The organism is Streptomyces beijiangensis (assembly GCF_017315755.1).
Taxonomy (GTDB): domain Bacteria; phylum Actinomycetota; class Actinomycetes; order Streptomycetales; family Streptomycetaceae; genus Streptomyces; species Streptomyces beijiangensis.
The window spans coordinates 1-56,680 of the sequence record NZ_JAFLRJ010000126.1; the positions used below are offsets into that span (position 1 = coordinate 1).

Genomic DNA, 56,680 nt, shown 5'->3' on the forward strand with positions numbered 1-56,680 from the left:
GCCCTGCGCTACAAGGCAGTTGTCGTCGACTCGGCCGGACGTACGGCATCGGCGACCGCCGAGACGGTCGCCGGGGACACCCCCGCCGCCGAGACCCCGACCGCCACCCAGCGCGACTACGCGATCGTCCACTACAAGCGTCCGGCCGGTGACTACACCGACTGGCGGCTCTACGCCTGGGGCGACCTGGCGGACGGCGAGTCCACCACCTGGCCCGCAGGGCATGACTTCACAGGACGGGACGCGTACGGCGCCTTCGCGTACGTCAAGCTCAAGCCCGGCGCCTCCACGGTGAACTTCCTCGTCATCGACAAGGACGGCACCAAGGACGTCGCCACCGACCGCACCATCGACGTGACGAAGTCGGGCGAGGTCTGGCTGGAGCAGGGCAAGGACACGGTCACCACCACCCGCCCCGGCTATCCGGCCCAGGACACGGCCAAGGCGGTCGTCCACTACCACCGCGCCGACGGCGTCTACGACGGCTGGGGTCTGCACACCTGGACGGGCGCGGCATCCCCGACCGACTGGTCCAAGCCCCTGGAGCCGACGCGTATCGACTCGTACGGTGCCGTGTATGAGGTGCCCCTCGCGGCAGGCGCCACCTCGCTCAGCTACATCATCCACAACGGCGACGCGAAGGACCTGCCCACCGACCAGTCCCTGGACCTCAAGGCCAACGGCTACGAGGTGTGGCTGTTGAACGCCACCGAGAAGTACCTCCTACCGCAGCCCGCCGGCAGCGCGGCCGCCCTCGACCTCACCACCTCCAAGGCGGTCTGGATCGACGCGAACACGGTCGCTTTCAACGGCAGCGACACCGCCGCCTCCACCCAGCTCCTGTACTCCGCCGACGGCTCGATCGCCGTCAAGGACGGGGCGCTGACCTCGGACGACGAGCGCTGGCTGCGGCTGAACAAGTCGTCGCTCACCGACGCGCAGAAGGCGAAGTTCCCGTACCTGGCGAAGTACACCGCGTACTCGGTGGACGTACGGGACCGCTCCCGCGTCCGCGCCGCCCTGCGCGGCCAGCTCGTCGCCTCGCAGCGCGCCGCGAACGGCGCCGTCCTCGCCGCGACAGGCGTGCAGATCGCCGGCGTACTCGACGATCTGTACGCCAACGACGGCGCACTCGGCGCGACCTTCGACCGCAAGGGCGCCCCGACGCTCCGGGTCTGGGCCCCCACCGCGCAGAGCGTCTCCCTGCTCCTCGACGGCAAGCGCGTCGCCATGCGGCGCGACGACAGGACCGGCAACTGGTCGGTCACCGGAAAGAAGTCCTGGCCGGGCAAGAAGTACCTGTACGAGGTGAAGGTCTGGGCCCCCACGGTCCGGAAGATCGTCACCAACCAGGTCACCGACCCCTACTCGGTCGCCCTCACCACCGACTCGAAGCTGAGCGTGATCGCCGACCTGGACGCCAAGTCCCTTGCCCCGTCCGGCTGGTCGACCCTGAAGAAGCCGGCCGCCGTACCGCTGAAGGACGCGGCGATCCAGGAGCTGCAGATCCGGGACTTCTCGGTCGCCGACCCGACGTCCAAGCACCCGGGCGAGTACCTGGCCTTCACGGACACCGGCTCCGACGGCATGAAGCACCTCAAGCAGCTCGCACAGTCCGGCACGTCGTACGTCCACCTCCTGCCGGCCTTCGACATCGGCACCATCCCGGAGAAGAAGTCCGACCAGCAGACCCCGTCATGTGATCTCAAGGTCTACGCGCCCGACTCCGAGAAGCAGCAGGAGTGCGTGGCGGCCGCCGCCGCGAAGGACGCGTACAACTGGGGCTACGACCCGCTCCACTACACCGTCCCGGAGGGCTCGTACTCCTCCGATCCCGAGGGCACCAAGCGCACGGTGGAGTTCCGTCAGATGGTCCAGGGCCTCAACGGCGCGGGCCTTCGCACGGTGATGGACGTCGTCTACAACCACACGGTCGCCAGCGGCCAGGCCGACAAATCCGTCCTGGACAAGATCGTGCCCGGTTACTACCAGCGGCTCCTCGCCGACGGTTCCGTGGCGACCTCCACCTGCTGCGCCAACACCGCGACCGAGAACGCCATGATGGGCAAGCTGGTCGTCGACTCGATCGTCACCTGGGCCAAGGAGTACAAGGTCGACGGCTTCCGCTTCGACCTGATGGGCCACCAGCCCAAGGCCAACATCCTGGCCGTGCGCAAGGCGCTCGACGCCCTCACCCCCGCCAAGGACGGCGTGGACGGGAAGAAGATCATTCTGTACGGGGAGGGGTGGAACTTCGGCGAGGTCGCCGACGACGCCCGCTTCGTCCAGGCCACCCAGAAGAACATGGCCGGCACCGGCATCGCCACCTTCTCCGACCGGGCCCGCGACGCGATCCGCGGCGGCGGCCCCTTCGACGAGGACCCCGGCGTACAGGGCTTCGCGAGCGGGCTCTACACCGACCCCAACGCCTCGGCCGCCAACGGTACGACGGCCGAGCAGAAGGCCCGCCTCCTGCACTACCAGGACCTGATCAAGGTCGGGCTGACCGGCAACCTCGCCGGGTACTCCTTCACCGACACCTCGGGCCGTACGGTCAAGGGATCGGACGTCGACTACAACGGCGCCCCCGCCGGATACGCGGCCGCCCCCGGCGACGCGCTCTCCTACGCGGACGCCCACGACAACGAGTCCCTCTACGACGCCCTCGCCTTCAAGCTCCCGGCCACCACACCGGCCGCCGACCGGGCCCGTATGCAGGTACTCGCCATGGCGACCGCCGCCCTCTCGCAGGGCCCGTCGCTCTCCCAGGCGGGCACCGACCTCCTCCGCTCCAAGTCCCTGGACCGCAACTCCTTCGACAGCGGCGACTGGTTCAACGCCATCCACTGGAACTGCGCCGACGGCAACGGATTCGGCCGGGGTCTTCCGCCGGCCGCCGACAACGCCCCCAAGTGGCCGTACGCCAAACCCCTGTTGACGGGCATCAAGCCCGCCGACTGCACCACCATCACGTCCACCACGGCCGCCTACCAGGATCTGCTGAAGATCCGCACGACGGACCCGTCCTTCGACCTCTCGACCACCGCCCAGGTGCAGTCCGCCCTGTCCTTCCCGCTCTCCGGGAAGGACGAGACACCGGGTGTCATCACGATGCGCCTCGGCGAGCTGGTCGTGGTCATCAACGCGACGCCGTCCGCACAGACCCAGAAGGTCGCGACCCTGGCCGGGACGGCGTACGCGCTCCACCCCGTCCAGGCGGCGGGCGCGGATTCCACCGTGAAGTCAGCCTCGTACGAAGGGAGTTCCGGCTCGTTCACCGTTCCTGGGCGTACGGTGGCCGTCTTCTCCCGGCGGTGATGCCGTAGCGGGACCGGTTCCGGTCAGGCACCATGCCGGACGCGGCACTTCTCGATGTCCGCCTGCCCGATCTGAACGGCTTCGAGCTCTGCCGTCGTATCAAGGCGCACCCCGGCATCGCACCGATTCCCGTGGCGCACTTCTCGGCCACGCCCCCCAGCGCACTCGACCGCAGCCGCGGAGTGGACGCGGGGGGCGAGGCCTACCTCTCCGTCCCCATCGAGCCCGCGGAGCCTGCCGGGATCTTCCCCGCGGGCACCGAACCCGCCGCCCGTCTGTTCTTCGCCCGCAAGCGTGCCGACCACCCACCGGTCTGTCTCGCGGTGCCCCCGTCCGTGGACGGCGACTTCGGCGCCACGGCGCTGCTCGGACAGCTCGCGCGGCAGCACGGCGCTGGCGGCCGAGTCCTTGCGCACGTACCCGGAGGAACGGCGCGTGGCGCTCACCCTCCAGCGCAGCTTCCACCCCAAGTCCCCGCCCCGGCTGCAGGGCGCGGAGCCGGCCCTGCGCTATGTCCCCGCCACGCGGAACGCGGAGATCGGGGGCGACACTTCCATGCCGCGCTCGCCACCCCGTCCGGGTCCTGGCCCTGCGGCTCAAGCCTCAGCCGGGCACGGCCTCCTTCTCCAGCAGCGTCACCCCGTAGACGAGCCCGTCCCTCCTGGCCTTGCCCGTGAACTCCCCGACGACCCGGTACCCGGCCGACTCGTAGTACGTACGCAACCGGGGGTTGGACGTCACACAGTCCAGGCGGACGAGCGGACGCCCCACGTCCGAGATCCGCCGCTCGGCATGGGCGAGCAGCACGCCCCCCGTCCCCGGCGAGGCGGCCTCCCGGTCGACCATCAGCCGGTGCACATAGCCCGCCACGGGCGGCTGCACACCCCACGCCTCCACGTCGTCCCACCACAGTTCGTACGCGCCCGCGATGCGCCCCGCCCCGGTCTCGGCGAGCCACACCTCGCCCTCCTTCATCCGCAGCAGGAAGTGCTCGGCGCTCTTGTCGCCGGACTTCCACTGATCGATGCCGGTCTTCCCCATCCAGCGGGCAGCACCATCGAACAGCTCCACCAGCGCGTCGGCGTCCGCGCGGCTGTCCGCCATCCGGAAGGTCAGTTGTGCACTCATACAGATCACCGTAAAGCTGACCACTGACACCCGTGCAACGAGGAGCCCCCATGCCACAGATCACCGTCGACTACTCCGACACCCTCGACGAGTCCTTCGACCGCCGCGGCTTCGCGCTCGCCCTGCACCCGGTGGTCGTGGAGACGGTCGCGGCCCGCACCCCCGCCTGCAAGACGCGCTTCCGTCCCGTGCGGGACTTCACGGCCGGCGACGGCGAGGCGGACGACGCGATCGTCCACGTCGGCATCGGGCTGCTGCCGGGTCGCACCGACGAGGCGAAGGCGGCCCTGACGGAGGCCGTACTCGCCCTCGTACAGCAGCACATCAAGCCCACGGACCTCACGCTGCACATCTCTGCCGAGACGCGGGATCTCGACGCCTCGTACCGGAAGATCTGACCTCGGTTGTCCGAGTGGTCATGGAGTCCGGGGGAACCCGGACTCCATGACTCTGACCGAACCGCAGCCGCAGACGAAGCAGGAGCGCCGACGCCCGGGGCAGTCCTGGTGGATCAAACTGCCGATGGCCGTTGTCGTGATCTTCGCTCTGCTCTTCACCGCGTCCAGGCTCGACTTCCTGCCCGGCTGGGCGGATGTCTTCGGCGAGAAGACCCAGGACCGGACGGGCCCGGCACTCCTCCAGTCGATCCAGGACATGAGCCGTTACGAGGCGGCGTCCGGCAACTTCCAGGTCGTGGTCGACCTGGAGAAGGACGCCAAGTTCCTCCCGGACGCGCTCAAAGGATCGCGCACGCTGTACGTGGGCGCGGGCAGCGTCGGCGCGGCGGTGGACCTGGGCAAGGTGGCGAAGGGCAACGTCATCATGAACAAGGCCCGCACCGAGGCCACGCTCCACTTGCCCCACGCGACCCTCGACAAGCCGGCCCTCGACCCTGACCGCTCGTACGCGGTCTCCAAGCAGCGCGGCCTGCTCGACCGGCTGGGCGACTTCTTCTCCGACAACCCCAACAGCGAACGCGCGGTCCAGTCCCTGGCGGCCAAGCACATCGGCGAGGCGGCGAAGGACAGCGGGCTGGCCTCCCGGGCCGAGAAGAACACGACCACGATGCTCCAGGGCCTGCTCCACTCCCTGGGCTTCAAGGACGTCACGGTCCTCTACGACGCGGGCGCCACGCGCTGAGCCGGAATCATCCCGCCGCCGAGCTGCGCGAGCCGCCCGAGCAGATCTCCGAAGGGCCCGTCCGCGGGCTCCTCACCCAGGATCCGCAGCACGATGGCGGCCATCTCGTCGTCGTACGCGGCACTCACGGCAGCCAGCGCGGCGAAGTCGTGCACCAGCTGCAACTCCAGCTCCGCACGCGGAATCCGCCGCCCGTCGAGCCAGATCAGCGCGGTGGACTCGGCGAGCGAGACCCACGACCGGACGACCAACTGCATCCGGGCGGGCGGCTCTCCCGTGCCCAGATGCGAAAGGATCTGCAGATAGGCGGCGTTCCGCACCTCGTCGATCATGGCGTTGGTGGTGGACGAGCCCACGGCCGGTCCGCCGCGCATCAGGGCGGAGAAGCCGGGACCGTGCTCGTCCACGAAGTCGAAGAACCGCCCCATGACCCTCAACAGCCGTGCCCCGAGCGGACCTTCACGCGGCTCCACGAACCGCTCGGCCAGCTCGTCGGCGGCCCGCCGCAGAGCGGCCTCGTACAGCGACTGCTTGCCGGGGAAGTAGTGATAGACGAGCGGCCGGGAGATCCCGGCGGCAGCGGCTATCTCATCGATGGAGACGTCATCGGGGGAGCGATGGCTGAACAGCTCCAACGCCACACTGATCAGCTGCTGCCTGCGCTCTTCGACGCCCATCCTGCGGCGTACCCCGGTGGTCATACGAACAGCCTACCGATTGACCGATCGGGCCCGGCCCCGCGCACTCGGGCCAGGGCCTTCAGCGCGCGTGACACCGCGGCGGGTTGGGTCAGAGCGTCGCGGGCGGGCCCGTGCTCTCGCGGGGTTCCAGATGGGGGAGCTCGGCCTGGATGCTGCGTACAGGACCGCCGTCGAGCCGGTCGAGCAGCTCCTGGGCGGCGAGGCGGCCGAAGCCGGAGGTGTCGCGGACCAGGGCCGTGAGCCGGGGGTGGATGACCCGGCACAGGGCCGAGTCGTCCCAGGCCACGATGGACAGCCTGCCGGGCACGGGGATGCCGCGCTCGGCGGCGACCGCGGAACCCGCCACCGCCATCACGTCGTTGTCGAAGACGATCGCGGTCGGCGGGTCCGGCTCGTCCAGGATGCGGCGGGTCGCCTCCGCGCCCTCCGCGTCGGAGTAGTCGGTGGTGACCGACCGGCTGCCGTCGAAGCCCAGCCGGGCCGCCTCGGTGCGCAGCGAGCGGATCCGGCGCTCGGTGTGGGCGAGGCCGGGCATGCCCGCGACGTGAACGATGCGGCGGTGGCCCAGTTCGTGCAGATGGGCGAGGACCGAGGCCATGGCCGCGGTGTCGTCGGCCCACACGGAGGAGACGTGCGGGGTGTCCTCGCCGGGGGCGGGTGCGCCGATGACGACGGCGGGCAGGTCCAGCGAGGCGAGGAGCTCGGGCCGGGGGTCGTGGGCGCGCGGGTCGACCACCAGTACGCCGTCGACGCGCTTCTCGGCCCACCAGCGGCGGTACACCGCGCACTCGGTCTCGATGTCCTCGACGACCTGGAAGAGCAGGGCGACCTTGCGGTCGGCGAGCACCTCCTGGACCCCGGAGACGAGTTGCAGGAAGAACGACTCGACCCCGAGGGTGCGCGCGGGCCGGGCCAGGACCAGGCCGACACAGCCCGAGCGCTCCCCGGACAGGGCGCGGGCGGCGCTGTTGGGCTCCCAGCCCAGCTCCTCCGCCATCCGGCGGATCCGGTCCCTGGTGCCCTGCGACACACCGGGCCGGCCGTTCAGGGCGAAGGAGACCGCGCTCTCGGACACGCCCGCACGGCGTGCGATGTCCTTGATCGTGGGCCTGCGCACAGGAGTTGTCCTGGCGCCATCGCCGCCGGCCGGTGTCATCGGAGCTCCTCCGCTAAAGCGCATTAGTCGTCACAGTCTCGCCCGTTCGGCGCAGGCTGTCAACGGCTTGGTGCGAGCGCGATTCAGACCGCTCTGACCTGGTGAAAGTCGTTGATCGGAACCGGACCATTGACATCTACTAAAACGCATTAGTAGCCTCGGCGCCGCGCCACCGGGGGTCAACTTCCCCGTAATCCCAAGTTCTTTGGGAAAGGGGGTGCATCCCCATTTCTCTGTGCAGGTCCGAGCAAAGGAGCCCCGGCCATGCGGATATCCCGCAGAGCGGCAACAGCCACGGCGATCGCGATCACATCGGCACTCGTCATGACGGCCTGCGGGGGCTCCGGAGGGTCGAGCGGCAGCAACAGCGACGCCTCCGGCAAGGTCGAGGGCACCGTCAAGTTCCAGACCTGGAACCTGAAGACCAACTTCAAGGACTACTTCGAGGGCGTCATCGGCGACTTCGAGAAGAAGTACCCGGACGTCAAGATCGTCTGGATCGACCAGCCGGCCGAGGGCTACGCGGACAAGCTCAGCGCCGACGCCGCGGCCAACACGCTCCCCGACGTCGTCAACGTCTCCCCGGACCTGGCCACCCCCCTCGCCAAGGCGGGCCTCGCGCTCAACCTCGACCAGGCAGCGGCCAAGTACAAGGACGAATATCTCGACGGCGCCTGGAAGAGCCATGAGATGCCGGGCAAGGAGGGCACGTACGCCTTCCCCTGGTACCTCAACACCGGGCCGATGTTCTACAACAAGAAGCTCTTCAAGGACGCGGGCCTCGACCCCGAGAAGCCCCCGACCTCGTACGACCAGCTCTTCAAGGACGCCCTGACGATGGCGGACAAGAGCAAGGGCAAGACCGCGATGCTCGCCAACGCCCCGGCCGTCGAGGACTTCGGGCGCTATGGCGTGAAGCTGATGAACGACGACATGTCGAAGTTCACCTTCAATGAGCCCAAGGGCGTCGAACTCGTAGAGAAGTACAAGGAGTTGTACGACGCCAAGGCGCTCGACTCGGGTGCCCTGACCAGTGTGGCGGAGTCCGCTGGACGCAAGTTCCAGCAGCAGTCCATCGCCATGAACCCGGGCGGCGCGGGCGACCTGAAGAAGTACAAGACCGAGGCCCCGAGCCTCTACAAGAACATCGGCATCACGCCCGCGGTGAACAACACCGGCAAGGACAACATGTATGTCCAGGGCCTGATGGTGAACTCCCAGTCCAAGGTGAAGCCGGCCGCGGTGGAGTTCGCGCACTGGGTGACCGACGCGAAGAACCAGATGGCGTTCGCGCACAAGGTTGCGATCTTCCCGTCCACCAAGGGCAGCCTGGACGACCCGTACTTCAGCCAGGACGGCGGCACCGACGAGGGCCGTGTACGGGTCGCCGCCGCCAAGGCGCTCAAGACCGCGGTGAACTACACCCCCGCGGTCTTCAGCGAGCAGATGAAGACGGCGCTGAAGAACGAGGTCGCCAAGGCCATGCAGGGCAAGAAGTCCGCGAAGGAGGCCCTGGACGACGCGGCCGCCGAGTGCGACAAGCTGCTCCAGCAGGCCGGCTGAACGGACAGCTCAAGGGCGTAGACCATGACAGACATCTCGACGAGGAACGGTGAGCCGGTCGCCAGTACCGGACCGGCCACCGGTTCCCCGGCCACCTCCCGCAAGGCCCGCGGCGCCGGCCGCCGCACGGGCGTCCGCACCCATCTGCCCAGCACCCCCTGGCTGTTCCTGCTGCCGGGCTTCCTGGTCACCGGGGGCTTCGTCCTCTACCCGTTCCTCTCCACGGTGGGGAGCTCCTTCACCGATCAGCGCACCCTCATCGCGGGCAAGTGGGTCGGCGGCGCCAACTACCAGGAGCTGGTCCACGACGACATGTTCTGGACGGCGCTGCGCAACAGCCTGCTGTACATGGTCGGCGTCGTACCGCTCCTGGTGATCCTGCCGCTGCTGCTGGCGATGCTGGTGCAGAACTACCTGCCGGGCATCGGCTTCTTCCGCTCCGCCTTCTACACACCTGTCGTCGCCTCCGTCGTCGTGGTCGGCCTGATCTGGGTCTGGCTGCTCGACGACCGCGGTCTGGTCAACGCCGTGCTCGGCGTGATCGGGGTAGGGCCTGTCTCCTTCCTCAGCGACCAGTGGCTGCTGCTCATCAGCGCGATGCTGGTCACGGTCTGGAAGGGCCTCGGCTACTACATGATCGTTTACATGGCCGCGCTCGGGAACGTACCGCGCGAACTGCACGAGGCCTGTGCCGTCGACGGCGCCGGTCCGGTACGCCGCTTCTTCACCGTCACCGTCCCTGCCGTGCGCTCCACCATGGTCCTGGTCGGCGCCCTCGCCTCCGTCAACGCCTTCAAGGTCTTCTCCGAGGTCTATCTGATGGCCGGACCCAACGGCGGCCCCGGCGGCGAGGACACCACCCTCGTCATGCTCATCAAACAGGTCGGCACCGGCCTCACCGGCCGCGTCGGCTACGCCTCGGCCCTGTCCGTCGTCGTCTTCGTCATCACCCTCGGCCTGATGCTGCTCGTGCTGCGCGCCGACCGGAAGGAGGACGCGTGAAGTCCCGTATCAAGGCCAGGTTCCAGGCCGACGGCGGCCGGCGCCCGCCCGTATGGCAGCTGGTGCTGCGCTACCTGCTCCTCCTCGCGGTGTTCGCCGTGCTGGTCGGCCCCTTCCTGTGGCAGCTGTCCACGTCCCTCAAGGGCCCGGCCGAGGACATCTACAGCTACCCGCCGAAGCTGCTGCCCTCGGACCCGACCCTCGACAACTACGCGAAGGTCGCCGATCTCATCCCGGTCTGGGACTTCGCGCTCAACTCGCTGAAAGTCGCGGTCGCCAACGTCCTCACCAACTGCGTGGGCGCGGCCCTCGCCGGATACGCCCTGGCCCGGCTGAAGTTCAAGGGCCGGGGGATCGCCATGGTGGCGTTCGTGACGGCCATGCTGGTGCCGGTCGAGTCGATCATCATCGCCCAGTTCATGACGATGCGGGACCTGCAGCTCAACAACACCCTGACCGGTGTGGTCCTGCCCGGCTGCATCGGCGCCCTCAACGTCCTGCTGATGCGCAACGCCTTCGCCAACATCCCGTACGAGATCGAGGAGGCCGCCTACTGCGACGGCGCCAACGCCTGGCAGCGCTTCACCAGGATCGCGCTGCCCGCCGTGAAGGGCACCATCGCCGTGGTCGCGATCTTCTCCTTCATGGGCGCCTGGGACGACTTCCTGTGGCCGCTGATCGTGCTGAGCGACCAGTCCAAATTCACGCTCACCATCGGCCTGGACTATCTGCACGGCACCTTCGCGAACAACCAGCGTCTGGTGGCCGCCGGCACCGTCATCGCCGTCGCCCCGCTCATCGTGCTGTTCGCCTGTCTGCAGCGCTACTTCTTCCGCGGAGTGGGTGAGGGCGCGGTCAAGGGCTGATCTCCCCTCCCTCTCCGGTACGTACGCACACGCAAGGACCCCGTCATGCCCGACGCCACCCGCACGCTCCGCTTCGGCGCCAACTACACGCCCACCAAGGGGTGGTTCCACCACTGGCTCGACTTCGACCTCGACGCCGTACGCGCCGACCTCGACTCGATCGCGGGCCTGGGCCTCGACCACATCCGGGTCTTCCCGCTGTGGCCCCTGTTCCAGCCCAACCGCACCCTGATCAGGCCGAGGGCGGTAGAGCAGCTGGTCCAGCTCGCGGATGCCGCCGCCGAGCGCGGCCTCGACGTCAATGTGGACGGACTGCAGGGGCACCTCTCCAGCTTCGACTTCCTGCCCGCGTGGACCCAGACCTGGCACCGGCGCAACATCTTCGCCGACCCCGAGGTGATCGCCGCGCAGGAGGAGTACCTGCGGACCCTGGCCGCCGCGCTCGCCGACCGGCCGAACTTCCTCGGCATGACCATCGGCAACGAGATCAACCAGTTCTCGCACGATCCGCACCCCGACCCGGACCGCATCTCCCAGGAACAGGCGGCCAGTTGGCTGGAGCGGATGCTCGCGGCCTGCGAGTTGGGCGCACCGGGGAAGTTCCATCTGCACGCCGAGTACGACGCGACCTGGTACCAGGACGGACAGCCCTTCACGCCCGCCCAGGCCGCCCGCCTCGGCGCCGCGACCGCCGTGCACTCCTGGGTGTTCAACGGCACCGCCCAGCGCCACGGCCGCACGGGAACGGCGACCGAGCACCATGCCGCGTACCTGATCGAACTGGCCCGCGCCTGGCACACCGACCCGCACCGGCCCTTGTGGCTGCAGGAGGTCGGCGCCCCCGCGCCGCACATTCCGGCCGAGCACGCCGCGCGCTTCACCGAGCGGACCATCGCGAACGCCCTGGACTGCGAGGACGTCTGGGGCGTCACCTGGTGGTGCTCGCACGACGTCTCGCGCGAACTCGCCGACTTCCCCGAACTCGAGTACAGCCTCGGCCTGTTGACCAACGACCGCGAGGTCAAACCCGCGGGCGCCGCGATCGCGCTGATCGCGGAGCAGTGGCGCGGTCGCGCGCACAAGCCGCAGCCGCGTACGACCGCACTCGTCGTGGACACGGGTGACACCCTCACGTCACCGGCGCGCGCCGCCTGCGCCCCCGGCGGCGCCTTCTTCGAGGCCTGGGCGGAACTCACGGCGCAGGGCGTCCGCCCCGCCGTGGTCCTGGCCGAGTATGCGTACGACAAGGAGCACCTGGCCGCCCGCGGCATCACCGAGGTGGTCACCCCCGAACAGATGGAGCCCACCCATGCATGACGACCGCGCACTCGTCGAAGCCCGCCTCAGGCGCGTACTCGACGAGCGCATCCGCCCCGCCGTGTACCCCGCGTCCGTGGAGCTGCGGGTAGAGGCCTGGGTCGCCCCCGGCGAGCCGGTGCCGGTGGCCGAAGGCCTGGCGGCGGTACACACGCCGGTGAAGGCCGGCGACCGATGGGGGGCTCCCTGGGGGACCACCTGGTTCAAGGTGACCGGAGAGGTGCCGGCCGAGTGGGCGGGCAGGACGGTGGAGGCCGTCCTCGACCTGGGCTTCGACGAGAACATGCCGGGCTTCCAGTGCGAGGCGCTCGTCTACACGCCCGGGGGCGAGCCGCTCAAGGCGATCAACCCGCGCAATCAGTGGGTGCGTGTGGGCGACCCCGTGGCCGGCGGGGAACGCGTCGAATGGCACCTGGAGGCGGCGTCCAACCCGGTTCTCCTGGACTACAAGCCCTTCCAGCCGACACAACTGGGCGACAAGGAGACCGCGGGCGACGAGCCGCAGTACCGCCTGGAACGCATGGACCTCGCCGTCTTCGACCGTGAGGTGTGGGAGCTCGTCGCGGACCTGGAGGTCGCCGGCGAGCTGATGCACGAGCTCTCCGTGGAGTCCGGCCGCAGGTGGGAACTGCTGCGCGCCGTGAACCGCTGCCTGGACGCGGTCGACCTGCAGGACGTCAACGGCACGGCGGCCGCGGCCCGTTCGGAGCTGGTGGGGGTGCTTTCGGCCCCTGCCGACGCCTCCGCCCACCGCATCAGCGCCGTCGGTCACGCCCACATCGACTCCGCCTGGCTGTGGCCGCTGCGCGAGACGGTGCGCAAGGTCGCGCGTACGACCTCGAACATGACCTCGCTCCTCGAGGACGAGCCCGAGTTCGTCTACACGATGTCCCAGGCCCAGCAGTACGCCTGGATCAAGGAGCACCGCCCCGAGGTGTACGCCAAGGTCAAGAAGGCCGTCGCCGAGGGCCGCTTCGTCCCCGCAGGAGGCATGTGGGTCGAGTCGGACACCAATATGCCGGGTTCGGAGGCGATGGCCCGCCAGTTCGTGCACGGCAAGCGGTTCTTCATCGACGAGTTCGGCATCGAGAACGACGAGGCCTGGCTGCCCGACACGTTCGGCTTCGCCGCAGGGCTGCCGCAGATCATCAAGGCCGCGGGCTCCAAGTGGCTGCTCACCCAGAAGATCTCCTGGTCGCAGATCAACAAGTTCCCGCACCACACCTTCAATTGGGAGGGCATCGACGGGACGCGGATCTTCACGCACTTCCCGCCGGTGGACACGTACAACTGCTCGATGAAGGGCAGCGAGATCGCCCACGCGGCGAAGAACTTCAAGGACAAGGGCGTCGCCAAGCACTCCATCGCGCCCACCGGCTGGGGCGACGGCGGCGGCGGAACCACGCGCGAGATGATCGCCAAGGCGCGCAGGCTGGCCGACCTGGAAGGCTCGGCGAAGGTCACCTGGGAGTCCCCGGCCGAGTTCTTCACGAAGGCCGAGGCCGAATACCCCGACCCGCCGGTCTGGGTCGGCGAGCTCTATCTGGAGCTGCACCGCGCCACCCTGACCAGCCAGGCCAGGACCAAGCAGGGCAACCGCCGCTCCGAACACCTGCTCCGCGAGACCGAACTGTGGGCCGCCACGGCTGCCGTGCGTACCGGATTCGCTTACCCCTACGAGCAGTTGGACCGCATCTGGAAGACGGTGCTGCTCCACCAGTTCCACGACATCCTGCCCGGCTCGTCCATCGCCTGGGTGCACCGCGAGGCGGAGAAGACGTACGCGGCGGTGGCGGAAGAGCTCGGCGCGATCATCGCGGCCGCGCAGACGGCGCTCGCGGGAGACCCCTCAGCCGACTCCGAGATCGTGTTCAACGCGGCCGCCCACACCCGGTCCGGGATCGCGGCGGGAGGTGCGGGCCGGGCCGCGGTCACGGGCGAGGTCACCCTCACCGAACGTCCGGACGGCGGTCATGTGCTGGACAACGGCCTGCTGCGGATCGAGATCGACGACCGGGGCCTGGTGGTCTCGGCGTACGACATCGGGAACGACCGCGAGACCGTCGCCCCCGGAGCGGCCGCGAACCTCCTCCAGATTCACCCCGACTTCCCCAACATGTGGGACGCCTGGGACGTCGACGAGTTCTACCGAAACGTCGTCACCGACCTGACGGCCGCCGACTCGGTCAGGGTGAGCGCCGAGTCCCCGGCCTCCGTCTCGATCGAGGTCGTACGCACCTTCGGCGCATCCCGCGCCACCCAGGTCCTGACCCTCGCCGCAGGCGAGCAGCGCCTCGACATCGACACCGAGGTCGACTGGCACGAGACGGAGAAGTTCCTCAAGGCCGCCTTCCCCGTGGACATCCACGCCGAGCGGTACGCGGCGGAGACCCAGTTCGGCCACCTCCACCGCCCCACGCACACCAACACCAGCTGGGAGGCGGCCAAGTTCGAGGCCTGCAACCACCGCTTCCTGCACGTGGCGGAGCCCGGCTGGGGTGTGGCACTGGTCAACGACTCGACGTACGGCCACGACGTGACCCGCACGGTCCGCCCCTCCGACTCCGGCACGACCACCACCGTCCGCCTCTCCCTGCTGCGCGCCCCGCGCTTCCCCGACCCCGAGACCGACCAGGGCGTCCACCGCTTCCGTTACGCCCTCGCCCCCGGCGCGAGCGTGGTCGACGCGGTCCGCGAGGGCTTCCGTATCAACCTGCCCGAGCGGCGGATCGCCGGTGACGCGGAGGTCGCGCCGCTGGCCACCGTCGACGACGACGCGGTCGCGGTCAGCGCGGTGAAGCTGGCCGACGACGGCTCGGGCGATGTGGTCGTACGCGTCTACGAAGCAGCGGGGGGCCGGGCCAGGACGACTCTCCGACTCGGCTTCCCCGCAACGTCCGTGGTCGCCACGGACCTCCTGGAGCGTCCGCTCGCCGACGCGTCCGCGTACGAGGTGGAGGAAGGAACGGTCGCGCTGAAGCTCCGCCCCTTCGAGCTCGTCACGCTGCGTCTGGCCAGGTAGCCGACGCTGGTCCGGCGGCCCCGAAAGGCGGCCGCCGGACCAGGGGCAGCGGCGCGTCAGATCATCGCGCACTCGGCGATCTGGAGGCCGCCGGTGCAGATGTTGGCGACGACCATGACGCCGACCGCGACGGCCTTGGGGATCTCCTCGGTGTTGACGGCCACCGCGTAGCTGACGCGGGCGATGTCGTTGGTGAGGTTGCTGGTCTCTTCCACGATCGCGATGCTCCGGGGGGAGCCGACCGGCTTCTGCGACAGCTCGTAGAAGTGGTACGCGCTGCACGCCAGGGACGGGATCACCAGCACGGCGTCCACGATGGCGCCGACTCCGCGGCCGTCGGAGACGGCCAGGCTGCCGAGCTTGGCCGTGGTGGCGAACTTCGCCTGCGCGGGCCCCGAGAAGATGAGTTTGCACAGGATCCGGACGGCGGTGGTGGCGGTGGCGACCGCCGACACGTACGGGTTGTCGATCGGGTCGTTGGGAACCACGTAGTTGGACACCGCGTTGGCCAGGCCGCCCGACACTCCGCCGAGCACGCCGAGGACGGCGGACGGAATGGCCCAGGGGTTGTCCCCGGTCTCCTGGGCGGCCTCGAAGCCGGAGATCAGGGCGCCACCGAACAGCGCGCTGAAGCCGCAGAATCCGTGACCCGTGATGTGGACCGCCAGGGCGGTGGTCGCCGAGATGGCGAACGGCGAGCCGGCTGCCGCGACACTCGCGGCCTCGGCGCGCGCGGTCGTCGACCGTGCGGCGGCCTGCTTCGGCTGGAAGGCGTTGAGCAGCGTCGGGTAGTCCGCCACGGTGATCAGGAAGGTGGTGTCGGCGTTGTCGGGGAACGGAGTCCTGCCCGCGGTGACCTTGTAGGCCAGCGTCACCGGCACCGCGGCGACCCAGCAGGCGAGGTCGAGGAAGGACAGGTCGGGTACGCCGAAGCTGTTGAGGATGTCGGAGACCACCGGGATGTGGATCGGGGTGTCCAGCAGCTTCACCGCCGCCTTCGCGATGTCGTACAGGATGTCGAAGAGCGCGTCGATGACGGTCTTCGCGCTCTCAAGGACCAGGTCGGCGAGGATCGCCACGAGCTTCTTGAGCGTGTCGAGGAGTGGCCTGGTCTCGAAGTCGGCTGCGAGGGACTGCAGTCGGGTGATCGTGTCGCCGATGACCGCGCCTTCGTGCTGGATCGCCTGGATCAGCACGGTGATGGGATTGGGCGACGGCGTCGACGGCGGCAGGGGTTTGACCGTCGTGAGCGTTGCCCCGTTGTTCTGATAGTGGTGGGCCAGCAGCCAACCGGGCGCGCTGTGCTGCGCGTTGGGTGTGGACTTGGTGTTGGGGGTCGCGCTGCCGTCGGCGCCGAGGCCGGCCCAGCCGCCGACCCCGGCCCATTTGCCGATCGCCTGCTCCATGCTGGCGATCATGTGGTCGAACTCGCCCTTGACCACCAGGATCTGTCCGACCTGGTGGTCCAGATACACCTTGGTGAGATGGGCCATGACGTTCTTGGTGCGGGTGATGTCGTTCCACTCGAACAGGAACTCAAGGTAGTCGAGCAGGTCGCCGAGGGCGGTCTTGAGCTGCGAGTAGAGCCACTCGGTCGCGGCGACGACCGCCTCCACGCAGTCGAGCACGCACTGGTAGACCTGGCCTGCGATCGTGACGACGAAGTTCCACAGTTTGGTGGCCCCGTCCTCGATGAGCTGGACGACGTACTGCAGCCCACTCCCGATCTGTTCGCCGAGCCAGCAGAACAGGTCCCCTGCGTCGACCAGGATGGAGGCGGGGCTGCTGAGCGACGTCGCCGCGGTGATGCCGGGGCGGGGTCCGGCGGTGGCAGGTGACAGAAGCCTGTTGGCGGCGAGCGCGGCCGGCAGGGCCGTATAGGCCTGCCCCAGCCGGGTGTTGGCCGTCGCCACGGTCTGCAGGGCCGCCTGACTCGCTCCCGCCGGCACCAGCTTCTTGGTGGTTCCGTTCGGACGGACGATCGTCGCGCCGGTCAGCAGCGCGGGTGTGGTGAGCGCGACGGCCTTCTTGAACGCCTTGTCCATCGGATTGATCTCGGCGCGTGTCCCGCCCGCGGACACCGACAGCCTCGTTCCGGCCATGGAGTCCACCGGCTCGACGATCGTGACCGTCCCCAGCGCGTCCGTCGGCACCTGGATGGGCGTCGGGCCGATCACGTAATGCAGGTAATTGATGCGGACGGCGGTGACGTTGGTGGCCGTGACGGTGAGCGGCACGCCCTTCGCCGGTTGCCCGGTGACGGTGTCGGCCACCCGCACCTGGGTGGTGTAGGAGGTGAAGCTCTGGGCGGGCGCGTTGCCGCTCGGCGGGTCCAGCGTGATGTCGCTGAACGTCCACATGCCGGTGGCCGGAGATTTCACGGCCTTCGTCAGCTTGTTCTGCCCGGTGTGCGCGAAGAAGGTGCCCGCGCTGTTCGCCCGGTCCAGGTACGGCGAGACCTGTTCCGCACCGGTGAGGATCGGCAGGGGCACGCTCCAGCCGAGCGCCCCGGTCGTCACCTGCGATGCCTGGCACGTGGTGAAGAAGACCTCGTTGCCGGCGTTGAGTCCCCAGACCATGACGCTGCTGCCGGCGGTTGCGGCGTACAGACTGCGTACGCCGTTGAACCGCGGGCTGTTGAACAGCGGGGTGGCGACGGTGCCGCTCTGCTGGCTGCCGGCGGCGAGGCAGTAGAGCGTCCCGCCGGAAGTGACGTACAGATCCGAGGAGTTGTCGGGATTCCGGCAGGCGGCGATGGCCTCCGGTGTGCGCCCCCCGGGGAGGGTGAACAGGCTCGGGGGTGCGGCGACCTTGGGGTTGAACACGTTGTACAGCGGCTGGTACATGAACTGGGGCGCGCCCGCCACCTGCCCGATGGTGTAGAGCCCGTCCACGTACTGCCCGGCCCTGCGGCCCAGACAGCTGGAGTACTTCCCGGGCGCCAGGTCGATCGCGAGGTCGTGCGGGTGCCAGGCGCGTCCGCCTGCGCGGGCCGGGTCGATGTAGTAGCGGAAGACCAGCGGCTGGGCGGAGGAGGGATTGCGGATCACGTCCGCCACGATGTACTGCGCGTCGGTCGCCTCGCCGATGAGCACACCGGCGATCTTGACCTGGGCGAGCGGGTGGTCCGGGTCGTCGAAGGGGTACGCGGTCCAGGCCGGGGCCTTGTCCCAGGCGGCAGGGGAGTCCGAGTTGTTGAGGCTGAGGTAGAGGCGGTCGTTCGTGCCGTCGGAGAGCACCATCGCCAGGTGCACCGGGGCTGCGCCTGAGGTGGCGGTGGCGGCCTGGGCGGTGGCGAAGTCCTTGCAGGTGACCCCGGTCCGGCCGGCGAAGTCCTTGCGTATCTGAGCGGTGCTCACGTCGGAACGCGCCCACCCGCTCCTCGCCTTCGGGACCTCCCTGGTCACGTACAGCGCGTGATCCGTCCCGAGCGAGAACAGCAGCGAGGTGCCGCCCTGTGCCTGGAGGGCCTGGAACTTCGCGTCCGGGGCCAGGATCTCGGCCTGCAGGTAGTTCTGCATGAGTTCGGTGGAGTACGTCAGGGAGTAACTGCTCATTGCTACCAGTCCCGTCGGGAGCGGTCGGTCGTGGAGGGTCGCGGTCGGCCGTGGTCGGTGGCGGGCCGGACAGGAGCCCCGGGCGCTGTGGTTGCCCGGGGCGTGAACTGCGGCTGGGAGTACGGCTGTTCGGCTCGACTCAGCTCGGGTCGGTGTACGTGATGTGCGAGATGAGGTCGCCGAAGTCGGAGAACCCGGCGGACTTGAAGGCGAAGGTCCGGCCCCCGGGGAACACGAAGTTCTGTGCCGCGGACACCGGCATGGCCTTCAGGTTCGGCGAGACCACGGCCTGGAGCCAGTTCTTGACGGCGCCGATGATCTTGTTGAGGTCGGTCCAGAAGTTCAGGAACGGGTCGACGGAAGGATTCTTCGAACCGTCCTGCCTGGTGGTGGTGAGTGTCGCCGCGAGCCGGCCGTCCTGGCCGATGCCGAGCGTGTAGGTGTCGGTGACCGTCAGATCCACGACGTTGCCGTCGGTGGACGTGGCGAGGCTCCGGACGTACAGATAGACCACCAGGTGCTGCACGACCTTGATGGTGTTCCCGGTGAACGAGACGCTGATGTCGTACGACGGGCGAAGTTCCATCTTGCCCAGATCGCCGTTGAGACCTGCCTGGTCGACGGAGTCGGCGCCGTAGTGGAACGTCAGCACCGTGGGGCCGGTCGCGGGCATGGTGAAGCTCGGGGCCTGACCCGATGTCATGCTCCAGGAGTAGCGGGTTTCGACCTTGCCCGCGTCGTACGTCACCCGGACCGAGGGCAGGTAGCAGTTGCTGGGCACGTACGGTGCCAGCTGGTGGCGGAAGTAGTTGGCGAAGGCGTTGCGGTTGATGGCGACCACGCCGTCGAAGTCGGCCTGTTCGTTCGCCTCGACCCAGTTCCAGGAGAACGGCACGGCGGCGGGCAGCGCGTTTCCGTCGGCCGCGCACAGGTAGCTCAGGGCGGCCAGATCCTGTTGGGCGGGGGTCGGATTGACGATGGGCTGGCCGTTGCTGCCGAGGAACGGCAGGACCTCCAAATTGAGGTCGGTGAGGGTGAGTGTCGAAACCGGAGCCTTCGTCTCCTTTATCGTGCAGCCCAGGACGGGGGACCCGTTCTGCCGCATCTGCGCGAAATAGGCGCCCAGGAAGAACTGCTGGAGGATGGAGTACAGCGGATCACCCGGCGGTACGTTCTTTATCGTCGGGATCGTCTCCAGTGCCGCATTGTCGAGGTCGAACAGCAATTGCTGGACCGTGAACGCGCCCGCGCCAAGATTCTTGATCTGCGCCTGGACGGCCGGCGGCAGCTTGCTGTACGCGGTCGGCGAGGTGGTGGAGAGCCGGAGGTCGACCTTCGACTGGAAGATCCAGGGACTCCCTGCGGGCTGGGACTGGCTGAACCATGCGGGAGGCGAGTAGCCGCCGCCCGGGGTCAGTTTCACCACCGAGAACTTGGAGCACAGCAGGTTGTACGTGACGGACGCGGTGTTGCTGCCGAGCGTCACGATGTCCGGGATGCTGCCCGGCGCGAGCCCCGGCGGAAGCCCGATCTGGGCGCGGAACCCCATCATGAACCTGGCTTCGACGAGGTTGCGCAGGTCCTGGCTGGTGTTCGGGTCGGCATTGGCCGGGATGGTGAAGGGGTCGGATCCGTGGGCGTTCTTCTTCAGCTGGTCGTAGTCGATCAGCACCGGATTGCCCTGGAAGTCCGCCACGTAGCAGACCGTGACGACTGGCTGGGTGAGTCCTGAGAGGAACGCCTTCATCGTCGCGTTGATGCTGGCCTGGGTGGTGGCGACGACGAAGTCGTAACCGTATTTGGGTGAGGAGAGATTTGATTTCTGTGCGGTCATCTGGCCACGACCTTGGTCGAAGTGGAAGGAAAGAAGCATGGCACCGCAGGCGCAATTTACGCGCAGCAGTGCCGCTGATTTGCTTTCGATGGCATATCGATAAGGACGACCTGATGAATTCCGGCCACGCCCCCCAGTGCCCGTCCGAGATTCCCCCGCCCCCATTTTCGATGAAGAAATTACTGCTGCCCCACATGACTGTCAAGACACGAAAAGCGCGATCAGTGTGGTGATCTGCTCAATTTCCTGTGCAACCAATGGTGCGCGGCAATGCGGAATGCGGCACCTGGGCCTGTTGAGGGCAACTGACGCCTGCTGGGCCCTGGGGCCCGGGGGCCCTGGAAGGGCGCGGGCGGACAGTGACTCCGGACCGCCGTGCGCGGGGACTCGGAAATTCACCCGGCACGGCTCTAGGAACCTTCGGATCGCCTCGCTACCCTCCGCGCATGATTTCCACCGTGGTCTGGGGTACGGGGAACGTCGGCCGCGCGGCCATTCGCGCCGTGGCGGCCCATCCGGCGCTGACACTTGCCGCAGTGATCGTCCACAGCGCCGACAAGGTCGGGCGTGACGCCGGTGAACTCGGCGGACTGGACTATGAGTTGGGGGTCGCCGCCACCGACGACATCGAGGCGGTGCTCGGCGCCCGGCCCCGCGCCGTCGTCTACGCCGCTTCCGGTGACATCCGGCCCGACGAAGCCCTCGACGACGTCGTACGGGCCGTACGGGCCGGCGCCGTCGTCGTCACCCCCGCGCTGTACGCGCTGTACGACCAGATCAGCGCCCCGGCCGAGTTCCGGGATCCGATACTCGCAGCCGTCGCCGAGGGCGGCGGATCGCTCTTCGTCTCCGGCGTCGATCCCGGGTGGGGCAATGACGTACTGCCGCTGCTGGTCAGCGGGTTGGGGACCGTCATCGACGCGGTCCGCTGCCAGGAGATCTTCGACTACTCGACGTACGACCAGGAAGACTCCGTCCGGAACCTCATCGGCTTCGGGCAGCCCATGGACTACCAGCCCCTCATGCTCGTCGAGTCCATCCCCACCATGGTCTGGGGCGGCCAGATCCGGCTGATGGCCCGGGCGCTGGGCGTCGAGATCGACGAGATACGCGAGACCATGGCCCGCCGCCCCCTCGAATCCACCGTCGAGACCCGCACCATGGGCACCTTCGAGGCCGGCACCCAGGGCGCCGTGCGCTTCGAGGTGCAGGGGATCGTCGGGGGCGAGCCGCGCATCGTCATCGAGCACGTCACCCGTATCCATCCCTCCTGCGCCCCCGACTGGCCCGTCCCGCCCGACGGCGGCGACGGCGCCCACCGTGTCGTCATCGAGGGGCGCCCCCGTATCGAGGTCACCGTCGAGGCCACCGATGAAGGCGAGAACCGGTCCGCGGGCGGCAACGCCACCGCCGTCGGACGTCTCGTCGGCGCCATCGACTGGCTCGCGGACGCCAAGCCCGGACTGTACGACGCACTCGACGTCCCGCTGCGCCCCGCAGCCGGCAGGCTCGGAAGGAAGCAGCAGTCATGATCATTGAGATTCCCGAGGGCGAGGAGCCCATCCCTTACGTCTGGGGCGACATGGTCCCCGGCATCGGCATGGCCGCCGCCAACTTCTCCCTCGCCGTGTACGCCCACACCACCCTCGGCCTGCGCGAGTTCGAGGCTGCCCGGCTGCGCATCGCGCAGATCAACGGGTGCGTCTTCTGCCTCGACTGGCGGACCGAGAAGGACGGCGAGCAGGTCGAGGACGACTTCCCCGACGCGGTGACCCAGTGGCGTACCGCCGACGTCTTCGACGACCGCACCCGGCTGGCCGCCGAGTACGCCGAGCGGTACGCACTCGACCACCACAACCTCGACGACGCGTTCTGGGAGCGGATGACCGCCCACTACAGCCAGGTCGAGATCGTGGAGCTGAGCATGAGCATCGGCTCCTGGCTGGCGTTCGGGCGGCTCAACCACGTGCTGGGGCTCGACTCGGTCTGCGTACTTCCGAAGGTCTAGCCCAAGGTCTAGAGGTCCAGGACCAGGCGCTCCCCGTTGCAGCGCGACACGCAGATCAGCATCGAGTCGTCGCGCTCGGAGTCCGTCAGGAGCTCGTCCCGGTGGTCGATGTCGCCCGCCAGGACGCGTTGCTGGCAGGTTCCGCAGAAGCCCTGTTCGCAGGAGTACGAGACGTCTCGCAGCTCCGCGCGGACCGCCGCGAGGACCGTCGTGCCGGGGCCGACCGTGATCGTACGGCCGCTGCGGTGGAGCTCCACCTCGAAGGCGCCCCCGGAGGGGGCCGCTCTGGGCGCGAAGCGCTCCAGGTGGAGGGTGGCCGTCGGCGGTACGGCCTCCGCGACCGCCGTCATCAGGCCTTCGGGGCCGCAGCAGTAGAAGGCGGTGGAGTCCGGCGCCGCCGTGAAGTCCAGCTCGGGGAAGCCCCGTTCGTCCTCGGGGAAGCCCCGTTCGTCCTCGGGGACGACCGTGACCCGGTCGCCCGCCGCGCCCAGCTTCTCGACCTCGTCCAGGAAGGGCATGGTGGCGCGCGAGCGCCCGCAGTAGAGCAGCCGCCAGTCCGCACCCGCCGCGTCCAGCTGCCGCAGCATCGGCAGGATCGGCGTGATCCCGATGCCACCCGCCACGAAGACGTACGCATCCGCCACCACCAGCGGGAAACGGTTGCGCGGGCCGCGGATCTCCACCTCGTCCGCCTCGTTCAGCGCGTCGTGGACCTCGCGCGAGCCCCCGCGGCCGTCCTCGATGCGGCGCGTGGCGATCGTGTACGCGCCCCGCTCGGCCGGGTCGCCGCACAGGGAGTACTGGCGGATCAGGCCCGACGGGAGCACCACGTCGATGTGTGCGCCCGGGGTCCAGGCGGGCAAGTCATCGCCCTCCAGGCGGAGTTGTACCACACCGTCCGCCGGTGACGTGCGCTCCGTGATCGTGGCGGCGAGGCTGCGGCGGCGCCCGCTCCGGCCCGAGACCGGCTCGTCCAGCGCCGGCATGGGCCACAGCGGGGACCCCGATATACGGCCGCGCAGAGCCCTCCTGGCGAGCAGCGCCGTCGCGGCTATGAGGGCGACCGTACGGATACGCGGCATGTCAGTGGGATCCCTTCGCGGCGGGCGACGAGGCGAGGTAGGCCACGGCCTGGGCGGTGCTGGCCTCCTGGGAGGGGTGGTACGCGGGGCTCAGATAGCGGGGGATGGAGCGCACCATCGCACCGGTCGACGGCAGCATGCCGATACGGCCCCGGTGGCGCAGCGCGGTGAACGACGCCTTCCCGCCGTCGAGCGTCGGGTCGTTCTCCATGAAGAAGCGGGTGCCGCGCTGCCAGAGGAAGACCAGTGCGGTGAAGGCCGTCGCCCAGGTGCGGACCCGCCGCCGGTAGCTGCCGTCCACGTGCAGGAAGAGGTCGAAGGCGACCGAGCGGTGCTCGACCTCCTCGGCGCCGTGCCAGCGCAGCAGGTCCAGCATGGTGGGGTCGGCGCCGCGCCGGTCGAGGGCGTCGGCGTTCAGCACCCAGTCGCCGAGGAACGCCGTGTAGTGCTCGATCGCGGCGATGATCGCGACGCGCTCCAGGAGCCACCACTTCCGCGCCCTGCCCGGCGGGAGCGTGCGGTCGCCGAGCAGCTTCTCGAAGAACCAGTCGACCTGGGCCGTGTACGGCGTCGGGTCGAGGCCCAGCGCCTTGAGGTGCGGCAGTACGTCGTCGTGGGCCTGGGAGTGCATCGCCTCCTGGCCTATGAACCCCATCACGTCCTCACGCAGACGCTCGTCCGTGATGAGCGGGAGCACCTGCTTGTAGACATGCACGAACCAGCGCTCGCCCGCCGGCAGCAGCAGATGCAGGACGTTGATCGTGTGCGTCGTGAAGGGGTCGCCCGGCACCCAGTGCAGGGGCGTCCTGTCCCAGGAGAAGGAGACATCGCGGGGCTTCAACGGGGTGTGCTCCGACGCCACCACGTCCGGCTGCGTATTAGACATGGCGTCAATGTACTGATGGGTACGGGGTGAGGGGCACCCCCCGGACGCCACTTTTTTCACCGCAGGGCGCCCACGCGCGTCCCGTCGCGCAGCCTGCCGTTCAGCTCCGCCTGTACGCCCTGCCGCGCCCGTACGGCGAGGAAGCGGCCGGGGGCGCTGCCCTCCACCCCGCCCGTCGTCGCCAGCGAGGCGAATTGCGTACTGCCCGCCGCCAGTACGTACCACTGGCCGCCCCGCGACTTCCACAGCACCCCGGCGAGCACCCGCGGACTGCGCACCCCGCAGGCGGGCGAGTCCTCTGAGCGTGCCGCGATGGCGCCCGGTGCGCCCGGCTTCTCCGAGGGGGGCTGGAACTGGGCGAGCGCCCTGCCCCCGGTGCCCCGCCAGGTCTCCGCCCGGGTGCAGACCCAGTCCGCGCTGCCGTTGCCCTCGGGGAGCTGCTGGCGGGCGTAGCTCCAGGAGTTCACTGACCGTACGCCGTGCGAGCGCACCCCGGGCAGGAGGCAGGCCGTACGTGCCCAACTCGCCAGCTCTGCCGGTCCCTTGACGTCGTGCGGTGCGGCGGGCGTGCCGGAGGTGAGGCGTGCCGGGGTGAGCTCGCCGAGGTCCGTCATCAGCCGGTCGGAGACCTCGTCGCGCAGTTCAAGAGCCTCCCAGGAGGTGCAGCTGCTCGCCTGTGCCGGGCTGGGCACGGGGTCCGTCACGCCGTCCTTGGAGCGGCGCAGGGGGTGTGATCCTCCGGCGGGGTCGAGCAGGTCGCGTACGGCCGCCTCGTGGACCCAGGGGGCCGTGAGATAGCGGACGTTGCCGTCCGTGCGGCCGACCACCAGGGCGTTGGACGCGGGCGCGTCGGCGCCGTCCACCCGGGCGAAGTCGAGCGCGGCGCCCGAGGAGTCGCCGTTGCCGTCCTCGGCGTAGCGGACGACGCGCAGGCCGTCGTAGAGCAGGACGACGGCCGCCCGGTCCACCGTGCCCGCGAAGAGGAGCTGGGGCGGGCCCATGGCGGGGCCCGAAGCGGTGCCGGGCGTCGCGGAGACCTGGACCGCGCTGCCGGGGCGCGCCCAGACCGCGAGGGCGCGGCGCAGCAGCCCTGTGTCGGTGGCACGGTCGCCACGGGTCGGCCAGGCGGAGAAGTCGGTACGCGAAGAGGTCTGCCAGGCGGTGGGTGCGATCCGGGTCAACTTGGCAGGGTCCAGGGCCTGTTCGGCGGCAGGATTCTGCGCGTACGAGGGTGCCGCGGCCCCGTCGGGCCCCCACCCGCCGCCCGGCAGCGTCAGCAGCGCCCCGCAGACCAGCAGCGCGGCCCCCGCGACCAGTGCGGCCCTGCCGTGCTGGCGGCGGCGCATCAGATCGGTGGGGCGGGCCTGCAGCGAACACGGGTCGAACTCGGGGGAGGCGAGCAGCTCGTACTGCGGCAGCACCCCGTCCGCCGTGGCCAGCGCTCCCCGCGCGGCCGCCTCCGTGACCCCCGCCTCGGTGAGGATGCGCCGCACCTCGGTGTCGTCCAGCTTCTCCAGACCGCGCAGCACGTACGCGGCCCTCGCCGGCCCTGAGAGCGTGGAAAGCCGCTGGTCCAGGGCGAGTTCATCGGCGCCGCCCGAACGCGGGAAGAGCCGCAGACCCCACACCTGGGGGAGCAGCGGGGGCAGCTGGGCGCGGGTCGGCCAGGCTTTGCGGAAGAGCGGGAGCCCGGCATCGAGGGCGGACCGCAGGACCTGGCCGCGTACATACGCGTACCCCGGATCCGTGCCGTCGGGCCGCCGCGCCGCCGGGATCGCCTCGGGGCCCGCGGCGCGCCCGCGCGGCAGCGTGCGCTGGGCGAGGGAGTGGGCGGTGAGCACCCGGCGGTTGCGGCCGAGCGTCGGCGGCAGCACGAGGTACGCGAGGCGGACGAGCCGCGGATAGTGCTCGACGAGCGCGGCCTCGGCCTGCTCGACATCGACGGGCGAGGGGGCGGCGCTGGGGGCAACCTGCTTCGTGGGCACGTTCAGCTGAACGAGCGAATCGTGCGATGGTCACCCGGTGGCCGCCGCCCGTCTGTGGTCAGCCGCCCGTTGTCAGCCGCGTGCGGATGCGCTCCACCGACTCGTCGGGGACACCGAGCCCTTCCCGTACGTACTTCTCCAGGGAGCCGTAGCGCACGTCCACCTCTTCGAGTGCGGCGGCCAGATACTCGGGCACCACCCCGATGATGGCGAGCGCGATCTCCGGGTCCCCGCCCTGGGCGACGAAGCCCTCGACGAAGGAGGCGAAGGCCTGGCGGACGGCGGGATTGACCGCCAGGTACTCGCGCCGGATGGTCTCCTCGTCCGCGCCGAGCAGCCCGAGGATCACGGTCGCGCCCCAGCCCGTGCGGTCCTTGCCCGCCGTGCAGTGGAAGAGCAGCGGGCCCGCGTCGTCGGCGGCCAGCTCGGTGAGGAGCGTGCGGTACGCGGACCTGGCCGAGTCGGAGGAGACCAGCGCCCGGTAGGTGTCGGCGAACACCGCCTGCGCCTTGCCGCCGCCCAGCTCGCGCTCGGCGACGGCCGGGTCGGTGAGGATGTGCTTGATCTGCGCGGCGGCCGGCCTGTCCTGGGAGTTGACGGTGTCGGCGAGCGCGTCGGCGACGACCAGACGGGCGCCGGACGGGACCCGGTCGGGGTAGTCGGTGCGCTCGGCCTCGGTGCGGAAGTCGACGATCGTGGTGAGACCGAGCGCGGCCACGGCGGGGTCGGCGGCCGGGTCGAGGCGGTCGAGCTGGCCGGAGCGCAGCACGAGCCCCTCGCGCACGGTGCGGCCGCCGGAGAGCGGGAGGCCGCCCAGATCGCGGAGGTTGGCGACGGTCGTGGCGGGGATCGCGTTCATGGCGGCTGGCTCCTGGTCGTTCCTACCGGTTTCCCGTCGAACGGTAGTCCACCAGCGACACTCCCATGCCCAGCGCCAGCGCCGCGAAGTGCCCCGCGTCGGTGAAGGTCCGGCCCCGTCCGAGCAGCGGCCGGGCGCCGATCGCGAGCAGGGCGCCGCGCGCCAGGCCGCGTACCGGACCGGCGGGGAGCGCCCCGGTCAGCGCGCCGAGCACCGCGTTGAAGCCGTAACTGACGCCCACGTCCACCGCCGAACGGGTCCCGTCCTGGGCTCGGGCCGCGCGCAGGCCCCCGTACACGAGCAGCGTCGCACCCGCGTGCCCGAGCGCGAAGACCCCGGCCGTCCACCAGGCGCCGTGCGCGTACTCCGCGTAGCCGAGCACGGCCAGGAGCAGCAGTGCGTACGGCAGCTCCATCGGCTCCTCGACCATCAGCGCGCTGGTGAGGAGGGTGTCCCAGCGGCCGGAATCCAGATGGTCGGCGTTGGTGGAGCAGGCGTGCAGAAGGCGGTCGCGCGCCGGGGCGCGCAGCAGGCGGCCTGTGGCGTACGCACCGAGCTGTACGCCGCCGACATAGGCGGGGCTGAGGGCGATCACCCGTCCATCATCGTCCATCCGCCGCGTCCGCGGTCGGTCGCGTGTGCCGTACGAGGTGACCGGTTCTCCCGCGCGGAGAGGGCGGGAGGCGGCACGATGGGCGGATGCGTAGCCAAGCGCAAGCAGCGGTGACGGTGGTGGCCCTGGGGCTGAGTCTGGGGCTGATGGCGGCCTGTTCCGACTCTGATTCCCCGGACGTGCCGAAGACCGCGACCGGCAGCCTGGAGCAGCTGGCCGCGAAGGCGAAGTGCGCGCCGGACATGGCCACCGACGCGGCGGAGCTGCGTCAGGCCAACTGCACGACGAAGGACGGGCGTTACGTCCTGGCGACCTTCTCGACCGACCGCGGGCAGCGCGAGTGGATCAATGGGGCCAAGGACTACGGCGGCACGTACCTGGTCGGCCGCAAGTGGGTCGCCGTGGGCGAGGACAAGGTGGTCACAGCGCTGCGCGGCCGGCTCGGCGGGACGGTGGAAGAGGGCTCGCAGCACCACTCGGGGAGTAGTGGCAGTAGGGGGAGCGAGCCCGATCATTCCGGTCACCGCGCGAGCTGACCGCGCAGGTTCAAGGGGGGCGGTCGGTCAGGTGCACCGACGGCCGCTGTTGATGCAGCCGACCACCTTCTTCATCAGCTGGTCACTGAAGACGTTGATGAAGTCGCCGTGATCGGTGATGGGCTTGTGGAGCTGCTCGGGGAAGGAGTCCACGGCGAAGCCAGGACCGGGCGGGACCGCGTACACGATGCGCTGCACCAGCTGCGGGATCGCCTTGAAGCCGCCCTGGCACGCACCGTTGCGGTCAGCAAAGGCGACATGGGTGCGGTGATTCGCACTGTCTGTGTTCTGGCCGTCCCAGCAGCTCTGGAACTTGAAGGTGCGGACCACTTTGCTGCCCCGGGGGCAGATCGGGTATTTGTCCTTCAGCTGGCGGTTCTCGAAACCGGTGCAGGACCATGACGCATTGGCGTTCGCGTCACCATTGGTGAAGGCCTTCGCATCGCCGGTGATGATCCGCAGGAAACGCGGCATGGCGACGACCTTGGCCACGGGACTTCCCACCCAATTGAGAGTGACCTGGGCGGGGGTCTGAATGATCCCGGTGTTCTTGTCCTGACCGCCTCCAGGGGTGTCCGCATCCTTCTCTTTCTGACCGTTCTGCAGCCGGAGAACAGGCCAGTAATAGGTGGACTTGTCGCCCTGATTCCGGCAACTCGTCTGTCCGTCCGCCAGTTTCTGGTCGCTCGCAAAGGCGTCCGTGGCCTGGTTTCCGACGTAATCGTGCATATGGTGTGCGCCGTTGCTTACACCAGGAGCGACGATGACATTGTCCGGATTGAACTTGCCGTTCTGATTGCGCCCGCAGTTGGAGGCGAAGGCGCCGGACGAACCGGCGCGCAGCCGGCGGGGTGTGCTGACATTGGGGCGTACGGACTTGATGTTGACGAAGTCGGCGGCCTCGGGCCCGTTGCCCTGATTGGCCTGGTCACCTCCCTGGCCGGACCCTTGATCGCTCTGGCCGGTACTGCTGCTGCTGCTGCTCGCGCTGGGCGTCGGGGAGGCCGAATTCGACGCGCCGCCCTGCCCGTTGCCCTGGCTGTCGTCGGCGCGCAGGGTGCAGGGCGCGAGGCCGTCCAGGCCCTGCGGCCGTTCGGTGTTCTGACCGATGGCGTTGGCTATCCGGTCGATGCTGTCCAGACGCTCGTCCTTGAGCGGAACAAGAATGGAACTCTGTGCCAGATTCGGATCCTGGGAGAGCTGGTCCTTGGAATCCGCGAACCGTTTGTACGCCTCGGTGATCTGGCTGTCCAGCGTGGCCAGTTGGGTGTCCACTTCCTGCCGGGATCCGTCCGGGACCTCGGGCAGCTGATTGCCCACATCCGGGCAGTCGATGGTCGACATCTGCTGCCAGGTGTTCTGTGTCCGAGCAGAATCCGGCTGGCCCGAACGGGCCTCTCCGGCGGAGGCGTACACATTGAGCCCGGCCAGCCCGCCTCCGCCCAGGACCAGTGCGGCCGAGGCGACAATCGCCCGGTTCGCCAGCGTCGATCGTTTTCGCGATGTGCGTCCCATGGAACTCCTCAACTTCGTATCCGGGTATGGGGGATCCCGGCGGGGGGAGAAGCGCGACGTTCCATACGGACGGGGAATACGGCCCGTTCAGCCTCATGGGAAATTCGTAGAAATCTCCATCCGCAAATCGGGCGTACCGACGCCGCGAAACCGGGCCGGACGCCCCAGAGCGAGGCATAGATGGGATGTATGACGTACGCCTTCTTCCCCTGCGGCACTCAGTGCGGCAACATGCACGGGGCCGAACCGAAGAGATCCGACCAATGAGGGTCGGGAGTTGGAGGGACCGTGGTTCAACCCACCCGCAGGCTCGTCATGTTGACCCCCGCGATCGCCGCCCTGGCCGCGCTCGCGCCGGGAACGGCCGCCGTCGCCGCCGGAAGGCCCGGCGGGCCGGGCAGTGCGAGCACCCCGTGCGGCAAGCCCGTGAAGCCCGCCTCGCAGCTGCCGGTCGAGAGCTGCGACAGCCAGGACCGGATCATCGAGAAGGCCGCGAACATCGTGCCGACGCCGGGCCAACTCGCCTGGCAGCAGCGCGAGGTGACCGCCTTCACCCACTTCGGCATGAACACCTTCACCGGCCGTGAGTGGGGCTCGGGCACCGAGGACGAGAAGAACTTCGACCCTCCGGTCATCGACGTCGACCAATGGATGAGCGTCTACAAGGCCATGGGCGCCGAGCAGGCCATGCTCACCGTCAAGCACCACGACGGCTTCGTCCTCTACCCCAGCCGCTACACCCCGCACACCGTCGCGAACAGCCCCGGCAGCCCCGACGTCCTGGGTGCGTACGTCAAGGCCGCGCGGAAGGCCGGGCTCAAGGTCGGCGTCTATCTCTCGCCCTCCGACGGAGCCGAACTCCCGCACGCCTGGCACGCCCAGTGGGTCGAGGAGATACGTGCGAAGCAGGCGTCGGGCCAGTCGCTCAGCCTCCCCGAGCGGATGGCGCTGGAGGACGGCGACCGGACCCCGGCCGGCCTCGGCCGCTTCGGCAACGGCAGCCCGGCCGTCGAGCGTACGATCCCCACCCTCGTCCCCGGCGACAGCCGCGCGTCGAAGATCAGGCGCGGCAAGCTGCCCACCTTCACGGTGGTGGCCGACGACTACGAGACGTACTACCTCAACCAGATCTACGAGCTCTTCACCCAGTACGGGCCGATCGAGGAGCTCTGGCTCGACGGCGCCAACCCCTGGTCAGGATCCGGCATCACCCAGCCGTACCACGTCACCCAGTGGTTCGACCTGCTCCACGCACTCTCCCCGGACACCGTCGTCTTCCAGGGCAATCCCGGCGTCCGCTGGGTCGGCAACGAGAACGGCATCGCGCGCGAGACCGAGTGGAGCGTCACCCCCTCCGTCGTCGACCCCTCGACCGTGCTCTCCGGCGGACTGCCCAACGACTCCCAGGAACCCGACATCGGCTCGCGGGCCAAGCTCCTCGCGTCCACCACCAAGTACCTCCAGTGGTACCCGGCGGAGGCGGACGTCTCCGTACGGCCCGGCTGGTTCCACCACCCCGCCGAGAAGCCCAAGACCCCGGCCCAGCTGATGAATCTGTACGAGAAGAGCGTGGGCCGCAACGCCTCGCTCCTCCTCAACGTCCCGCCCGCCAAGGACGGCCGCGTCGACCCCGCGGACGTCGTCTCCCTGACCGCGTTCGGCACGGCGGTCAAGGACATCTACGGAACTGATCTCCGCAGGCAGGGCCCGGGCCCGTACACCTTCGACCGGATCGTCCTGCGCGAGGACATCCGGCACGGGCAGCGCGTCGAGAAATTCACCGTGGAAGCACGCAGCGGCGGAGTCTGGACGGAGATCGCAGCCGCCACGACCGTCGGCGCCCGGCGGATCCTGCCGCTGGCCGCCCCGGTCACCGCCGATGCCGTACGGGTACGGATCCTGGAGTCCCGTGCCAAGGTGCACCTCTTCCCGGTGAGCCTGCACCTCAGCAGCTGATCGGCCCGATCAGCCCCGGTCGAGATAGGCCAGGACCGCGAGCACCCGGCGGTTGTCGTCGTCGTGGACCCCCAGGCCCAGCTTGGCGAAGATGTTGGAGGTGTGCTTCGCCACCGCCCGCTCGGTGACGACGAGCTGGGCGGCGATGGCGGCGTTGGAGCGGCCCTGCGCCATCAGCTCCATCACCTCGCGCTCGCGCGGGGTGAGGCTGCCCACCGGTTTGTCGGCGGCGCGGCGCGAGAGGAGCTGCTGGATGACGGTCGGGTCCATGGCCGTCCCGCCGGCCGCCACGCGCCGTACCGCGTCGATGAACTGGTCCGCGTCGAAGACCCGGTCCTTCAGGAGATAGCCGACGCCGCCCGTCCCGTCGGCGAGCAGCTCGCGCGCGTACAGCTGCTCCACGTGCTGGGAGAGCACGAGCACGGGCAGCCCCGGCCGCGCCTTGCGGGCGGCCAGGGCGCACTGCAGGCCCTCGTCCGTGTGCGACGGCGGGAGCCGGACGTCGACGATGGCGACGTCCGGCTCCAACTCGGCCAGAGCGCGGGTGAGTTCGGGACCCGTCTCCACCGCCGCCGCGATCTCGAAGTCGTACGCCTCCAGCATCCGGACCAGACCGTCGCGCAGCAGGAAGAGGTCTTCGGCTAGGACAACTCGCAAGGGATCTCCATGGTCACCATGGTCGGACCGCCCGCGGGGCTGCTGACGGCCAGTACGCCGTCGAATGTACCGAGTCGGCGTTCGATCCCGCTCAGCCCGCTTCCGCCGCCGGCCGTCGCACCCCCGCTCCCGTTGTCGGTGACCGAGACCCGCAGCATCCCCGCGGAGTGGTGCATGTCCACCCAGATCCGGTCCGCGCCCGAGTGCTTGACCGCGTTGGTCAGCACCTCGCTCACGGCGAAGTACGCGGCCGACTCGACCGGCGCCCCGACCCGGCCGCCCGTCATCTCCACGTCGACCTCCGTCGCGATCGGCAGCCGCAGCGCCAGGGCCCGTACGGCATCGCCCAGACCGCGCTCGGCGAGCACCGGCGGATGGATGCCGCGTACGAGATCGCGCAGCTCGGTCAGCGCCTCGGCCGAGGACTCGCGCGCCGTGGCCAGCATCTTCTTCGCCTGGTCCGGGTCCTTCTCGATGAGGGCCTCGATGGTCCCCAGGTTCATCCCCATGGCGACGAGCCTGGCCTGCGCCCCGTCGTGCAAGTCCCGCTCGATACGGCGCAGTTCGGCGGCCGAGGTGTCCACGGCGTCGTGCCGCGTCTCGGTGAGGCGGTCGACGCGCTGGGCGAGCTTCACCCTGCTGTCGGGGGCGAGCATGGAGCGGGTGAGGCGGAAGTGCGCGGTGACCAGTGCCCGGTTCACGTACAGGCCGAGGACGATCCAGAACAGGCCGAGCAGGCCCGCGAGGAAGGCGGTGCGCCAGCCTTGGACGGGAATGAAGTCGTACCACCAGGCGCCGTCGGCCGAGTCGTACACCGCGGTCCACAGCCCGGCGGCGAGCGCGATGCCGTAGACCCCCTCGACGAGCAGCCCCGGTGCGAGGATCGCGGTGGCCGCGCCCGCCGTCATGTCGACAAGCAGCCACTTCAGATCGCGCCAGGTCGCCCCGTCCTTGAGCATCAGCGTGCAGCGCTCGACCTGTCCGGTGATGCCGGTGCGCAGGTCCCGGGGGTGCGGCCGGTACGGAACCGGGATGTGTAGGTCCGCCCACTCGGCGGCGAACAGCCGGCGCCGGTCGGCGTGTGCGCGCACCAGCGTCAGCACGGCGGGTGTGGTGAAGACACCGACCCCGATGGGGATCAGGGCGATCGACACGACGGACAGGACGAAGAGCACGATCGACGCGGTCCATCCGAGCAGCGCCAGTGCGAGCCCCTGGGCCCCGGCCTGCAGGGCATCACGTGCTCTCGTCGCATTCATCTGTACGTCCCATCCTCTGCGGCCCCGTCCTGAGGCCATGCCCCAGTGTTGCCGCAGAGGATCAGTCACGTCATTGGGTTCCGCCCCCGGATCGGGGTGTACCTAGGAACACCCTCCCGAGTCCTCCCGAGTGCGGCGATCACGGTGCGTACTTGTACCCCACCCTGCGTACCGTCTGGATCGAGTGCCGGTGCTCGGCGCCCAGCTTGCGGCGCAGCCGCGCCACATGGACGTCGACGGTCCGGCCGTCGCCGACATGCCCGTAACCCCACACGGTCGTCACCAGCTGGTCGCGGGTGTGCACCCGGTGCGGGTGGGCGACGAGATGGGCGAGCAGTTCGAACTCCAGGTACGTCAGATCGAGGGCGTGCCCGTCGACCTCGGCGATGCGCTGCGCCGAGTCGATCCGTACGAGCTGACGGCCCGCCGTCGCCGCCTCCGCGGCCACCGGCTCGGGCTCGGGCTGCTGGTCGGCAGGGAGAAGCACCAGGTAGCCGATCATCGGTGGCTGGCCCGGCAGCGAGGGAAGCGTGTGCTGCGGCGCGGGCAGCCAGGTGGCGCCTGGCGGCAGCGGCGGCAGGAACGAGGAGGGATCAACGGGTGGGGCGACCTCGTCCCGGTCGACGGCTCGGAGCCGGTGCCGGTTGAGAGGGATAGGGGTGGCGGTCGCAGCGGTGGAGGCAGGGAAGGTTCGGGTGTTCGCCATGAGAGGTCAGCTCTTTCGCGCGGAGAGGTCGTCTGGGGGACGTACGTCGTGCGCGCGGGCCGAAGGCCTTCGACAGTGGATCGACGAGGGAGGCTTTAGAGGGCCGGCGCTTCCGTCGCGCGGCAACACACCCGGTCGAAGTCGTGATGCTGACGGGAGGGCCAGAACGGCTCAAGGTCGCTGCGACCTGTCGCGGTGTCCTGCTGATGGCTGGCCATGTGCCTATTGAAGCAGATGCGGACGCATCACATCAGGGCCCTCTCAGCCAGTGGGCATCAGCCGGTGAGCCGCTTGCGCCAGTCCAGCGGCTCCACCGTGATCGATTCGTCCGGGGAACCGCTCCACTCCACCGGCAGCCCCGCACCGGCCAGAGCCGCGGTGACCTCGCTCCCGACCGCCGTCGTGGTCTCGGCCGAACCGTCGAAACCCCCGTACATCAGCGTCAGTCCTTCCCCAAGCTCTCGGCTTCGCTCGAGCAGGGGAGACCCCATTCCTGCCGCCGCGCCTTCGGAGCACTGCGAGTGGAAGAACACAAAACCGCGCGCGTCCTCGCTCCCCGCCCCCCGTATCTCGCTGAGCCCGCAGTTGCGGCAGCAGGCGAAGTGCGCACGAGCGGTGATGCCCTGTTCCTCAAGTGCCGTGAAGACGGCCTCGATCCTCTCGGGGTCCGTCTCGCCCTCCCAGCCGGCCTGTTCCTCCAGGCGCTCCTGCCAGAGCCGGTGCACCAGCTCCCAGGCCTGCGGCTTGGACACCGGGCGGTAGTCCCCTTTGACGAGCCACTCCTCGGCGGCCTCGGCGAGCTGCACCCGTGTGAGGTAACCGACAGCGAGCAACTCCCTTACATGTTCCTCGACTTGTACGCGCGCCCTCTCCTCGATCTCGGGCACCGTGAGGTCGAGGCGCTTCCATTCGACCCCCGCGTCCCAGCCCTCCTCACCCCGCGACCAGCCGACCATGATCTCGGCGACCCGGTCCTCCGTGGCGACCATCGACTGGAAATGGTCACCGGGCCCGCCCGCCCGGTGCTCCAACTGGTAGTCCCCGCCCGTCTCGTGCCAGACCTGGATGAAGAAATCCTGGTCCTGCGGTATCCGCTCCACAATGAGGAACTGGTCGTCATCGGGCCCGATCCGCCCCACCAGCTCGGTCAGCCGGGGTGCGGAGATCCGCTCGTATGCCTCGCCGGGTTCGGTCGTCACTCTGATCGCCAACATGACCACAGAGTGGCACGCCCCACTGACAACGAACCGAGGGCGCCCACCGTGACAGTGGGCGCCCTCGGGGGACAACGGGTCCGGTCGGTCAGGCCTGGTCGGCCTTCTCCAGAGCGGCGCAGCACGTGTCGACGATCAGCCGGGTGACGACGTACGGGTCGACGTTGGCGTTCGGACGCCGGTCCTCGATGTAGCCCTTCTGGTCCTGCTCGACCTGCCAGGGGATACGGACCGATGCGCCGCGGTCGGAGACGCCGTAGCTGTACTCGTTCCACGGGGCGGTCTCGTGCAGACCCGTCAGACGCTCGTCGATGCCCGCGCCGTAGTGCTTGACGTGGTCCATCGGCTTCGAGCCCTCGCCGAGCGATTCGGCGGCGGTGATGATCGCCTCGTACCCCTCGCGCATCGCCCTGGTGGAGAAGTTGGTGTGCGCACCCGCGCCGTTCCAGTCGCCCTTGACCGGCTTCGGGTCCAGGGTTGCGGAGACGTTGAAGTCCTCGGCGGTGCGGTACAGCAGCCAGCGGGCGATCCACAGGTGGTCGGAGACCTCCAGCGGGGAGACCGGTCCGACCTGGAACTCCCACTGGCCCGGCATGACTTCGGCGTTGATGCCGGAGATGGCGAGTCCCGCGGCGAGGCAGTTGTCGAGGTGCTTCTCGACGATGTCGCGGCCGAAGATCTCGTCCGAGCCGACACCGCAGTAGTAGCCGCCCTGCGCGGCGGGGAAGCCGCCGACGGGGAAGCCGAGCGGGCGGGCGCCGTCGAAGAAGGTGTACTCCTGCTCGATGCCGAAGATCGGCTCCTGGCCCGCGAACTGCTCCGCGACCGGACGCAGCAGCGCACGCGTGTTGGACTCGTGCGGCGTCAGGTCGATGTTGAGGACCTCGCACATGACGAGGACGTTCTCGCCGCCGCGGATCGGGTCGGGACAGGTGAAGACCGGCTTGAGTACGCGGTCGGACGCGTGACCCTCGGCCTGGTTGGTGCTGGACCCGTCGAAGCCCCAGATCGGAAGCTCGGCCGACGTGTCGGTCAGGATCTTCGTCTTGGAACGGAGCTTGGCGGTCGGCTCGGTGCCGTCGATCCAGATGTACTCAGCCTTGAACGTCACGGAAGCCATCCTTATGCGGGTGCAGCAGGTCTATGCCGGGAAGCTTCGCAATATGTGATTTCCCGACGATTGCCCGCATGTGAACTACATGTTTCTCAGGTTTCCTGTGTTTTGCCCAGGGGGTGTCCGGCGGATCAGGCCGCCCGCGACCGCGGCATGATCCGCCGGGCACCCCCTAGGGGGACAGACTGGGCGCATGACACAGCTGCGCATCGGACTCCTCGGCACGGGCCCCTGGGCCGTCGCCACCCACGCCCCGGCCCTTGCCGCCCACCCCTCCGTCACCTTCAGCGGCGTATGGGGCCGGCGCCCCGAGGCGGCGGCCGAGCTGGCCGCCGCGCACTCCACGACCGCATACGACGACGTGGACGCCCTCTTCGCGGCGAGCGACGCCATCGCCTTCGCTCTCCCGCCGGACATCCAGGCCCCGCTCGCCGTACGCGCCGCGGCCGCCGGATGCCACCTCCTGCTCGACAAGCCGGTGGCGACGACGGCCGACGGTGCGCGGGCCGTGGCGGACGCGGCGGAGAAGGCCGCAGTCGCCTCGGTCGTCTTCTGCACGCTCCGCTTCGCCTCGGGCCCTGTCGAGTGGATCGAACGGCAGGCCGCCGCCGGCGATTGGTTCACCGCCTCCGCCCAGTGGCTGGGCGCGCTCTTCTCGCCGGGCTCGGACAGCCCGTTCGCCGCCTCGCCCTGGCGCAAGGAGAAGGGCGGCCTGTGGGACGTGGGCCCGCACGCCCTGTCCGTACTGCTGCCCCTGCTCGGCGACGTCACCCGCGTGACGGCCGCACCGGGCCCAGCCGACACCGTCCACCTCGTCCTGCGCCACACCTCGGGCGCCTCCAGTACGGCGACCCTCGGCCTGAGCGCGCCGCCCGCCGCCGCCGGGATGCGGGTGGAGCTGCGCGGCGAGCAGGGGGTCGTGACGATGCCGGAGTGGGACGGCGCGCGGGAGCCTTTCGCCGCGGCGGTGGACGCGCTGCTCGAATCCGTACGGACCGGACAGCCGCACCCGTGCGACGCGCGCTTCGGACAGCGCCTGACGGAGATCCTCGCGGAGGCCGAAGCTGCCCTGGAATCCGGCGTCTGACCGCACCCTGCGGGTCGTCGGCCACGACCCGCGAACCCTTGACCGCCTCCCTGCCACCCGGGAGGCGGTCGTTCGCCGCCGGTATGCAGTCCCTCTGCGATCGCTAGGACCGCCCGAGCGCTTCCCGTACCGCCTCATCGGTCCGCCCCACCACGGCAGTTCCGTCGTCGGCGGTGATGATGGGCCGCTGGATGAGCTTCGGATGCGCCGCCAGCGCCGCGATCCACCGCCCGCGCGCCGTCTCGTCGCGCACCCACTCCTTCACCCCGAGCTCCTTGGCCTCGGCCTCCTGGGTGCGGGTGATGTCCCACGGCTCAAGGCCGAGCCGGCCGAGCACGGCCCGGATCTCGTCCTCGGTCGGTACGTCTTCCAGGTAGCGGCGGACGGTGTACGAAGCCCCTTCCCCGTCCAGCAGGTCGACCGCGCTGCGGCACTTGGAACAAGCAGGGTTAAGCCAGATCTCCATGGGGCCAACGGTACTGTCCAAAGCCCGTCTGGCCAGCGGCGATTGACCGCGTTTGTCAGTGGGTCGCAGTAAAATGGAGGGAGTTCGCAAGGGTTCCACCACGAGCGCCTGGAGGTCGCGGATGGCCGTAGCCACACTCACGACGGAGCCTCTTCTCAAGAAGCCACTGCCTGCCGGAAGGCCGCGCGAGTGGTACGTCGACCACAACCGCCGGCTGAAGGCGATGCGCCTGGCCATAGCCCTGCTCGACTCGGGGGTCTATCAGCCGGAGCAGGCCCCGAACATCAAGATACGGTCGACCGCCGCCCGTATCGGAATCCACCCGCCGTCCGACACCACGTGCCGGATGGTCCGTTTCCTGATCCGTTACGGACGCTGAGTCCGGGTCCGGGTCCGGGTCCGGATCCGGATCCGAGTCCGAGTCAGAGCCGCTTCTCCGTCCGACCGGTGGCTTCCGAGGTCCGCAGCCACCGGTCGAACGGCTGCTCATGCGCGACGACGTACCCGAACGCGATCCCCACCGTGATGCAGGCGAAGAACACGATGAGCCACGACAGCAGGGTGAACACCGCACCCAGCGGCCCGAATTGATCCACGCTGCGCTGCAGGGTGTGCGGTACGTACAGCCGTGAGCCCCAGCTGAGAGCCACCACCGCGATCCCGGTGATCAGCGCCCCCGGCAGCAGGGGCAGCCATGGCAGGCGCGCGCCGAGCAGCAGATGCTGGGTCCACCACCAGAGCAGCACGCTCGCCACCAGCGACAGCGGAAGGCCGAGCCACACCCCCACACCGAAGCCGTCGTGCAGTGCGCCCTGTGCGATCAGCGCTGCCAGCAGCACCACGAGCCACACCACCCACCGCCACATCACCAGCCGCAGCCCGGCGGCCCGCAGATGCCAGGACCGCTCGCACACCCGCTGCAGCGCCCGGCTGCACGCGGTCGCCGACATCAGCGTCACCAGCACACCGACCGAGCCCGAGGTGTCCTTGATCTGGCCGCTGTCCGCGGTGAGCACGCCCTGCACCTGGTCCAGCGTCGCCCCGCCCAGCCCCATCACCGAGCGCAGCGAGTTGACGAGCTGGTCCCGTACGGCCTGCGGTGCGAAGGCGCCGATCACGAAGAGCACCGGGATCGCGGAGAGGAAGGCCTGCGCGGCCAGCCGGGTCGCGCAGTCGAAGATGTTCACGGCGGTGAGCTGGCTCGCCACCCGCCCGACGAACGGCATCCGGTTCCACAGCGCGGTGATGGCCTGGATCGGGGAGGAGGAGGCGCTCATGGCCCCACCCTGCGGGCTGAGCTCCTCCGTCACCCCCGGGGCGCGCGTGGCGTTGGGCCGAACGGGATCGCCGGGCGCCCCGCGTTACGACGTCACAGCGGGCGCACCGTTCACACGAGCAGCATCCGTATCACCGGGAGCGGGAGCGGGAGCAGGGGCAGGAACTGGAGCGGCACTCTTCCTGAGGGTGTCCAGAATCGCGATCCCCTGCCCGACGATCCCGGCGGCCATCTCGTTGACCCCCTCGGACCCGTTGAGCACGGTCAGCGTCGACCCCGCGATGCCGCGCGCCGCCGCGTCGGCCAGCGCGGGCAGATTCTCCACGACCCGGTTGGCGGCGATGAGCTGCTGGTTGCCGTCCTTGAGGGAAGCGGCGACGACGGCGTACGCGTCGGCCTGCGCCTGGGCGATCGTCCGCTGGGTGTACGCCTCTCCGTCCGCCGCGAACTTCGCCCGGTCCCGCTGCGCTTCGGCGAGCGTCCGCTGCCGGTACGCCTCCGCGTCGGCCGGCCGCCGTACCTCCGCCTCAAGACGCTGCGCGGCGAGCTCCGCCTGACGCGCCGCGAGGGCGGTCTGCTCCTCGGTGACCTGCTGGGTGGCCCGCGCCTGCGCGAGCGGACCGGCCTGCGCGGCAATGGCGTTGGACTGCTCGGTCTGGGCGAGGAACCCGGCCCGCTTGATCGCGGTGTCCCGCGCGTACTCGGCCTTCAGCGCCTCGGCCTGCTGCTCGCGCTCGGTCGCCTCCTGATCGGCGCGCGCCTGCGCGATACGCGCCTGACTGGCGACGGCGGCGGCATGGGGAGCGGCGAGGTTGTTGATGTACCCGGTCGCGTCCGCGATCTCCTGGATCTGCAGCGCATCGACCACGATCCCGAGCTTCTCCATCTCGGTGTGGCTGCCCTCCTTCACCTCCTGTGAGACCCGGTCGCGCTCCCTGATGATCTGCTCGACGGTCAACCCGCCCACGATGGACCGCAGATGACCGGCGAAGATCCGCCCCACCAGCTCCTCCATCCGGTGCTGCTCGGTGAGGAAGCGGCGCGCCGCATTGGCGATGGAGACGGCGTCGTCCCCGACCTTGAAGACGATGACGGCCCGCACATTGAGCCGGATCCCCTGCTGTGTCACACAGTCCTCGGTGATCTCGGCCTCCCGCAGCGCGAGCGAGAGTATCCGGGCCTTCTGCTTCACGGGCAGTACGAGGCTGCCGTGCCCGGTGACGATCCGGAACTGGGTGTTGAGCGCCTGACGCTTGGACCCTGAGATGAGGAGGGCCTCGTTGGGGGCCGGAACATGCCAGAAAAACATGGGAGTTCTCCCGTACGTGTACTAGGAGGAGGGAGGAAACGGCTCAACCAGCACGGAGCGGGCCGACATCACGTCCGCAACGATGACCAGACAATGCCGGGCGATCGGCATACGCGCCCACGCGGCGAAAGCCTCCGTCCCGCCCCGCACGGCCACGAGCACCTCGCCCGGTCCGCCCGCGGGAATCGAGACGGTCACCCGGCCAATGGCGCCGACCGGGCTCTCGTCGGCGTCGTCCACTGCGCCCACTCCTCCACCGTACTCCGCAGTCAGCCCCGCTTGACGGCCCGCAGCACCACGAACTTCGGGTCACCCGCGACGACTTCACAGTTCCCGAAGACGCGCCGCAGCATCTGGTGGTACCCCAGGTGCCGGTTGCCCACGACCCACAGCTCGCCGCCGGGCCTCAGCACGGCACGCGCCCCGCTGAACATCCGCCGGGCCGACTGGTCGGTGATCGACTGATGGGTGTGGAAGGGCGGATTGTTCAGTACGAGATCCACCGACCCGGCAGGGATCGAGGACGTCCCGTCACCGACGAGGAACTCCGCCTTGTGCCCCTCGCCGACGTTCTCCCGGAAGGTCGCCTCGGCCGAGGCGACGGCCGGGAAGGACTCGTCCACGAACACGATCTCCGCGTCGGGGTTGTCGACCGCGGCCGCCGTACCCACGATCCCGTTGCCACAGCCCAGGTCGAGCACGCGCTCGCTGCCGCTCCGCCTCGGCAGATGCTTCAGCAGGAACCGCGTGCCCATGTCGAGGCGCTCGGCGCAGAAGATCCCGGCATGATTGGTGACCGGCAGTCCCGATCCGGTCCCGGAGTCCTCGTCCAGTACGTACCGACGGGGCCAGGGGCTGCCGCTGCGGGGGATCTCCATGTCGGGGGCCGCGAAGATCAGCCGCGCCTTCTTCACGGCGAGCGAGGTCCGCGTGGGCCCCACGATCTGCTCGAAGAGCTTCAGCGTCGAGGTGTGGATCTCCTTGACCATCCCGCCCCCGACGACGACGGTGTCCGCGTGCAGCGAGGGCGCGAGCCGGTGCAGCTGGTCCTCAAGCTGCGCCAGGCTCTTCGGCACCCGTACAACCAGCAGATCGATCCGCGCGGGTACGGCATCCAGCGTGGTCAGCAGCCGTACGGCACCGGTTTCGGCCCCGCTGCGCGCCAGATTCGCCCGGGTCGCCTGCTGCGCGAGGAAGGAATCGGTGATCTGTACGGGCCCACGCCCGTTCAGCGCCGTGGTCAGCGCCCCCCACCGGTCACCCACCACGACGACGGACCCGGCAGGGCCGGGCGCGGGGTCCGGAACCAGCTCCGGATCCAGCTCCAGCTCCGGATCCGACTCCGGATCCTGCTGCTGCACCCGCTCCAGTTCCGCCAGGTGCTGGAGCAGATAGTCGTCGGCGGCATCCCACGCCCGCAGCTGATCGCGGGGGTCCTCGGGGAATCGGGTCAGGGCGAAGTCGCCCCATGAGGTCGTCAAGTTCATCGTGCCCCCAGGCTAACCGAGCGCCGCCCACCCGACCTCTCGCCGAAGGCCCGCCCTCACGGGCCGGGCGGCAGCAGCTCGTCGAGCAGCCCGGTGTAGAGGGACCGCTTGTCGGGGCGGGCGCGGGCGGCGGCGTGCCGGAGCGCGGGAACGGCAGGTGCGCCCATCCGCAGGAGACCCTCGGCCGCCGCCTTCCGTACGACGGGATGCGGGTGCTCAAGGAGCGCGGTCAGGGCGGGGACCGCCGGCTCCCAGCCGGCGTGGGACACGGTACGTACCGCCAGGCGCACCACGTCCGGCTGCGGATCGTCCAGCAGGAGCGACGTGAGCTCCAGATACGCCTCCCGGTCGAGCAGCGCCCGCGCGGTGCGGTGGGCGTGCAGGCGCACCCCCGGCCTGGGGTGGGTCAGCAACTCGCGCAGGAGCAGTGGGAGCGCTGGGAGCAGCGGGAGCTCGGGCCCGGGGCCCTGTCGCTCCTCGGTGAGGCGGGTCAGCGCGCGCCGGATCTGCTCCGGGGAGCCGGTGCGGGCCGCTGCGTACAGCCCCTGCCGGGTGAGGGGCTCCGGAGTCCGCGCCGGGGTGCGCTCGCGGAGCGCCGACAGGGCTGCGGCATCCTCCCGTACGGCATCCGGACCCCGCAGCGGACCGTCGACGAGGCGGAGTCCGTCGGCGAGATCGTCATGGCCCTCCGCGCGCAGCCGCCGTACGGTCTCCGTCAGCTCGGGGGTACGCAGGAGCGGGCTGCCGGCCAGGAGGTCGAGGAACCCCCAGCCGCCGGCGTCGAGGCGCTCGCGGAGGGCCACCGCCAGTGTGTCGGCGGGGACGCAGGAGCGGAGGACCCGCCCGATGTCCGACCGTACGGCGGGCGGGTCCTGCTGCCACCAGTCCAGCAACAGCGGTACCAGCGACCCGAGTTGCTCCGCCGGAAGATGCCAGAGCATCCGGACCGCCCTGTCGTGGAGCACGCCGGGGGCCCGGAGCTCCGTCTCGTCGAGGGCGACCAGCATGCAGGGGAGGCCGGGGAACTCGGGTACGTCGACGCGCCCGTGGAGGCAGGCCCGCAGGACGGGCAGCGCGGCGGCGCGCTCGGGCCACTTCAGCAGGGCCACGGCGGCCGTGGTCCGGCTCTCCTGCGCGGGCGCGTCCAGCATGGCCAGCAGGCGTTGGCGCTGGGCGGCCGAACGGGGCTGGTCGAGGCCGTCGTTGCGTACGGCGCGCGGTGCGTCCGCAGGTGTGTTCGCGGTCTCGGCGATGGTCCACGGCGGTGCGTCCAGGGGCTGGAGCGACTCCATCCGGTCGAGGAGATCCGTGCGGGCTTCGGGGCCGGCGGCGGAGTACTCCCCGGCAAGCGCGGCCAGCTGTTCACGGGAGCGCGGTGCTTCCGCTTCCGCCTTCGCCTCCGTAGGCCTGATGTCGAACGCATCCCGCAGTACGGCGGCCTCGGCCGGCCAGGGGTCGGCCCCGCGCCGTGCCACCGCGAGTGCCCGGTCGAGGTCGGCGCGGACCAGTACGGCACCGCAACGGCGCAGCAGCGTCAGCGAGAGCGCCCCTCCGGCGCGCACCGCATCGGCGACGACCGCCCGCTCGACCACGGACAGCACCGGCGCGACCTCCTCCAGGACCGCGACGATGCCGTCCCGGACCTCCCGGACCTCCCGGCCGTCCCGGACCTCGCCGCCCGGCGCGGCACCGGCGAGCGCGTCGAGGAGCACCCGTACCGACCGGGCGAAGGCCGCCAGTTCCCCGTCGGTCCACGGCGCGGGACACAGCCGCAGCACCAGCCGCACCACCCGGTCCCGGAGGCCGGGCCCGGTTTCGGCCAGCCTCAGCCACTCGGCCAGCAGGGGCCGAAGCTCCTGAAGCCTTTTCGTGGAAGGGAGTTGAGGCCGCTCCGCGATGCGGTCCGCGAGCAAGGGGTTCCAACCCCCGTCCACCAGCCGCCTGATGTCACGGTCCTCGCCGCCGTGCACCGGCGCCCGCCGGGTGGTCTCCAGCCCCTCCGACAGCAGCCGCCGGGTGCGTTCGTCCCCGCTCCGCTCCATGGCGGCGCGAAGGGTCGCCGCGTACGCCTCGCCGAGAACGGCGCGCAGCGCATCGACGAGCGACCGGCGGAACCCCGGGTTGTCGTGCCGCCCGAGCCAGAAGAGCAGATCCGGTACGGCAGCCGGGGCGCCGGCCAGGACCAGTGCCCCGGCAGCGGTCTTCTTGATGTTCATGTTCGGATGGCCGAGACAGGCGGCGATCGCGGCGGACGCCCAGCGGGCCCGCACCTGGCCGAGGGCGAGCAGGGCCTGCCGTACGGTCTGGATGTCCGGGGCAGCGGTCAGCGGGATCAGCGTCGCCGACAACGCCTCGGCGCCGTCCCCCGACGCATCGGCCGCCAGCAGCCGGATCACGTGCTTGCGCACCTGCGGGTCGCGGTGGCGCAGCAGCCGGTGCACGCGTGGCCGGATGCGCGCGGAGGGAGCCCGGAGCAGCAGCTCCAGCAGGATCGACTGTTCGTCGGCGGACAGCCCGGACCGGTCGAGGAGATCCAGCACCATGCTCGCCACGAGGGCGTCGCCGGCCTCCCGCCCGTCCACCGCGTCGAGCAGACAGACCGGCCGGATCCTGCCGCGCTCATGGAGCCGAAGCCCCAACGCCCGCAGTGCGTCGAGGACTTCCTGCGATACGGCGGGCTCGCTGCCCGAATCCTCGGTCACCGCCAGTTCGGCGACGACGCGCAGCAGCAGATCGGCGAGGACCGGCAGCGTCGCCGCGCCACCGTGGGCGGCCAGCCGGCAGAGGGATGCCACGGGTTCGCCGGCATCCAAGTGTGAGCTCAGCAGCGCCAGTTCGACCTCGTCGGGGCCGCCGAGGCCGGAGGCGATACGCGCAGGGAGGCCGACCGGGTCGAGCCGGGCGAGGAGATCACGCCGGTCGGCGGGATCCCGGGTCAGATGCCAGAGCAGCTCCAGCGCCCGGTCCCGTACGGCACGGAAATACGGCGCGACGAGGCCGAGGCCGGGCCCGAGACCCAGCCCGTCCCGCAGCACCGCGACCGTCCGCTCCCCGCCGACAGCCTCCAGTGCGCCGAGTGCCGCCGAAGGAACGGAGGGCAGCAGCGCGAGCACGGCGTCCTCGGCCGCCGCGTACCGCAACTCCCGTATCGCGCAGAGGAACGGTCCGGGCGAAACGACAAGAGGAAGAAGCCGCGTGATCGCCTCCCCGACCGGAAGCCCGTGCGTACCCTGCGCCTCCAGCGCGACCAGCAGATCGAGCCGCCGCGGCCAGCCCGGATCGTCGACGGGGACATCGAGAAGTACGCGCAGGAGCTCCTCACGGCAGGTGAACAGAACCGTCGCCACCTCACGCGCCGGAACCGAGTGATCGGCCAGCGCCAGCTCCACCACGCCCGCCACCTCCCCACTCCCGGCGAAGTGCCCACGCCGGTGAAGCCCGCGCAGACAGCGCACCAAGGGCCCGCCGAGCAGAAGCGGATCCGTCCCCGCGATGCCGATCAGCGCACCGATCTCGTCCCGTTCCGCCAGCTCCCCGAGCAGCTCCATCGCGCGCCGCCGAAGTCCGGGCGGCTGCTCGGCGCTCTCCACGACGTGCCGCAGCAGACCGCGATGCCCGTGCCGGGCGGCCGCGGTGAGCGCCGCGTCTCCAGTGGCCCCAGCATCGAGGAAGCGTGAGAACACCCCGACGGGCAAAGGCTCCAGCGCCGCCCAGGGCTCCCCGAGCTCCCGCAGCGCACCGCCGACGACCTCCGCACCGACACTGCCGAGCAGCCGTACGAGTTGCTCCCGTACGAACGAGGGCGCGAGCACCCCTGCGTGCAGCCCTTCCCGCGCCAGCCGCAGCCCGGCACCCTCCAGTACCGCGTCCCCGCTGTCCACGAGCCCGGCGACGAGCGGCCCGGGGCGCGGGGTGCGGGCGATGCTCATCTCCCGTACGGCCTGGTACAGCAGCTCGCCCGCAGGCTCGGCACGGAGCGACTCCGGCTGATTGACGAGCTCCGCGCGCAGCCAGGCGATCCGAACGCGCGCAGGAAGCCGGTCCACCGCGCGCCGGTCCGGCCACTGACGGCTGTACCACAGGCGCTCGTACAGCGCGGCGAGTAGGAGCGAGGCCTCGGGCGTGCCTTCCGGCGAATCCGGCAACAGCGCTGCCAGCTCGGCGAGTTGAGGCTCTTCAGTCACGGAGTCGACCCGCTCTCCGAGCAGCACAATACCCAGATGCCGCACTCGGGGATCCTCGTGCCGCACAAGACGCCCGAGGACGGCCGGCGCGCACATCTGCGCGTCGACACGGGCGGCCAGCCACGCCACATCGGCCCGGCCGGCCGCACTCTCGAAAGCTTCGTCCACAGGCGTCGTCACCGTCGGATGCTAACCAGCGCGCCGTCAGGCGGACGCAGGCACCCGGTCGAGGAACCCGTGCACCGTACGAATGCGCCCGTCCTCGGCGAGCGCGATCACATCGAACCCGGCGACCGGCGCGGACCCGTCCGCGACCGACACCAGCTCCCACCCGAAGCGGGCGATCCCGTGGTGCCCGTCGACGGCCCCGGCCTGCCGGAACTCGAACCCGGGGAACTGCGCCTGGGCCCCGGCGATCACAGCCGCGACGCCGTCCTGCCCGATGACCTCGACGAGCGGGTCGGTGTAACTGCCGTCCTCGGTCCAGGCGGCGGCGACGGCCTTGGCGATGTTCTCGGCGCCCTTGGCGTTCCAGGCCTCGAGGTAGCGGGCGACAGCGGTCTCGTGTACGGACATGGTGAATCGGCCTCCAGAGTCATCGGGTGCCGGTCCCCGGGCGGAGTGCGCCGCCCGGGTTCCGGATGACTTCAGCTTGCCGGGAGGCCGCGAGCGGGTCGATTACTTCTGAGGTAATACGCGCCGGACCTGCGAGACTTGGGCGCATGGATCAGACAACCCGGTTCAGCAGGGCGGCAGTCGCCTGGGCGGCAGGAGGCGCGGACGCGGAGGCGGCGGCTGCGGCGGCGCAGGAACTGGCCGCCACAGCAGACCTGCGCACGGTCGTACTGGTCGAAGGGGTGAGCGACCTGGCGGCCGTACAAGCACTGGCCGCCCGTCAGAACCGGAACCTGGACGACGAGGCCATCGCCGTCGTCCCGCTCGGCGGCGCGACGAGTATCACCAGATTCCTGAACCTCTTCGGTCCCCAGGGCCTGGACATCGCCCTGGCGGGCCTCTGCGACGCGGGGGAGGAGCGCTACTTCCGGCGTGCGCTGACGGAAGCGGGAGTGGAGCCGCAGGGTTTCTACGTCTGCGATGCGGACCTGGAGGACGAACTGATCCGTGCCCTGGGGGCCCCGGCAGTGGAGCAAGTGATCACCGAGCAGGGCGAGTTGCGCCAGCTCCGCACCTTCCAGAAGCAGCCCGCCCAGCGGGACCGCACCCCGGAACAGCAGCTCCGCCGCTTCATGGGCACGCACAGCGGCAGAAAGGCCCAGTACGCCCACGCCCTGGTGGACGCCCTGAGCCTCACGCACGTACCGCGCCCGCTGCAGTCCCTGCTCGCCTATGTGTGAACATCAAGGAGACAGCTTGATGAGACGGAATTGCTCACCCCGCCCGAGGGCGGCGCGGCCTATGTGGCGGGCGAGGCGAAGAGTCTGACCAAGCCGTTCCGGACCCCGGGCAAGCGTGGCCTGGAGTAACTCACCCACCGTCAGTGGTCATCCCAGTGCCCGCCATGATCGGCGTGCCGATGCCCGTCGTGCACATAGTCGACGTGATCCCCATGAGGCACGGCGACGTGCCCGCACCCCTCACCGTGCTGGTGTGCATGGTCGTCGTGGGCGGAGTGCCCGTCGGCCTCGCACTCATCGGCGTGGTCACCGTGCACGCGGTGCAGATGCCCGTCGTGCGCGTAGTCCACGTGATCGTCGTGCGGTACGGCAACGTGCCCGCAGTCCGCGCCGTGCTGATGGGTGTGCTCGGGGTGGGGCGCGTGCGCAACGGTACTCAAAGCGGCCTCCGGCCATCTCGTAGGTGCCCCCTCAACGACACACACCCCAGAGCTGTCACGCAGGGTGGCCATTCGGGTGGCGCCGGGAGTCGGACCGACTGCCGGGGCGCGCGAGAGGGCGGCGGTGACGGACGCGGTATGGCCGGGCATGTGCTGCGCCGTCCTCTGCCCGTACCGCCTCCCGATGACGTGCGGCACCCCATGAGTGAGGGCCGCCACCCCGGGGAACGGGATGACGGCCCTCACTGCAGTGTGCGGCTACGGGTCAGAGATGCCTGACCCCCGACCTTTAGAGGTCGAAGTACAGCTCGAACTCGTGCGGGTGCGGGCGCAGCTGGATCGGGGCGATCTCGTGGACGCGCTTGTAGTCGACCCACGTCTCGATCAGGTCGGGCGTGAAGACGCCGCCCGCGAGGAGGTAGTCGTGGTCCGCCTCGAGTGCGTCCAGAACGGCCGGGAGCGACGTCGGGACCTGCTGGACGTTGGCGTGCTCCTCGGGAGCCAGCTCGTACAGGTCCTTGTCGATCGGCTCGGCCGGCTCGATCTTGTTCTTGATGCCGTCCAGGCCCGCCATCATCAGTGCGGAGAAGGCGAGGTACGGGTTGGACGACGGGTCCGGGGCGCGGAACTCGACGCGCTTGGCCTTCGGGTTCGAGCCGGTGATCGGGATACGCATCGCCGCCGAGCGGTTGCGCTGCGAGTACACCATGTTGACCGGGGCCTCGAAGCCGGGCACCAGGCGGTGGTACGAGTTCACCGTCGGGTTCGTGAAGGCCAGGAGCGACGGGGCGTGCTTGAGGATGCCGCCGATGTAGTAGCGGGCCATGTCCGAGAGGCCCGCGTAACCCTGCTCGTCGTAGAAGAGCGGGACGCCGCCCTGCCACAGCGACTGGTGGACGTGCATGCCCGAGCCGTTGTCGCCGAAGATCGGCTTCGGCATGAAGGTCGCGGTCTTGCCGTTGCGCCAGGCCACGTTCTTCACGATGTACTTGAAGAGCATCAGGTCGTCGGCCGCGGCGAGCAGCGTGTTGAACTTGTAGTTGATCTCCGCCTGGCCGGCCGTGCCGACCTCGTGGTGCTGGCGCTCGACCTGCAGGCCGGAGGCCTCCAGCTCCAGGGAGATCTCGGCGCGCAGGTCGGCGAAGTGGTCGACCGGCGGGGTCGGGAAGTACCCGCCCTTGTAGCGCACCTTGTAGCCGCGGTTGTTCTCCGTCGACCCGGTGTTCCAGGCGCCGGCCTCGGAGTCGATGTGGTAGAAGCTCTCGTTCGCCGACGTCGCGAAGCGGACGTTGTCGAAGACGTAGAACTCGGCCTCGGGACCGAAGTACGCGGTGTCCGCGATACCGGTCGACGCGAGGTAGGCCTCGGCCTTCTTGGCGATGTTGCGCGGGTCGCGGCTGTACTGCTCACCCGTGATCGGGTCGTGGATGAAGAAGTTGATGTTGACCGTCTTGTCCTTGCGGAAGGGGTCAACCCGTGCCGTCGAGAGGTCCGCGCGCAGCGCCATGTCGGACTCGTGGATGGCCTGGAAGCCGCGGATCGACGAACCGTCGAACGCGAGCTCCTCGTTCGGGTCGAACGCCGTTGCGGGAATGGTGAAGTGCTGCATCACTCCCGGCAGGTCGCAGAACCGTACATCGACGAACTTCACGTCCTCGTCGGCGATGAACTTCTTCGCGTCGTCGGCGTTCTGGAACATCCAACTCCTCCTACTCCCGTCCGGGGAGGGACGGGGTTGCAGCTCGTGGTGCGTGCGGCCTGTGCGGTGGCACACGCTGGACCCGACCATAGGCACGCAGGATTTCTCATGCGTGACCCATTTGTTTCGACGAAGTTAACCGCCCTGGTCGAACGGGGACCGTCCGGGCCCCTCCCTCAAGTGTGCCAAAGCGGGCGCAGTACCGTGTACAGGTGGACAACAGGGACGTAGTCGGATCGTGGCTCTCCGGGCCGGGCGAGGCCACCAAGGACATGGCTGGTGGGGACTTCGGGTACCGGGGCAAGCGCCTCGGGCTGCCCGAGGAGGGGCGGGGCGCCATCGCGCCGCTGGGGCGCCGGTTCGGCGCCATCTTCATCGACTGGGCGCTGTGCATGGTGATCGCATACGGCCTGATCGCACGCGGTGACCAGCACGCGGCCGGCAACTGGGCGCTGCTCGTCTTCTTCGTACTGAGCGCGCTGACCGTCTCGACGGTCGGGTTCACCCCCGGCAAGCGGCTCCTCGGGCTGCGCGTCGTCTCGGAGAACGGCGGACGGCTGGGCGCCGGATGGGCCCTCGCGCGGTCCGTGCTGCTCTGCCTCGCCGTTCCGGCCCTGATCTGGGACCGCGACGGGCGCGGGCTGCACGACCGGCTCGCACGCGCCGTTCAGGTGCGTATCTGAATCCCGGCATACGGACAAAGAGAAGCGGCCCGGACCAATTCTGGTCCGGGCCGCCTTGTGTGTACGTACGGGGAAGTGCGGGAAATGCGGGAACGGGCGTCAGCCCGTCTTGCCACCGCCGCGCGGCATCCGCGCGCCCTTCGGCATGGGGCCCTTGGGGAGCGGCATGTTCGACATCAGGTCGCCCATCGCGCGCAGCCGGTCGGTGGCCGACGTGACCTGCGCACCGGTCAGCACGCGCGGGAGCTTGAGCATCGTGGTGCGGACCTTCTTCAGCGGCACCTGGCCCTCGCCGTTGCCGACCATGATGTCGTGCACCGGGACGTCCACCACGATGCGGTTCATCTTCTTCTTCTCGGCCGCCAGCAGGGTCTTGACCCGGTTCGGGTTGCCCTCGGCCACCAGCACGATGCCAGCCTTGCCGACCGCGCGGTGCACCACGTCCTGACTGCGGTTCATCGCGACCGCAGGGGTCGTAGTCCAGCCGCGGCCCACGTTCTGGAGCACTGCGGCCGCCGCACCGGGCTGGCCCTCCATCTGTCCGAAGGCCGCTCGCTCGGCGCGGCGTCCGAAGACGATCGCCATCGCGAGGAAGGCCAGCAGGAAGCCCAGGATTCCCAGGTAGATGGGGTGACCGATCAAGAAGCCGACGCCGAGGAGGATGCCGAAGACGACAACGCCCAGGCCCCCGACAATAAGACCGACCTTGGGGTCGGCCTTGCGGGTCATCTTGTAGGTCAGGGCGATCTGCTTGAGTCGCCCGGGGTTCTCAGACTCTGCGTCTGCTGTTGCCTTCCTCGCCATGGCCAGAAGTTTACGCGGCCCACGCAGTGGACTACGACGTCCGGGTGGCCACGGCCTCCACCACGTGCTGCGTCTCGGTCCGGTCCTTGGCCCTGCGGCGGTCTTCGAGCACGGAAGTCCAGGCGTTGCGGCGCGCGGTGTGCTGGCCGCGGCTCAGCAGAAGCGACTCGACGGCGCGGAGCGCGTCGGTCACGGACGGGATGGCGGTGGCGCGTACGGACGAGGTCGCGGCCTGCATGAGTGGGGTCCCCCCTCGGGACGGCGGCGGATACAGCGGGGATGCAGCTGTGCGTGAACCTAGGGTCACTGATTGGTGTTACCAAGGCATGTCCGGCCGGTCAAACGCGAATGAAACCTTGACGCCACCCCTGAAACAGCGGACGCGGCCCGTCCGGCCCCCTCACCTGCGGGGACCGTACGGACCGCGTAATCTCGGCCATTACTCAGCGGTAGGTGTGCGTGTTCCGTTTCACACGGCCGCAGTTTCACACGGCGAGTGCCGCGCGGCGCTCCATGGCCTGCTGGAAGAGACGGCCCGCGCGGTACGAGGAACGGACCAGCGGGCCCGACATGACCCCGGAGTAGCCGATCTCGTCGGCCTCCTCCTTGAGCTCCACGAACTCGGCGGGCTTCACCCAGCGCTCGACGGGGTGGTGCCGCGCGGAGGGGCGCAGGTACTGGGTGATCGTGATGAGCTCGCAACCCGCGTCGTACAGGTCCTGCAGCGCCTGGCTGATCTCCTCGCGCTCCTCGCCCATGCCCAGGATGAGGTTGGACTTGGTGACCAGACCGGCCTCGCGGGCCTTGGTGATGACCTCGAGCGAGCGCTCGTAACGGAAGCCGGGGCGGATGCGCTTGAAGATGCGCGGGACCGTCTCCACGTTGTGGGCCAGCACCTCGGGGCGCGAGGAGAAGACCTCGGCGAGCTGCTCGGGGACCGCGTTGAAGTCGGGGATCAGGAGCTCGACCTTCGTACGGCCGGCCTCGCGCTCCGCCGTCATCGCGTGGATCCGGCGCACGGTCTCCGCGTACAGCCAGGCACCGCCGTCCTCCAGGTCGTCGCGTGCGACGCCCGTGATGGTGGCGTAGTTCAGGTCCATCGTGACGACGGACTCGCCCACGCGGCGCGGCTCGTCCAGGTCGAGCGCGGCGGGCTTGCCCGTGTCGATCTGGCAGAAGTCGCAGCGCCTCGTGCACTGGTCGCCGCCGATGAGGAAGGTCGCCTCGCGGTCTTCCCAGCACTCGTAGATGTTGGGACAGCCCGCCTCCTGGCAGACCGTGTGCAGACCCTCGGACTTCACCAGGGCCTGCATCTTGGTGTACTCGGGGCCCATCTTCGCCCGGGTCTTGATCCACTCGGGCTTGCGCTCGATGGGGGTCTGGCTGTTCCGGACCTCCAGACGCAGCATCTTGCGTCCGTCGGGTGCGACTGCGGACACGTCCGGCTCCCTCTACAGCTTCGAATCGTCGGCGGACACCAGGGTACGCCCGATATTTGTACGGTTATCTCTGGCCAACCCCTGGTACGCAGGGGGCATTCCTCAGGCGGGGGTGTTCTCGACCGTGCGCGGCGCCAGGTCCGCGTTCTCCAGTACGTCCCTCAGGTGCTTCTCCGCCGACGGCAGGACCTCGGCGATCGTGACCTCGCGGCCCAGTTCGTACGAGAGCGATGTCACACCCGCGTCGCGGATGCCGCACGGGACGATCTTGTCGAAGAAGGTCGTGTCCGGATTGCAGTTGAGCGCGAAGCCGTGCATCGTCACGCCCTTGGCGACGCGGATGCCCATGGCGGCGATCTTGCGGTCCTCGCGGCGCTGGCCCGCGTTGGAGGGCGCGTACTCGGGCCCGTTCATCCGGGGGTCGAACTCGTCGTCCGTCAGACGCGGGTCGAAGTCCAGGGAGAGGCCGCCCAGCGAGGGGCGTTCCTCGACGGGGTCGCCGAGCACCCAGACGCCCGCGCGGCCCTCGACCCGGCTGGTGGCCACGCCGAAGTCGGCGCAGACCCTGATGAGGGCGTCCTCCAGGCGGCGCAGGTGCGCGATGACGTCCACGGGGCGGGGCAGTTTCTGGATCGGGTAGCCGATCAGCTGTCCGTAACCGTGCCAGGTGATCTTCCCGCCGCGGTCGACGTCCACGACCGGGGTGCCGTCCAGCGGCCGCTCGTTGTCGGCGGTGCGGCGGCCCGCCGTGTAGACCGGCGGGTGCTCCAGGAGCAGCACCGTGTCAGGGACCTCGTCCGCGAACCGTGCCGCATGCACCTCGCGCTGCTTCTGCCAGGCCTCCCGGTACTCGACGGCGAAATCGCCGAATCCCAGCCGGTCAAAACGCAGCTCACTCACGCCAGCTCCTCATCGCATGCCGATATCGCGCCCCAGCCACTGTACGACCGCGTCGAACACGCGCGTTCTCGGGGCAGAACGGCAGGCAGAAACGACACCTCCTCACACGATCGGATGAACGTGGGGCAAAGACGGCGGTACAGCCGGTGAGGGCCGCTAAATTCACGCCGTTCCATGAGGGCTGATCCCTGGCCCGGAAGGCAGGAGACCGTACAGCTGATGTCGGAACGACCTCCGCAGCGCACGCCCAACCGCCAGCTCGCCGCGCTCATCGCCGAAGCCGGATTCTCCAATGCCGGGCTCGCCCGGCGGGTGGACCAGCTCGGGCTCGAGCACGGCCTCGACCTTCGGTACGACAAGACCTCGGTGACCCGGTGGCTGCGCGGCCAGCAGCCGCGCGGAACCACCCCCGCCCTCATCGCCGAGGTGTTCACCCGGCGTCTCGGGCGCCGTTTATCGGCGCAGGACCTGGGACTCGACGCCTGCGCCCCGGTGTACGCGGGGCTGGAATTCGCCGGTACGCCGGAGGAGGCCGTGGACATCGTCAGCGGGCTCTGGCGCAAGGACTCCGGCAGCCATGCGGAGCTGCGGAAGATCGCCTTCACCCCCGCAGGGCTCGTGGTGCCCAGCAGGGACTGGCTGATCGGACGGGCCGACGACCGGGTGGGGCGCGGGGACCCGGCCCCTGTCAACAGTGTGGTCAACGGTGCGAACAGCGGTTCGCGGATTCCGGTGCAGGGCGTGCAGGGGCGCGCCCCCGCACCGACCGTGCCGCGCCAGCGGACCACCGACCGCGGCCCCGGGCAGCGGGTCGTGGCGGGGGACATCGCGGCGCTGCGGTCCGTCGGGGAGCTCTTCAGATCGCTGGACCACGCGTACGGGGGCGGGCACGCCCGGCAGGCCCTGGTGCGCTATCTGGAACACGAGGCCGAGCCCATGCTGCGCGGCGTCTACGGCGAGGCGACCGGGCGCAGGCTCTTCGCCGCCATCGCCGACCTGACCAGGCTCGCGGGCTGGACCTCGTACGACATCGCCGCCCACGGTCTCGCCCAGCGCTACTTCGTCCAGGCGCTCCGGCTCGCGCAGGCGGCGGGGGACCGGGCGTACGGCAGCTATGTGCTGGTGACGATGAGCCGGCAGGCCGTCTATCTGGGGCACGGGCGCGAGGCCGTGCAGCTGGCGCGCGTCGCCCAGCAGGGGGTGGGGGGTTCGGCGCCCCCCGTCGTACAGGCGCTGCTGCACTCGGTGGAGGCGCGCGGGCACGGGGTCCTCGCGGAGGTGCGGGCCTGCACGGCTTCTCTCGTACGGGCCGAGCGGGCGATGGAGGCGGCGCGGCCGGGGGATGAAGTCCCTTACTGGGCGCGGTTCTTCGACGAGGCGCAGCTGGCGGACGAATTCGGCCACTGCCACCGTGATCTGCAGCAGTTCCGGATGGCGGCGCAGTACGCGGAGCGGTCGCTGCAGATGCGCTCGCCCGTCTTCGCGCGCTCCCGGCTCTTCTGCCGGGTCGTGCTGGCCTCGGCGCGGCTCGGGCTCGGCGAGCTCGACCAGGCGTGCGCGCTGGGCGCGGAGGCGGCGCAGCAGGCGGGGGAGATGCGCTCCGCGCGGGCGGTGGAGTACGTGAGGGACTTCGAGCGGCGCCTGGAGCCCTATCGCGACGCGGCGGCGGTACGGGGGTACCGCGACCGCGTCGCGGCGTTCGGTTAGGCGGCCGCCTTGGCGGGGATCGGCGCGGTTCCGTATCCGGGTGCGATGCCGAAGTCGCGGAGGATCTCCTGGGCGGCCCGGCGCCCGGAGAACAGGGCGCCCTGGACCGTGCTGGTGTCCCGGTGGTCGCCGCATACGTAGAGCCCGGCGAGCAGGCGGACCGGGCGGCGCAGGTCGTGCGGCGGGTTCATGGCGGGGACCGCCTCGGGGTCGTGGTGGACGGCGAGAAGCTCCCAGTCGTCGGTGGGGGTGCCGTAGAGCGTCGCGAGCCGGGCGCGGACGGTCCGGTCCAGGTCGTCGGGCGGCGTACCGAGGACGGTCGTGGAGATCAGGGCCCGGCCGTCCGGCGCGCGCGTGGGGTCGACCTCGCTGATGACCGCGGTGTGCGAGACGGGGCTGTCGCGGTCGGCGTCCAGGAGCAGCGCCGGGTCGGTGAGCGGGGGCCCGGGCGCCGTGTGGTGGAGGACCGTCACCGGGTGGAAGGCGGGGACGCGCAGCCCCGGGAGGAGGCCGGCGGCGGCGCGGGCGCCGGTGGCGAGGAGCAGGCCGCGGCAGGAGAGTTCGCCGTGTTCCTCGGTGATGACGGAGTTGATCGCGACGGACTTCACGCGCACGCCGGTCCGTACCGTGCCGGGCGGCAGTGTCGCCGCGAGTCGCTCGGGGAGTACCGCGGCGCCGCCCGCCGGGATGCACAGGCGGCCCTGCGCGTAGCCGTGCAGGGCCAGGTCGGCGCAGCGGCTCGATGTGGTGAGGGCGGGGTCGCAGAGCAGCGCGGAGAGCAGCGGCCGGAGGAATCCGTCGACCGTACGGGGAGGGAGCCCGCGCTCGCGCAGAGCGGTCAGGGCGGGCT

General features: G+C 69.9%; 47 protein-coding genes. 17 read left to right on the top strand and 30 right to left on the bottom strand.

Features of this window, described 5'->3' with window-relative positions; translation table 11 throughout:
• On the top strand, window positions 1-3,318 hold a 3,318-nt coding region (gene pulA, locus J0695_RS13825), incomplete at its 5' end, for a pullulanase-type alpha-1,6-glucosidase (protein WP_206962311.1).
• Between the two features lie 603 nt (window positions 3,319-3,921).
• Here pulA and J0695_RS13830 read toward each other — a convergent pair.
• A complete protein-coding gene (locus J0695_RS13830) occupies window positions 3,922-4,446 on the bottom strand; it encodes a GNAT family N-acetyltransferase (RefSeq protein ID WP_206962312.1) in 525 nt (174 codons plus the stop codon).
• Between the two features lie 50 nt (window positions 4,447-4,496).
• Between J0695_RS13830 and J0695_RS13835 the strand changes: the two genes are divergently transcribed.
• Window positions 4,497-4,844, top strand: a complete 348-nt coding sequence (locus tag J0695_RS13835; RefSeq protein WP_206962313.1) for a 5-carboxymethyl-2-hydroxymuconate Delta-isomerase — start codon at window positions 4,497-4,499, stop codon at window positions 4,842-4,844.
• Between the two features lie 46 nt (window positions 4,845-4,890).
• A complete protein-coding gene (locus J0695_RS13840) occupies window positions 4,891-5,586 on the top strand; it encodes a DUF4230 domain-containing protein (RefSeq protein ID WP_206962314.1) in 696 nt (231 codons plus the stop codon).
• On the opposite strand, the gene J0695_RS13845 is transcribed toward J0695_RS13840, so the two are convergent.
• Window positions 5,562-6,287: a TetR/AcrR family transcriptional regulator gene (locus tag J0695_RS13845; protein ID WP_206962315.1), complete on the bottom strand. Its 726-nt coding sequence runs from the start codon at window positions 6,285-6,287 to the stop codon at window positions 5,562-5,564. The two genes, J0695_RS13840 and J0695_RS13845, sit on opposite strands and share 25 nt — an antisense overlap.
• 88 nt (window positions 6,288-6,375) lie before the next feature.
• Window positions 6,376-7,443, bottom strand: a complete 1,068-nt coding sequence (locus tag J0695_RS13850) for a LacI family DNA-binding transcriptional regulator (RefSeq protein ID WP_206962316.1) — start codon at window positions 7,441-7,443, stop codon at window positions 6,376-6,378.
• 264 nt (window positions 7,444-7,707) lie between these two features.
• On the opposite strand from J0695_RS13850, the gene J0695_RS13855 reads away from it, so the two are divergent.
• Genes J0695_RS13855 through J0695_RS13875 form a run of 5 tightly spaced genes read left to right on the top strand, consistent with a single transcriptional unit; the run spans window position 7,708 to window position 15,213 of the window.
• The gene (locus J0695_RS13855; RefSeq protein WP_206962317.1) at window positions 7,708-9,006 is read left to right on the top strand and encodes an ABC transporter substrate-binding protein; all 1,299 of its coding nucleotides are present in this window, start codon (window positions 7,708-7,710) and stop codon (window positions 9,004-9,006) included.
• Between the two features lie 24 nt (window positions 9,007-9,030).
• Window positions 9,031-10,008, top strand: coding sequence for a carbohydrate ABC transporter permease (locus J0695_RS13860; protein WP_206962318.1), 978 nt, complete (start codon window positions 9,031-9,033; stop codon window positions 10,006-10,008).
• Complete coding sequence (locus J0695_RS13865) at window positions 10,005-10,874, top strand: carbohydrate ABC transporter permease (protein WP_206962319.1); 870 nt, start codon at window positions 10,005-10,007, stop codon at window positions 10,872-10,874. Before J0695_RS13860 ends, J0695_RS13865 begins: the two co-directional genes overlap by 4 nt.
• A gap of 45 nt (window positions 10,875-10,919) precedes the next feature.
• Window positions 10,920-12,191, top strand: coding sequence for a glycoside hydrolase 5 family protein (locus J0695_RS13870; protein ID WP_206962320.1), 1,272 nt, complete (start codon window positions 10,920-10,922; stop codon window positions 12,189-12,191).
• Window positions 12,184-15,213, top strand: coding sequence for an alpha-mannosidase (locus J0695_RS13875; RefSeq protein WP_206962321.1), 3,030 nt, complete (start codon window positions 12,184-12,186; stop codon window positions 15,211-15,213). The genes J0695_RS13870 and J0695_RS13875 overlap by 8 nt, the downstream gene beginning before the upstream one ends.
• A gap of 56 nt (window positions 15,214-15,269) precedes the next feature.
• On the opposite strand, the gene J0695_RS13880 is transcribed toward J0695_RS13875, so the two are convergent.
• On the bottom strand, window positions 15,270-18,770 hold the full coding sequence (locus J0695_RS13880; protein WP_206962322.1) for a hypothetical protein: 3,501 nt from the start codon (window positions 18,768-18,770) through the stop codon (window positions 15,270-15,272).
• Between the two features lie 139 nt (window positions 18,771-18,909).
• On the bottom strand, window positions 18,910-20,604 hold the full coding sequence (locus J0695_RS13885; RefSeq protein WP_206962323.1) for a hypothetical protein: 1,695 nt from the start codon (window positions 20,602-20,604) through the stop codon (window positions 18,910-18,912).
• Window positions 20,605-21,050: 446 nt separating this feature from the next.
• Here J0695_RS13885 and J0695_RS13890 point away from each other — a divergent pair, with 446 nt between their 5' ends.
• Both J0695_RS13890 and J0695_RS13895 read left to right on the top strand, forming a co-directional pair.
• Complete coding sequence (locus tag J0695_RS13890) at window positions 21,051-22,136, top strand: NAD(P)H-dependent amine dehydrogenase family protein (protein ID WP_206962324.1); 1,086 nt, start codon at window positions 21,051-21,053, stop codon at window positions 22,134-22,136.
• On the top strand, window positions 22,133-22,612 hold the full coding sequence (locus J0695_RS13895) for a carboxymuconolactone decarboxylase family protein (protein WP_206962325.1): 480 nt from the start codon (window positions 22,133-22,135) through the stop codon (window positions 22,610-22,612). The genes J0695_RS13890 and J0695_RS13895 overlap by 4 nt, the downstream gene beginning before the upstream one ends.
• An 8-nt stretch (window positions 22,613-22,620) precedes the next feature.
• Here the strand turns inward: J0695_RS13895 and J0695_RS13900 are convergent, their stop codons facing one another.
• The 5 genes from J0695_RS13900 to J0695_RS13920 are packed head-to-tail and all read right to left on the bottom strand — an operon-like array spanning window position 22,621 to window position 28,037.
• Window positions 22,621-23,694 carry a PDR/VanB family oxidoreductase gene (locus tag J0695_RS13900; protein ID WP_206962326.1) on the bottom strand — a complete coding sequence of 358 codons (1,074 nt, stop codon included), beginning with the start codon at window positions 23,692-23,694 and terminating at the stop codon, window positions 22,621-22,623.
• 1 nt (window position 23,695) lies between these two features.
• Window positions 23,696-24,580 carry a metal-dependent hydrolase gene (locus J0695_RS13905; protein ID WP_206962327.1) on the bottom strand — a complete coding sequence of 295 codons (885 nt, stop codon included), beginning with the start codon at window positions 24,578-24,580 and terminating at the stop codon, window positions 23,696-23,698.
• Window positions 24,581-24,636: 56 nt separating this feature from the next.
• Window positions 24,637-26,565, bottom strand: a complete 1,929-nt coding sequence (locus tag J0695_RS13910; protein ID WP_206962328.1) for a hypothetical protein — start codon at window positions 26,563-26,565, stop codon at window positions 24,637-24,639.
• Between the two features lie 58 nt (window positions 26,566-26,623).
• Window positions 26,624-27,424 carry a tyrosine-protein phosphatase gene (locus tag J0695_RS13915; RefSeq protein ID WP_206962329.1) on the bottom strand — a complete coding sequence of 267 codons (801 nt, stop codon included), beginning with the start codon at window positions 27,422-27,424 and terminating at the stop codon, window positions 26,624-26,626.
• A 22-nt stretch (window positions 27,425-27,446) separates the two neighbouring features.
• Window positions 27,447-28,037, bottom strand: a complete 591-nt coding sequence (locus J0695_RS13920; protein WP_242552623.1) for a rhomboid-like protein — start codon at window positions 28,035-28,037, stop codon at window positions 27,447-27,449.
• 146 nt (window positions 28,038-28,183) lie between these two features.
• On the opposite strand from J0695_RS13920, the gene J0695_RS13925 reads away from it, so the two are divergent.
• Entirely contained in the window at window positions 28,184-28,573 is a 390-nt protein-coding gene (locus tag J0695_RS13925; RefSeq protein WP_242552626.1) for a hypothetical protein, read from the top strand.
• Window positions 28,574-28,600: 27 nt separating this feature from the next.
• Here J0695_RS13925 and J0695_RS13930 read toward each other — a convergent pair whose 3' ends face one another.
• A complete protein-coding gene (locus tag J0695_RS13930; RefSeq protein WP_206962331.1) occupies window positions 28,601-30,088 on the bottom strand; it encodes a DUF1996 domain-containing protein in 1,488 nt (495 codons plus the stop codon).
• A 315-nt stretch (window positions 30,089-30,403) separates the two neighbouring features.
• Here J0695_RS13930 and J0695_RS13935 point away from each other — a divergent pair, with 315 nt between their 5' ends.
• Window positions 30,404-32,044 (top strand): alpha-L-fucosidase, encoded by a 1,641-nt coding sequence (locus J0695_RS13935; RefSeq protein WP_206962357.1) that lies wholly within the window; start codon window positions 30,404-30,406, stop codon window positions 32,042-32,044.
• 9 nt (window positions 32,045-32,053) lie between these two features.
• On the opposite strand, the gene J0695_RS13940 is transcribed toward J0695_RS13935, so the two are convergent.
• From J0695_RS13940 to glnII, 5 genes are all read right to left on the bottom strand, one after another.
• Entirely contained in the window at window positions 32,054-32,701 is a 648-nt protein-coding gene (locus tag J0695_RS13940) for a LuxR C-terminal-related transcriptional regulator (RefSeq protein WP_206962332.1), read from the bottom strand.
• A complete protein-coding gene (locus tag J0695_RS13945; RefSeq protein ID WP_206962333.1) occupies window positions 32,686-33,960 on the bottom strand; it encodes a sensor histidine kinase in 1,275 nt (424 codons plus the stop codon). The genes J0695_RS13940 and J0695_RS13945 overlap by 16 nt, the downstream gene beginning before the upstream one ends.
• Window positions 33,961-34,099: 139 nt before the next feature.
• A complete protein-coding gene (locus J0695_RS13950) occupies window positions 34,100-34,666 on the bottom strand; it encodes a winged helix-turn-helix domain-containing protein (protein ID WP_206962334.1) in 567 nt (188 codons plus the stop codon).
• Window positions 34,667-34,941: 275 nt separating this feature from the next.
• Window positions 34,942-35,880: a DUF6891 domain-containing protein gene (locus J0695_RS13955; RefSeq protein WP_206962335.1), complete on the bottom strand. Its 939-nt coding sequence runs from the start codon at window positions 35,878-35,880 to the stop codon at window positions 34,942-34,944.
• Between the two features lie 88 nt (window positions 35,881-35,968).
• Complete coding sequence (gene glnII, locus J0695_RS13960) at window positions 35,969-36,991, bottom strand: glutamine synthetase (RefSeq protein ID WP_206962336.1); 1,023 nt, start codon at window positions 36,989-36,991, stop codon at window positions 35,969-35,971.
• A gap of 196 nt (window positions 36,992-37,187) precedes the next feature.
• Between glnII and J0695_RS13965 the strand changes: the two genes are divergently transcribed.
• Window positions 37,188-38,081 (top strand): Gfo/Idh/MocA family protein, encoded by an 894-nt coding sequence (locus J0695_RS13965; protein ID WP_206962337.1) that lies wholly within the window; start codon window positions 37,188-37,190, stop codon window positions 38,079-38,081.
• A 103-nt stretch (window positions 38,082-38,184) separates the two neighbouring features.
• On the opposite strand, the gene J0695_RS13970 is transcribed toward J0695_RS13965, so the two are convergent.
• The gene (locus J0695_RS13970) at window positions 38,185-38,547 is read right to left on the bottom strand and encodes an arsenate reductase family protein (RefSeq protein WP_206962338.1); all 363 of its coding nucleotides are present in this window, start codon (window positions 38,545-38,547) and stop codon (window positions 38,185-38,187) included.
• 121 nt (window positions 38,548-38,668) lie between these two features.
• Between J0695_RS13970 and J0695_RS13975 the strand changes: the two genes are divergently transcribed.
• Window positions 38,669-38,926: a hypothetical protein gene (locus J0695_RS13975; RefSeq protein ID WP_206962339.1), complete on the top strand. Its 258-nt coding sequence runs from the start codon at window positions 38,669-38,671 to the stop codon at window positions 38,924-38,926.
• 43 nt (window positions 38,927-38,969) lie between these two features.
• On the opposite strand, the gene J0695_RS13980 is transcribed toward J0695_RS13975, so the two are convergent.
• The 6 genes from J0695_RS13980 to J0695_RS14005 all read right to left on the bottom strand — a co-directional run bounded on the left by J0695_RS13980 (window position 38,970) and on the right by J0695_RS14005 (window position 47,379).
• On the bottom strand, window positions 38,970-39,824 hold the full coding sequence (locus J0695_RS13980; protein ID WP_206962340.1) for a YihY/virulence factor BrkB family protein: 855 nt from the start codon (window positions 39,822-39,824) through the stop codon (window positions 38,970-38,972).
• A gap of 84 nt (window positions 39,825-39,908) precedes the next feature.
• The gene (locus J0695_RS13985) at window positions 39,909-41,132 is read right to left on the bottom strand and encodes an SPFH domain-containing protein (RefSeq protein ID WP_206962341.1); all 1,224 of its coding nucleotides are present in this window, start codon (window positions 41,130-41,132) and stop codon (window positions 39,909-39,911) included.
• 21 nt (window positions 41,133-41,153) lie between these two features.
• Window positions 41,154-41,372, bottom strand: coding sequence for an NfeD C-terminal domain-containing protein (locus J0695_RS13990; RefSeq protein ID WP_206962342.1), 219 nt, complete (start codon window positions 41,370-41,372; stop codon window positions 41,154-41,156).
• A gap of 29 nt (window positions 41,373-41,401) precedes the next feature.
• Window positions 41,402-42,619, bottom strand: a complete 1,218-nt coding sequence (locus J0695_RS13995) for a methyltransferase (RefSeq protein ID WP_206962343.1) — start codon at window positions 42,617-42,619, stop codon at window positions 41,402-41,404.
• A 56-nt stretch (window positions 42,620-42,675) separates the two neighbouring features.
• Window positions 42,676-46,983, bottom strand: a complete 4,308-nt coding sequence (locus tag J0695_RS14000) for a HEAT repeat domain-containing protein (protein WP_206962344.1) — start codon at window positions 46,981-46,983, stop codon at window positions 42,676-42,678.
• A gap of 24 nt (window positions 46,984-47,007) precedes the next feature.
• Window positions 47,008-47,379, bottom strand: coding sequence for a nuclear transport factor 2 family protein (locus J0695_RS14005; protein WP_206962345.1), 372 nt, complete (start codon window positions 47,377-47,379; stop codon window positions 47,008-47,010).
• 146 nt (window positions 47,380-47,525) lie between these two features.
• Here J0695_RS14005 and J0695_RS14010 point away from each other — a divergent pair, with 146 nt between their 5' ends.
• The gene (locus tag J0695_RS14010) at window positions 47,526-48,158 is read left to right on the top strand and encodes a TOPRIM nucleotidyl transferase/hydrolase domain-containing protein (protein WP_206962346.1); all 633 of its coding nucleotides are present in this window, start codon (window positions 47,526-47,528) and stop codon (window positions 48,156-48,158) included.
• A gap of 140 nt (window positions 48,159-48,298) precedes the next feature.
• On the opposite strand, the gene J0695_RS14015 is transcribed toward J0695_RS14010, so the two are convergent.
• Complete coding sequence (locus J0695_RS14015) at window positions 48,299-48,598, bottom strand: hypothetical protein (RefSeq protein ID WP_206962347.1); 300 nt, start codon at window positions 48,596-48,598, stop codon at window positions 48,299-48,301.
• Between the two features lie 289 nt (window positions 48,599-48,887).
• Window positions 48,888-50,297, bottom strand: a complete 1,410-nt coding sequence (gene glnA, locus J0695_RS14020) for a type I glutamate--ammonia ligase (protein WP_206962348.1) — start codon at window positions 50,295-50,297, stop codon at window positions 48,888-48,890.
• 212 nt (window positions 50,298-50,509) lie between these two features.
• Between glnA and J0695_RS14025 the strand changes: the two genes are divergently transcribed.
• Complete coding sequence (locus J0695_RS14025; RefSeq protein ID WP_206962349.1) at window positions 50,510-50,980, top strand: RDD family protein; 471 nt, start codon at window positions 50,510-50,512, stop codon at window positions 50,978-50,980.
• Window positions 50,981-51,079: 99 nt separating this feature from the next.
• Here J0695_RS14025 and J0695_RS14030 read toward each other — a convergent pair whose 3' ends face one another.
• The 4 genes from J0695_RS14030 to lipB all read right to left on the bottom strand — a co-directional run bounded on the left by J0695_RS14030 (window position 51,080) and on the right by lipB (window position 54,123).
• Window positions 51,080-51,784, bottom strand: coding sequence for a DUF4191 domain-containing protein (locus J0695_RS14030; protein WP_206962350.1), 705 nt, complete (start codon window positions 51,782-51,784; stop codon window positions 51,080-51,082).
• 31 nt (window positions 51,785-51,815) lie between these two features.
• A complete protein-coding gene (locus J0695_RS14035; protein ID WP_206962351.1) occupies window positions 51,816-52,022 on the bottom strand; it encodes an SCO2195 family GlnR-regulated protein in 207 nt (68 codons plus the stop codon).
• A 247-nt stretch (window positions 52,023-52,269) separates the two neighbouring features.
• A complete protein-coding gene (lipA, locus tag J0695_RS14040) occupies window positions 52,270-53,223 on the bottom strand; it encodes a lipoyl synthase (RefSeq protein WP_206962352.1) in 954 nt (317 codons plus the stop codon).
• Window positions 53,224-53,325: 102 nt separating this feature from the next.
• Entirely contained in the window at window positions 53,326-54,123 is a 798-nt protein-coding gene (gene lipB / locus J0695_RS14045) for a lipoyl(octanoyl) transferase LipB (protein WP_206962353.1), read from the bottom strand.
• A gap of 219 nt (window positions 54,124-54,342) precedes the next feature.
• Between lipB and J0695_RS14050 the strand changes: the two genes are divergently transcribed.
• Window positions 54,343-55,830, top strand: coding sequence for an NsdA family TPR-like regulatory protein (locus J0695_RS14050; RefSeq protein WP_206962354.1), 1,488 nt, complete (start codon window positions 54,343-54,345; stop codon window positions 55,828-55,830).
• On the opposite strand, the gene J0695_RS14055 is transcribed toward J0695_RS14050, so the two are convergent.
• The coding region (locus J0695_RS14055; protein ID WP_206962355.1) for an FAD-dependent oxidoreductase at window positions 55,827-56,680 on the bottom strand (854 nt) is incomplete at its 5' end. The genes J0695_RS14050 and J0695_RS14055 overlap by 4 nt on opposite strands.

Coding starts and splice junctions, on each gene's coding strand:
- J0695_RS13830 (WP_206962312.1), bottom strand. CDS start 4,446: ATGAGTGCACAACTGACCTTCCGGATGGCGGACAGCCGCGCGGACGCC.
- J0695_RS13835 (WP_206962313.1), top strand. CDS start 4,497: ATGCCACAGATCACCGTCGACTACTCCGACACCCTCGACGAGTCCTTC.
- J0695_RS13840 (WP_206962314.1), top strand. CDS start 4,891: ATGACTCTGACCGAACCGCAGCCGCAGACGAAGCAGGAGCGCCGACGC.
- J0695_RS13845 (WP_206962315.1), bottom strand. CDS start 6,287: ATGACCACCGGGGTACGCCGCAGGATGGGCGTCGAAGAGCGCAGGCAG.
- J0695_RS13850 (WP_206962316.1), bottom strand. CDS start 7,443: ATGACACCGGCCGGCGGCGATGGCGCCAGGACAACTCCTGTGCGCAGG.
- J0695_RS13855 (WP_206962317.1), top strand. CDS start 7,708: ATGCGGATATCCCGCAGAGCGGCAACAGCCACGGCGATCGCGATCACA.
- J0695_RS13860 (WP_206962318.1), top strand. CDS start 9,031: ATGACAGACATCTCGACGAGGAACGGTGAGCCGGTCGCCAGTACCGGA.
- J0695_RS13870 (WP_206962320.1), top strand. CDS start 10,920: ATGCCCGACGCCACCCGCACGCTCCGCTTCGGCGCCAACTACACGCCC.
- J0695_RS13875 (WP_206962321.1), top strand. CDS start 12,184: ATGCATGACGACCGCGCACTCGTCGAAGCCCGCCTCAGGCGCGTACTC.
- J0695_RS13880 (WP_206962322.1), bottom strand. CDS start 18,770: ATGAGCAGTTACTCCCTGACGTACTCCACCGAACTCATGCAGAACTAC.
- J0695_RS13885 (WP_206962323.1), bottom strand. CDS start 20,604: ATGACCGCACAGAAATCAAATCTCTCCTCACCCAAATACGGTTACGAC.
- J0695_RS13890 (WP_206962324.1), top strand. CDS start 21,051: ATGATTTCCACCGTGGTCTGGGGTACGGGGAACGTCGGCCGCGCGGCC.
- J0695_RS13895 (WP_206962325.1), top strand. CDS start 22,133: ATGATCATTGAGATTCCCGAGGGCGAGGAGCCCATCCCTTACGTCTGG.
- J0695_RS13900 (WP_206962326.1), bottom strand. CDS start 23,694: ATGCCGCGTATCCGTACGGTCGCCCTCATAGCCGCGACGGCGCTGCTC.
- J0695_RS13905 (WP_206962327.1), bottom strand. CDS start 24,580: ATGTCTAATACGCAGCCGGACGTGGTGGCGTCGGAGCACACCCCGTTG.
- J0695_RS13915 (WP_206962329.1), bottom strand. CDS start 27,424: ATGAACGCGATCCCCGCCACGACCGTCGCCAACCTCCGCGATCTGGGC.
- J0695_RS13920 (WP_242552623.1), bottom strand. CDS start 28,037: ATGGACGATGATGGACGGGTGATCGCCCTCAGCCCCGCCTATGTCGGC.
- J0695_RS13925 (WP_242552626.1), top strand. CDS start 28,184: ATGGCGGCCTGTTCCGACTCTGATTCCCCGGACGTGCCGAAGACCGCG.
- J0695_RS13930 (WP_206962331.1), bottom strand. CDS start 30,088: ATGGGACGCACATCGCGAAAACGATCGACGCTGGCGAACCGGGCGATT.
- J0695_RS13935 (WP_206962357.1), top strand. CDS start 30,404: ATGTTGACCCCCGCGATCGCCGCCCTGGCCGCGCTCGCGCCGGGAACG.
- J0695_RS13945 (WP_206962333.1), bottom strand. CDS start 33,960: ATGAATGCGACGAGAGCACGTGATGCCCTGCAGGCCGGGGCCCAGGGG.
- J0695_RS13950 (WP_206962334.1), bottom strand. CDS start 34,666: ATGGCGAACACCCGAACCTTCCCTGCCTCCACCGCTGCGACCGCCACC.
- J0695_RS13955 (WP_206962335.1), bottom strand. CDS start 35,880: ATGTTGGCGATCAGAGTGACGACCGAACCCGGCGAGGCATACGAGCGG.
- J0695_RS13965 (WP_206962337.1), top strand. CDS start 37,188: ATGACACAGCTGCGCATCGGACTCCTCGGCACGGGCCCCTGGGCCGTC.
- J0695_RS13970 (WP_206962338.1), bottom strand. CDS start 38,547: ATGGAGATCTGGCTTAACCCTGCTTGTTCCAAGTGCCGCAGCGCGGTC.
- J0695_RS13975 (WP_206962339.1), top strand. CDS start 38,669: ATGGCCGTAGCCACACTCACGACGGAGCCTCTTCTCAAGAAGCCACTG.
- J0695_RS13980 (WP_206962340.1), bottom strand. CDS start 39,824: ATGAGCGCCTCCTCCTCCCCGATCCAGGCCATCACCGCGCTGTGGAAC.
- J0695_RS13985 (WP_206962341.1), bottom strand. CDS start 41,132: ATGTTTTTCTGGCATGTTCCGGCCCCCAACGAGGCCCTCCTCATCTCA.
- J0695_RS13995 (WP_206962343.1), bottom strand. CDS start 42,619: ATGAACTTGACGACCTCATGGGGCGACTTCGCCCTGACCCGATTCCCC.
- J0695_RS14005 (WP_206962345.1), bottom strand. CDS start 47,379: ATGTCCGTACACGAGACCGCTGTCGCCCGCTACCTCGAGGCCTGGAAC.
- J0695_RS14010 (WP_206962346.1), top strand. CDS start 47,526: ATGGATCAGACAACCCGGTTCAGCAGGGCGGCAGTCGCCTGGGCGGCA.
- glnA (WP_206962348.1), bottom strand. CDS start 50,297: ATGTTCCAGAACGCCGACGACGCGAAGAAGTTCATCGCCGACGAGGAC.
- J0695_RS14030 (WP_206962350.1), bottom strand. CDS start 51,784: ATGGCGAGGAAGGCAACAGCAGACGCAGAGTCTGAGAACCCCGGGCGA.
- J0695_RS14035 (WP_206962351.1), bottom strand. CDS start 52,022: ATGCAGGCCGCGACCTCGTCCGTACGCGCCACCGCCATCCCGTCCGTG.
- J0695_RS14050 (WP_206962354.1), top strand. CDS start 54,343: ATGTCGGAACGACCTCCGCAGCGCACGCCCAACCGCCAGCTCGCCGCG.